Annotated in this window: 48 protein-coding genes (1 of these 48 running past the window's edge); 19 read left to right on the forward strand and 29 right to left on the reverse strand. The window is 70.9% G+C overall.

Features of this window, described 5'->3' with window-relative positions; genetic code table 11:
- Positions 1-60: 60 nt before the first annotated feature.
- From ACFWWR_RS30615 to ACFWWR_RS30630, 4 genes are all read right to left on the reverse strand, one after another.
- On the reverse strand, positions 61-1,104 hold the full coding sequence (locus ACFWWR_RS30615; protein ID WP_384306680.1) for an NAD(P)-dependent alcohol dehydrogenase: 1,044 nt from the start codon (positions 1,102-1,104) through the stop codon (positions 61-63).
- 2 nt (positions 1,105-1,106) lie between these two features.
- Positions 1,107-2,243 (reverse strand): ABC transporter permease, encoded by a 1,137-nt coding sequence (locus tag ACFWWR_RS30620; RefSeq protein ID WP_383868971.1) that lies wholly within the window; start codon positions 2,241-2,243, stop codon positions 1,107-1,109.
- A gap of 1 nt (position 2,244) precedes the next feature.
- A complete protein-coding gene (locus ACFWWR_RS30625) occupies positions 2,245-3,810 on the reverse strand; it encodes a sugar ABC transporter ATP-binding protein (RefSeq protein WP_383868974.1) in 1,566 nt (521 codons plus the stop codon).
- Between the two features lie 68 nt (positions 3,811-3,878).
- The gene (locus ACFWWR_RS30630) at positions 3,879-5,021 is read right to left on the reverse strand and encodes a substrate-binding domain-containing protein (RefSeq protein WP_383868976.1); all 1,143 of its coding nucleotides are present in this window, start codon (positions 5,019-5,021) and stop codon (positions 3,879-3,881) included.
- Positions 5,022-5,448: 427 nt separating this feature from the next.
- Between ACFWWR_RS30630 and ACFWWR_RS30635 the strand changes: the two genes are divergently transcribed.
- Genes ACFWWR_RS30635 through ACFWWR_RS30650 form a run of 4 tightly spaced genes read left to right on the forward strand, consistent with a single transcriptional unit; the run spans position 5,449 to position 8,442 of the window.
- Positions 5,449-6,855: an SRPBCC family protein gene (locus tag ACFWWR_RS30635; RefSeq protein ID WP_384306593.1), complete on the forward strand. Its 1,407-nt coding sequence runs from the start codon at positions 5,449-5,451 to the stop codon at positions 6,853-6,855.
- The gene (locus tag ACFWWR_RS30640; RefSeq protein WP_383868982.1) at positions 6,852-7,172 is read left to right on the forward strand and encodes a 2Fe-2S iron-sulfur cluster-binding protein; all 321 of its coding nucleotides are present in this window, start codon (positions 6,852-6,854) and stop codon (positions 7,170-7,172) included. Before ACFWWR_RS30635 ends, ACFWWR_RS30640 begins: the two co-directional genes overlap by 4 nt.
- 3 nt (positions 7,173-7,175) lie before the next feature.
- Positions 7,176-7,394: a transposase gene (locus tag ACFWWR_RS30645; RefSeq protein ID WP_383868985.1), complete on the forward strand. Its 219-nt coding sequence runs from the start codon at positions 7,176-7,178 to the stop codon at positions 7,392-7,394.
- Positions 7,395-7,398: 4 nt separating this feature from the next.
- Complete coding sequence (locus ACFWWR_RS30650) at positions 7,399-8,442, forward strand: NADP-dependent oxidoreductase (protein ID WP_384306595.1); 1,044 nt, start codon at positions 7,399-7,401, stop codon at positions 8,440-8,442.
- A gap of 70 nt (positions 8,443-8,512) precedes the next feature.
- Here ACFWWR_RS30650 and ACFWWR_RS30655 read toward each other — a convergent pair whose 3' ends face one another.
- The 8 genes from ACFWWR_RS30655 to ACFWWR_RS30690 form a co-directional block, all read right to left on the reverse strand.
- A complete protein-coding gene (locus ACFWWR_RS30655) occupies positions 8,513-9,658 on the reverse strand; it encodes a substrate-binding domain-containing protein (protein ID WP_383869187.1) in 1,146 nt (381 codons plus the stop codon).
- Positions 9,659-9,737: 79 nt separating this feature from the next.
- The gene (locus ACFWWR_RS30660; protein WP_383868990.1) at positions 9,738-10,838 is read right to left on the reverse strand and encodes an ABC transporter permease; all 1,101 of its coding nucleotides are present in this window, start codon (positions 10,836-10,838) and stop codon (positions 9,738-9,740) included.
- Positions 10,835-12,397 (reverse strand): sugar ABC transporter ATP-binding protein, encoded by a 1,563-nt coding sequence (locus tag ACFWWR_RS30665; RefSeq protein WP_384306598.1) that lies wholly within the window; start codon positions 12,395-12,397, stop codon positions 10,835-10,837. The genes ACFWWR_RS30660 and ACFWWR_RS30665 overlap by 4 nt, the downstream gene beginning before the upstream one ends.
- Before the next feature lie 58 nt (positions 12,398-12,455).
- Positions 12,456-15,362 (reverse strand): SpoIIE family protein phosphatase, encoded by a 2,907-nt coding sequence (locus ACFWWR_RS30670; protein WP_384306601.1) that lies wholly within the window; start codon positions 15,360-15,362, stop codon positions 12,456-12,458.
- A gap of 146 nt (positions 15,363-15,508) precedes the next feature.
- Positions 15,509-15,835, reverse strand: coding sequence for a putative quinol monooxygenase (locus ACFWWR_RS30675; protein ID WP_383868999.1), 327 nt, complete (start codon positions 15,833-15,835; stop codon positions 15,509-15,511).
- Between the two features lie 74 nt (positions 15,836-15,909).
- A complete protein-coding gene (locus tag ACFWWR_RS30680; RefSeq protein WP_384306604.1) occupies positions 15,910-17,646 on the reverse strand; it encodes a PEP-utilizing enzyme in 1,737 nt (578 codons plus the stop codon).
- A gap of 61 nt (positions 17,647-17,707) precedes the next feature.
- The gene (locus ACFWWR_RS30685; RefSeq protein ID WP_383869004.1) at positions 17,708-18,532 is read right to left on the reverse strand and encodes an SDR family NAD(P)-dependent oxidoreductase; all 825 of its coding nucleotides are present in this window, start codon (positions 18,530-18,532) and stop codon (positions 17,708-17,710) included.
- Positions 18,529-19,803, reverse strand: coding sequence for an aromatic ring-hydroxylating dioxygenase subunit alpha (locus ACFWWR_RS30690; RefSeq protein ID WP_383869007.1), 1,275 nt, complete (start codon positions 19,801-19,803; stop codon positions 18,529-18,531). Before ACFWWR_RS30690 ends, ACFWWR_RS30685 begins: the two co-directional genes overlap by 4 nt.
- 249 nt (positions 19,804-20,052) lie before the next feature.
- On the opposite strand from ACFWWR_RS30690, the gene ACFWWR_RS30695 reads away from it, so the two are divergent.
- From ACFWWR_RS30695 to ACFWWR_RS30710, 4 genes are all read left to right on the forward strand, one after another.
- Positions 20,053-20,556, forward strand: a complete 504-nt coding sequence (locus ACFWWR_RS30695) for a VOC family protein (RefSeq protein ID WP_383869010.1) — start codon at positions 20,053-20,055, stop codon at positions 20,554-20,556.
- Between the two features lie 105 nt (positions 20,557-20,661).
- A complete protein-coding gene (locus ACFWWR_RS30700; RefSeq protein WP_383869013.1) occupies positions 20,662-21,672 on the forward strand; it encodes a thiamine pyrophosphate-dependent dehydrogenase E1 component subunit alpha in 1,011 nt (336 codons plus the stop codon).
- Positions 21,673-21,677: 5 nt separating this feature from the next.
- Positions 21,678-22,703, forward strand: a complete 1,026-nt coding sequence (locus ACFWWR_RS30705) for an alpha-ketoacid dehydrogenase subunit beta (protein ID WP_383869015.1) — start codon at positions 21,678-21,680, stop codon at positions 22,701-22,703.
- Between the two features lie 4 nt (positions 22,704-22,707).
- Positions 22,708-24,120 (forward strand): 2-oxo acid dehydrogenase subunit E2, encoded by a 1,413-nt coding sequence (locus ACFWWR_RS30710; RefSeq protein ID WP_384306607.1) that lies wholly within the window; start codon positions 22,708-22,710, stop codon positions 24,118-24,120.
- Between the two features lie 112 nt (positions 24,121-24,232).
- On the opposite strand, the gene ACFWWR_RS30715 is transcribed toward ACFWWR_RS30710, so the two are convergent.
- The gene (locus tag ACFWWR_RS30715) at positions 24,233-24,841 is read right to left on the reverse strand and encodes a TetR/AcrR family transcriptional regulator (protein ID WP_383869021.1); all 609 of its coding nucleotides are present in this window, start codon (positions 24,839-24,841) and stop codon (positions 24,233-24,235) included.
- Positions 24,842-24,981: 140 nt separating this feature from the next.
- Between ACFWWR_RS30715 and ACFWWR_RS30720 the strand changes: the two genes are divergently transcribed.
- Positions 24,982-25,641, forward strand: coding sequence for a TetR/AcrR family transcriptional regulator (locus ACFWWR_RS30720; protein WP_383869023.1), 660 nt, complete (start codon positions 24,982-24,984; stop codon positions 25,639-25,641).
- Between the two features lie 37 nt (positions 25,642-25,678).
- Here the strand turns inward: ACFWWR_RS30720 and ACFWWR_RS30725 are convergent, their stop codons facing one another.
- The 7 genes from ACFWWR_RS30725 to ACFWWR_RS30755 all read right to left on the reverse strand — a co-directional run bounded on the left by ACFWWR_RS30725 (position 25,679) and on the right by ACFWWR_RS30755 (position 33,343).
- Complete coding sequence (locus tag ACFWWR_RS30725) at positions 25,679-26,389, reverse strand: SDR family NAD(P)-dependent oxidoreductase (RefSeq protein WP_383869026.1); 711 nt, start codon at positions 26,387-26,389, stop codon at positions 25,679-25,681.
- A gap of 34 nt (positions 26,390-26,423) precedes the next feature.
- A complete protein-coding gene (locus ACFWWR_RS30730; RefSeq protein WP_383869029.1) occupies positions 26,424-27,578 on the reverse strand; it encodes a thiolase family protein in 1,155 nt (384 codons plus the stop codon).
- A complete protein-coding gene (locus ACFWWR_RS30735) occupies positions 27,575-27,994 on the reverse strand; it encodes a Zn-ribbon domain-containing OB-fold protein (protein ID WP_383869031.1) in 420 nt (139 codons plus the stop codon). The genes ACFWWR_RS30730 and ACFWWR_RS30735 overlap by 4 nt, the downstream gene beginning before the upstream one ends.
- Positions 27,995-28,039: 45 nt before the next feature.
- Positions 28,040-29,170 (reverse strand): acyl-CoA dehydrogenase family protein, encoded by a 1,131-nt coding sequence (locus tag ACFWWR_RS30740; RefSeq protein ID WP_383869034.1) that lies wholly within the window; start codon positions 29,168-29,170, stop codon positions 28,040-28,042.
- Positions 29,167-31,743, reverse strand: coding sequence for a putative PEP-binding protein (locus tag ACFWWR_RS30745; protein WP_384306609.1), 2,577 nt, complete (start codon positions 31,741-31,743; stop codon positions 29,167-29,169). The genes ACFWWR_RS30740 and ACFWWR_RS30745 overlap by 4 nt, the downstream gene beginning before the upstream one ends.
- The gene (locus tag ACFWWR_RS30750; protein ID WP_383869040.1) at positions 31,740-32,372 is read right to left on the reverse strand and encodes a hypothetical protein; all 633 of its coding nucleotides are present in this window, start codon (positions 32,370-32,372) and stop codon (positions 31,740-31,742) included. Before ACFWWR_RS30750 ends, ACFWWR_RS30745 begins: the two co-directional genes overlap by 4 nt.
- A 146-nt stretch (positions 32,373-32,518) precedes the next feature.
- A complete protein-coding gene (locus tag ACFWWR_RS30755; RefSeq protein ID WP_384306612.1) occupies positions 32,519-33,343 on the reverse strand; it encodes an enoyl-CoA hydratase/isomerase family protein in 825 nt (274 codons plus the stop codon).
- A gap of 217 nt (positions 33,344-33,560) precedes the next feature.
- On the opposite strand from ACFWWR_RS30755, the gene ACFWWR_RS30760 reads away from it, so the two are divergent.
- The 4 genes from ACFWWR_RS30760 (at position 33,561) to ACFWWR_RS30775 (ending at position 39,990) form a co-directional block, all read left to right on the forward strand.
- Positions 33,561-34,781: an acyl-CoA dehydrogenase family protein gene (locus ACFWWR_RS30760; protein ID WP_383869190.1), complete on the forward strand. Its 1,221-nt coding sequence runs from the start codon at positions 33,561-33,563 to the stop codon at positions 34,779-34,781.
- Positions 34,782-34,938: 157 nt separating this feature from the next.
- The gene (gene icmF, locus ACFWWR_RS30765) at positions 34,939-38,184 is read left to right on the forward strand and encodes a fused isobutyryl-CoA mutase/GTPase IcmF (RefSeq protein ID WP_383869046.1); all 3,246 of its coding nucleotides are present in this window, start codon (positions 34,939-34,941) and stop codon (positions 38,182-38,184) included.
- Positions 38,185-38,274: 90 nt separating this feature from the next.
- Positions 38,275-39,150 carry a 3-hydroxybutyryl-CoA dehydrogenase gene (locus ACFWWR_RS30770; protein ID WP_383869049.1) on the forward strand — a complete coding sequence of 292 codons (876 nt, stop codon included), beginning with the start codon at positions 38,275-38,277 and terminating at the stop codon, positions 39,148-39,150.
- Positions 39,151-39,438: 288 nt separating this feature from the next.
- Positions 39,439-39,990, forward strand: a complete 552-nt coding sequence (locus ACFWWR_RS30775) for a hypothetical protein (RefSeq protein ID WP_384306615.1) — start codon at positions 39,439-39,441, stop codon at positions 39,988-39,990.
- Between the two features lie 275 nt (positions 39,991-40,265).
- Here ACFWWR_RS30775 and ACFWWR_RS30780 read toward each other — a convergent pair whose 3' ends face one another.
- A complete protein-coding gene (locus ACFWWR_RS30780; RefSeq protein ID WP_384306618.1) occupies positions 40,266-41,570 on the reverse strand; it encodes an MFS transporter in 1,305 nt (434 codons plus the stop codon).
- 128 nt (positions 41,571-41,698) lie between these two features.
- Positions 41,699-42,139 carry a hypothetical protein gene (locus ACFWWR_RS30785; RefSeq protein ID WP_383869057.1) on the reverse strand — a complete coding sequence of 147 codons (441 nt, stop codon included), beginning with the start codon at positions 42,137-42,139 and terminating at the stop codon, positions 41,699-41,701.
- Positions 42,140-42,341: 202 nt separating this feature from the next.
- On the opposite strand from ACFWWR_RS30785, the gene ACFWWR_RS30790 reads away from it, so the two are divergent.
- Positions 42,342-42,815, forward strand: a complete 474-nt coding sequence (locus ACFWWR_RS30790) for a carboxymuconolactone decarboxylase family protein (protein WP_383869060.1) — start codon at positions 42,342-42,344, stop codon at positions 42,813-42,815.
- A 145-nt stretch (positions 42,816-42,960) separates the two neighbouring features.
- Positions 42,961-43,884: an RNA polymerase sigma-70 factor gene (locus ACFWWR_RS30795; protein WP_384306620.1), complete on the forward strand. Its 924-nt coding sequence runs from the start codon at positions 42,961-42,963 to the stop codon at positions 43,882-43,884.
- Positions 43,885-43,949: 65 nt separating this feature from the next.
- Here ACFWWR_RS30795 and ACFWWR_RS30800 read toward each other — a convergent pair whose 3' ends face one another.
- From ACFWWR_RS30800 to ACFWWR_RS30825, 6 genes are all read right to left on the reverse strand, one after another.
- Positions 43,950-45,140, reverse strand: a complete 1,191-nt coding sequence (locus tag ACFWWR_RS30800; RefSeq protein ID WP_384306622.1) for an MFS transporter — start codon at positions 45,138-45,140, stop codon at positions 43,950-43,952.
- A 108-nt stretch (positions 45,141-45,248) separates the two neighbouring features.
- Positions 45,249-46,307, reverse strand: coding sequence for a PucR family transcriptional regulator (locus ACFWWR_RS30805; protein ID WP_383869069.1), 1,059 nt, complete (start codon positions 46,305-46,307; stop codon positions 45,249-45,251).
- Positions 46,308-47,296: 989 nt separating this feature from the next.
- Positions 47,297-47,830 carry a TerD family protein gene (locus ACFWWR_RS30810; RefSeq protein WP_383869071.1) on the reverse strand — a complete coding sequence of 178 codons (534 nt, stop codon included), beginning with the start codon at positions 47,828-47,830 and terminating at the stop codon, positions 47,297-47,299.
- Positions 47,831-48,123: 293 nt separating this feature from the next.
- The gene (locus tag ACFWWR_RS30815; protein WP_384306625.1) at positions 48,124-48,687 is read right to left on the reverse strand and encodes a GNAT family N-acetyltransferase; all 564 of its coding nucleotides are present in this window, start codon (positions 48,685-48,687) and stop codon (positions 48,124-48,126) included.
- A gap of 1,219 nt (positions 48,688-49,906) precedes the next feature.
- Positions 49,907-50,572 carry a hypothetical protein gene (locus ACFWWR_RS30820; RefSeq protein WP_383869076.1) on the reverse strand — a complete coding sequence of 222 codons (666 nt, stop codon included), beginning with the start codon at positions 50,570-50,572 and terminating at the stop codon, positions 49,907-49,909.
- Between the two features lie 560 nt (positions 50,573-51,132).
- Positions 51,133-51,960, reverse strand: a complete 828-nt coding sequence (locus ACFWWR_RS30825; RefSeq protein ID WP_383869078.1) for an NAD(P)H-binding protein — start codon at positions 51,958-51,960, stop codon at positions 51,133-51,135.
- 97 nt (positions 51,961-52,057) lie between these two features.
- Between ACFWWR_RS30825 and ACFWWR_RS30830 the strand changes: the two genes are divergently transcribed.
- The 4 genes from ACFWWR_RS30830 to pgm all read left to right on the forward strand — a co-directional run bounded on the left by ACFWWR_RS30830 (position 52,058) and on the right by pgm (position 56,434).
- Entirely contained in the window at positions 52,058-52,471 is a 414-nt protein-coding gene (locus tag ACFWWR_RS30830) for a winged helix-turn-helix transcriptional regulator (protein WP_383869081.1), read from the forward strand.
- A 161-nt stretch (positions 52,472-52,632) separates the two neighbouring features.
- Positions 52,633-53,076, forward strand: a complete 444-nt coding sequence (locus ACFWWR_RS30835; RefSeq protein WP_384306627.1) for a VOC family protein — start codon at positions 52,633-52,635, stop codon at positions 53,074-53,076.
- Positions 53,077-53,664: 588 nt separating this feature from the next.
- Entirely contained in the window at positions 53,665-54,105 is a 441-nt protein-coding gene (locus ACFWWR_RS30840) for an OsmC family protein (protein WP_383869086.1), read from the forward strand.
- A gap of 688 nt (positions 54,106-54,793) precedes the next feature.
- Positions 54,794-56,434, forward strand: a complete 1,641-nt coding sequence (gene pgm / locus ACFWWR_RS30845) for a phosphoglucomutase (alpha-D-glucose-1,6-bisphosphate-dependent) (RefSeq protein WP_384306630.1) — start codon at positions 54,794-54,796, stop codon at positions 56,432-56,434.
- 483 nt (positions 56,435-56,917) lie between these two features.
- On the opposite strand, the gene ACFWWR_RS30850 is transcribed toward pgm, so the two are convergent.
- Positions 56,918-57,671 carry the 3' portion of a glycoside hydrolase family 16 protein gene (locus tag ACFWWR_RS30850; protein ID WP_384306633.1) on the reverse strand. It continues 107 nt past the right edge of the window, so 754 of the gene's 861 nt are visible here — the last part of the coding sequence; its start codon lies beyond the right edge, outside the window — the gene reads right to left on this strand; the stop codon is at positions 56,918-56,920.

A 57,671-nucleotide genomic window follows, 5' to 3' on the forward strand; every position in this document is an offset into this window, starting at 1 on the left:
CCCCAAGGTCGGGAACGGGAAGGGGCGGCGGGGGCGAAGAAACCACCACCGCCCCCCCGTTCACCCGTGCGGCAGCACCACCGCACGCCCGTTGATCTCCCCGGCGTGCAGCCGCTCGTACGCCAGCGGGGCGTCCTCGATCGAGAACGTCTCGACGTGGGACGAGACGAGTCCCCGCCGCGCGAGCTCGACCACGTCGATGAGCTCACCTCGGCTGCCCCAGTAGGGCGCTGAGGCGGACACCTCGAACGGCAGACCACCGCCGAAGCCGACCGCGAGCGTGCCTCCCCCGATGCCGACGACAGTCACGTCGCCCGCCACCGCCACGGACGCGGCGGCCACCGCGAGGGTCGCCTCGGCCCCCACGAAGTCCAGTACCACCTCGGCCCCGATGCCGCCGGTCAGCTCCCGCACCCGAGCCGCCGCCTCCCCGTCGGAGAGCAACGTCTCGTGGGCCCCGACGGAGTGCGCGAGTTCCAGCTTCTCCTTGCTCACGTCGAGGGCGACCACACGGGCCGGGGTGAGGGCACGCAGCAGCTGGACGGCGAGATGGCCCAGGCCACCGACGCCGATCACCACCGCCGTACTGCCCGGCACGAGCTTGGGCAGGGACGCGCGGATCGCGTGATATGGCGTCAGGCCGGCGTCGGTGAGCGGGGCGGCCTGTACCGGGTCCAGTCCGTTCAGCGGCACCAGATGGCGCGGCGAGTCCACCACCATGTACTCCGCGAGAGCGCCTGGAGAGCCGAGCCCGGGCGGCATGATGCCGAGCCCGGCGGCGTGCGGGCAGCAGTTCTCCCTGCCCTCGGCGCACGTGCGGCAGCGGCCACAGCCCCACGGGCCGTACACCGCCACCTCCTCGCCCTCGGACACCCCGGTGGCCCCGCTGCCCAGGGCCGCGACAACGCCCACACCCTCGTGACCGAGGGTCAGTGGCAGCGGGTAGGGGAAATGCTCCTCCGGCCAGCTCATGACCGCCAGATCCGAGTGGCACAGCCCCGCGGCCGTCACCTTCAGCAGTACCTGTCCCGGGCCCGGCTCGGGCACCGGAACCTCGACGACCTCCGGGGCGCTGCCCACTGCCCGGTACTGAACCGCCTTCATCATCAGACCTCCCTGTCCGAGCCGAGCACTCCATCAGCCTCGGTGTGCACCGATGGGTCGGCAACCGATGGCGATCTGCGGCGGCGCAGAACGGCCGGCAGGGCGATCCGTCCGCCCGTGAGGACGAGCGCGACGATCAGGACGGAGCCGGTGAACAGGCTCGCGGCCCACTGTGCGCTGGTGGCGAGCCCGAGCCCCGTGATGCCGGTGCCGAGCAGGAGCACCGCGATCACCGTGCCCCAGGCGTTGAAGCGGCCCGCGCGCAGCTGGGTCGCGCCGACGAAGGCCGCCGCGTAGGCCGACAGCAGGTACGGCGTGCCCGCGGTCGGCGATCCGGATCCCACGGAGGACGCGAAGACGACTCCGGCGAGTCCGGAGAGCAGCGCGGACGCCACCAGGGTCAGGAAGCGCAGCCGGTCGGTGCGTACCCCTTGCAGGCGTGCCGCGTCCGCGTTGAAGCCGGTCGCGTACAACCGGCGTCCGGTGGCGGTGTGTTCCAGCAGGAACCAGATGGCCGTGGCGGCGAGGAGCAGATAGAGCACCGGCAGCGTGATGCCGCCCGCGTCGAGCTGGGCGATGCTCGCGAACGGCTTGGCGAGCAGCTTGACACCGGTGATGGAGCTGTCGTTGGTGACCATCGTGATCAGGGACTGGATCAGGGCGCCGGTGGCCAGAGTGGCGATGAACGAGTCGACGCGCAGCACCACCACCACGATTCCGTTGATCAGCCCGACCAGCAGGGCGGTGGTCATGGCCAGGGCGATCGCGGTGCCGGCGCCGAGACCGGTGGAGACCATGAAGTAGGCGGTCAGCACGCTGGTGAGGGACATGGTGAAGGCGACCGACAGGTCGAAGACGCGGGCGGCCAGCGGAAGGACGACGCTGAGCGCCACCAGCCCGGCCACGGCGTTGCCGTTGAGGACCTGCTTGACCGTGGTGACGGTCGGGAACGTGTCCGGCGCCCATACGGAGAAGAGCACGGCGATCAGCAGCCACACGTAGACGGCGCCGATGTTCCGGAAGGACAGGGCGGCCACTGCGCGCCGGCCCAGTGCGCCCGGTGCTGCCGTGGCGGACACCGCGGGGACGTCCGGTCCGTTCGGCCGGAGCTCCGCGGCCCGGGTCGGGGTGGATGTCATGTCACTCGGTTCCTTCCATGGCGTGGACCAGCGCGGGCTCGGTGATGTCCCGGCCGCTGATCTCCCGTACGATCCGGCCGTCCCGTACCACCAGGACGCGGGTGCACAGCGCGAGCAGGTCTTCCGTGTCGGACGAGGACACGATGACGCCCATGCCGGCGTCGGCCTGACGTTCGATCAGGTCGTACAGCTGGAGGCGGGTGGCGATGTCGACGCCCGCCGTGGGTTCGCACAGCACGAGCACCGGCGGCTGCTGGGCAAGGCAGCGGGCCATGACGACCTTCTGCTGGTTGCCGCCGCTCAGCGTGGTGATCCGGGCCCCGCGCCCCGCCGTGCGCACCCCCACCCGCCGGATCCATTCCTCGGCGAGCGAGGATTCGCGGCGCCGGTGCAGTCGTCCGGCCCGGGCGCGGAGCCGGTCGAGCAGCGGGAGGGTGAGGTTCTCCCCGACGGAGAAGTCGCCGATGACGCCCTCGCTCGCCCGGTCCGCGGGGACCAGCGGGATGCCCAACCCATCGGCATCCTTGGCGTTGACCCACCGCTGGGCGCGCTCCGGCAGCCGCACCTTGCCGCGTACCGGGCCGGTGTACGCCCCGCACACCGCGTACGGCACGACTTCGTGGCCGGAGCCGACCAGGCCGGTGATGCCCAGCCGTTCCCCCTTGGCCAGGCTGAAGCCGATGCCGCGCAACGGGCCCGCCCACAGGTCGCGGACCTGCAACACGGACTCGTGGGAGGCGGACGGCAGCCGCGGCCGGTAGGTGGTCTCCATTTCCTCGCCCGCCATCAGCTCCGCCAGCGAGCGGGGGGTGAGTTCGGCGACCCTGCGGGTGGCGATCCGGCGTCCGCCGCGGATCACGGTGACCCGGTCGGCCAGCGCGAAGATCTCGTCCATGCGGTGCGAGACGTACAGGACGCTTGCCCCGGTGTCGCGGATCTCCCGCACGATGTCGAAGAGCCGGGCCACCTCGCCGGGCGGCAGCACGGCGGTCGGCTCGTCGAGGACCAGGACGCCGCGGCGGCCCTCCCAGCCCTGCAGGGCGGCGGCGATGGCCACCACCGCGCGCTGGACGGGGGTGGCCGAGGACAGGGGGCGGCGTACGTCGATGCCGAGGCCGAACCGTTCGACCAGCGCGGTCGTCCGGCGCTCCATCTCCGACCAGCGGATGTTGCCGAGGGCCGTGCGGGCGAAGCCGCGGCTGAGGGCGAGATTGTCGGTGGCGCTCAGCTCGCCCACCAGTCCCAGCTCCTGGTGGACGAAGCGGAGCCGGTCGTGCCGGGAGCCGGTGACCTGGCCCAGGCCGAACGGCTCGCCGTCGAGTTCGGCGACCGCTCCGGGCTCGGCGTGGTGGTAGCCGGCGAGGATCTTGATGAGGGTGGACTTGCCGGAGCCGTTGGGTCCGATCAGCGCGTGGATCTCGCCGGGCGCGATGTCCAGGTCGACGTCCTCGAGCGCCTGGGTTCCGCCGAATCGCTTCGACAGCCCGGACACCCGCAGCACGGGCCGGTCGCCCCCATCGGTACCGGCCGACCCCCGCGTGGTCTCCTGTGAGGTGTCAGCGTGCACCGCTGCTCCCTTCGTCGAATGGCGCCGCCGCCGGCCTGCTGTGCCGGCGGCGGCGGGGGCCGGGTCGGTCAGTTCAGGCCCCAGAGCGCCTTGAACTGCGCCTGGTAGTCCTCGACGAGCGGGAAGTCCTCAAGAGTGGCCACGAGGTTGTCCTTGGTGATCAGCATGTTGGGCAGCACCGCCTTCTGGTCCACCTCCATGGACTGGCCGGTGAAGTGGCGGGCCAGCGCGTCGACCTGCAGCCAGGCGGTTTCGTGCGAGTTCAGTGCCATCGCGCCGTGGCTGAGGCCGCTCTCGATGTACTGGTAGTTCTGCGCGTCACCGACGTTCACGGCGATGCGCTTGTCGGTCACGCCGGCGGTCTTCAGCGCGGTCGGGACGCCCACGTTGAGCAGGCCCAGCGAGAAGACGATGTGGGTCACCTTCGGGTGCGAGCGGACGTACGACACCACGCGGTCGGGCATGTCCTTGCCGATCGCGGTGATCGGCACGTCGACGGTGTCGAGCGCGCAGCCCTCGCACCACTTCTTGTACTGGGCGGCGAACGTGTCCTTGACGGGCTTGAGGATGGTGTAGGCGGGCAGGTCGAAGTAGACCGTGTTGGCCTTGGCGCCGCTGTCGGCCACCACCCACGAGGCGAGCATCTCGCCCTGGACGCCGACGTCCTTCGGGCCGTTGTTGAGCAGCTCGATGCCGTCGCCCACCACATCGTCGGCGTTCGACTGGATGACCGGGATACCGGCTGCCTTCAGCTGCGCGAGCTGCTTCGCGTACGCCGCGCGCGGGAATCCGGAGGCGACGACGGCGTCCGGCTTGTTGCGCAGCGCGTGCTCGTAGGCGGCCTGGACGGACTCCGGCGTGCCCTGTGTGTGGATCAGCTCGACCTTCCAGCCGAGCTGGTTGGCCCCGGCGGTGAAGAACTGGGCCAGGTCGCTGCAGGACTGCACGCCGCACAGGATGAAGTCGATCTTCTTTCCCGTGGGGATCTTCTTGCCCACCGGTTCGGTGACGGGGATCTTGTCCGGACGCTTGGAGAACTTCGCCAGGGCCGTCCTGGCCGCGGACAGGCCGGGGGAGTCTGAGGCCGCTTTGGCGGAGTCGGCGGCCGGAGTCGTGTCGGTGCCGCCGCACGCCGCCAGGGTGAGCAGGGCGGTGGCGGAGACGATCGCGGTGAGCGCGCGACGGACCGCGCGTCCGGGTCTGGAACTCATCGTTGAGTACTCCCGTTGTGTGGCGCCTGCGCTGCGGCGGCGCTCCCGCGTCCACGGCGGCCGGCTGTGTGCAGGCGAATTCTGTGCCGCCCATGCCGGGACGGCACGCTCAGATCGAGCGGGCTGTGGGATCGCCGTCGTGGGGTACGACGCGGGCCGCCGAGGCAGGCGGGCGGCGCTGTGGCCGAGACGGGGCGGACGCTGTCCCAGACCGTGGAGAAACTTGTGAGGCTCTACAGCCTCGGGTGCGACGGAGTGTGGCACGCACTGTCGGGCTTGGGGAGGGGTCGGTCGTAACAAATTGGCGAGGGGCCATGTCGATCCCCTGGAGGACGGCTTTTGTGGCGTCCTGGCGAAGCCGCGAGTATTGCTCCGAGCCATGACGAATAACTACACTCACTCTAAAGTTTCTGGCTGAGGAGAGAAGATGGACGAAACGTCGGAGTTGGGCACGGCGCGGTGTCCCGGGCCCAGCGTCCAGGACTACCTCGACCGGGACAGCCGACCGGTTCCCGCCGCGCTGAGGTACGTCAACAACGACTACCTCGGCAGTGAGGACGTCGACACCACCCGCTTCACCTCCCGCGAATGGGCCGAGCGCGAGATGCGGCAGGTGTGGCGGCGCGTGTGGCAGTTCGCCTGCCTGGAGAGCGAGATTCCCGAGGTCGGTGACCACGAGATCTACGAGATCGGCGACGACTCACTGATCATCGTGCGCACGGCGCCGGACGAGATCCGCGCGTACGTCAACGCGTGCCTGCACCGCGGCCGCAAACTGCGCACGTCGAGCGGCAATGTCAGCGAGTTGCGCTGCCCGTTCCACGGCTTCGCCTGGAACCTCGACGGCACGATGCAGACCCCGCCCTGCGCCTGGGACTTCCCCCATGTCACCCCCGACAAGTTCGCGCTTCCCGAGGCCAAGGTGGCCACCTGGCGCGGCTTCGTCTTCATCAACATGGACCCGTACGCGGAGTCCTTCGAGAGCTACCGCGGCACCTTCGACGACTACTACATCTGGCCGCTGCAGGACCGCTACAAGTCGCTGCACGTCGCCAAGGTGCTGCCCTGCAACTGGAAGGTCGCCCAGGACGCGTTCATCGAGTCCTTCCACGTGATCGCCACGCACCCGCAGATGCTGCCCTGGCTCGCCGACGCCAACTCCCAGTACGACGTCATGGCGGACCAGCCCAACTGGAACCGCATGATCAACATCCAGGGCGCCCCCAGCCCCCACGTCGCCGACTCCGTCACGGAGGAGGACGTGCTGGAGACGTTCTACGGCTCGCGGGCGTTCTACGCGGCCGCCCAGGGCCGTGACCTGGTGATCCAGGAGGGCGACGAGATGCCCGCGATCCCGCCCGGCGGCACCGCCCGCCAGGTCCTCGCCGAACGGATGCGCGCACAACTGGCGGCCACCTCGCACCAGGACTTCTCCCAGACCGCCGACACCGAGCTGATGGACGCCATCAACTACCTGCTGTTCCCCAACTTCAACCCGTGGGGCGGCGCCAAGTCCAACATCATCTACCGGTTCAAGCCGAACGGCCTCGACCCCGACTCCTGCACCGCCGAGATCATCTTCATGTCGGCCCCGAAGAAGCCCGGCGAGATGCCGCCCCCGGTCAAGATCCGCTGGGTGCCGGAGGACGTGCTCTTCGCGGACATCCCCGAACTCGGTGTGCTCGGGCCCGTCTTCGACCAGGACTGCGAGAACCTCCCGTACGTCCAGCAGGGACTCAAGACGATGCGCAAGCCGGGCATCACCCTGTCCAACTACCAGGAGAGCCGCATCCGCCACTTCAACCAGACGCTCGACCAGTGGATGAACAAGTGACCGTGACCCACCGGGTCGCGGTCCGGCCCTCCGGAGTCGAACTGGAGGTACGGGACGGTGAGGACCTGTTCAGCGCCGCCCAGCGGCTCGGCTACCGCTGGCCCACCGTCTGCGGCGGCAAGGCCACCTGCCGCACCTGCTTCGTGGAGGTCGAGGAAGGCGCCGAGAACTGTTCGCCCGTGGGCGCGCTGGAGCGTGAGGGCATCGAGGCCCTGCGCAGGCCGGTGGACGGCCTGACCCGGCTCGCCTGCCGGCTCCGGGTCGAGGGCCCGGTGACCGTGACCAAACGCGGCGTACGCCGCAGACCGCAGGAGTGAGCCGTGAGCGCCAAGCAAGTGACCCATCCGCTGACCGGGCAGGTGTACCGGCTCACCGATGACGGGCTGGTGGAGGTGACCGACCCCAGGACAGGGGCTCAGGGCATCTTCGACTTCCAGGCCCGCTGGCAGTCCGGCGAACTGCGCCACGCCGACCTCCAGATGGCCGGCTGGGTCGGCCGCCTCGCCCAGCGGCGCGGCGCCCGACCGCCGGAGGCGTGAGCCGGTGTCCCCCCGTACCACCCGGGTGGTCTGTCTGGTGCGCCGGCCCGAGGGAGAGCCGGCCCTCGGGGACTTCGCCGTCGAGGAGCGCCCGCTTCCGCCGCTCGGCGAGGGGCAGTTGCTCGTCCGCAACCTCTACATGAGCGTCGACCCGTCGATGCGAGGGCGGCTGGAGAGCACCGAGAAGCACTACACGCACAACTTCACCCCCGGATCGCCGCTGGACGGCCGGGCCCTCGGCGTCGTGGAGGAGAGCCGCTGCCCCTCCGTGCCGCCGGGCACCTTCGTACGTCACCAGCTCGGCTGGCGGGAGTGGGCCGTGCTCGACCCGGCCGACACCGACGCCGCGGGCCGTATCGACCCGGAAGTCGCCCCGCTGCCCACCTGGTTGGGGCTGCTCGGGCAGACCGGCTTCACCGCCTACGTCGGGCTCGCGCGGATCGCCGAGGTCCGGCCCGGCGACACCGTCTTCGTGTCGGCGGCGGCCGGGGCCGTGGGCACCGCCGCCGGACAGTTCGCCCGGCTGCTGGGCGCGGAGCGCGTCGTCGGAACCGCCGGAGGGCCGGACAAGTGCGCCCTGCTGGTCAAGGAGTTCGGCTACGACGCCGCCGCCGACTACCGCGCCGAGCCGGTGCGCGACGCCCTGGCCCGGCTGGCGCCCGACGGCGTCGACGTCTACTTCGACAACGTCGGCGGCGAACAACTCGCCGCCGCCCTGCACGCGTTGCGGACGGGCGGCCGTATCGCGCTGTGCGGCATGATGTCGCAGTTCGGCGGCGAGCGGCGGTCCACCGACATCAACCAGCTGATCCAGGCGGTCCTCAAACGGCTCACCCTGCGCGGCTTCATCGTCCGCGACCACGAGGACCTGCGCCCGGAGTTCGAAAGCCGCGTCGCCGACTGGCTCCGCTCGGGCCGTATCACCGCCCGCGAGACGGTGACGGACGGCCTGGACAGCGCGGCTCAGGCCCTGCTGTCCCTGCTGGACGGTGGCAACGTCGGCAAGATGTTGGTCCGGCTCGCCGAGGATCCGTACAGCCGCTGTTAGGCGCAAGCAGAGAGAGCGCAGAGGAAGCCGGGAGAGGCAGAAATCCGGTCACGCACGACGCGTCACACACTCACCTGCCCCAGATCTTCCGGTACGCCTCCCGGTAGCCGGGTGGGTCCCAGGTCGTGGCTCCGCTGCTGTTGGCGGCCGTGGAGATGTGGACCGGGGCGACGTATCCGCTGGCGGACTCGCCGGCGAAGGCGCGGTTGAACTCGTCGACGATCTGCCAGCCCTGTTCGGCGAGGGGTTCAGGGACGGTGGCGGCCTGGAACTGCCTGCTGTTGATGCGCTGGAAGGCCGACGGGTCGCCGTCGCCGGCGCCGATGTTGAACGGGGGACCGGAGCCCTTCCTGCCGGCCTCGCGCAGGGCGGGCGCCGCGTCGGCGAAGTACAGGTCGTTGATGGCCACGGAGTACGTCCACCTGCTGCCGAAGCGGGAGAGGAGGGAGGAGACCTCCTGGGGGGTTCGGCTGCTCGCGTCCGGGATGGGGATGTTCTCGGACGCCAGGAGCCGCACGTCGGAGCAGGTGGCCAGTTGTTTCTCGATCAGTTGCGACTTGTTCCTGGCGAAGGGGATCGAGGCGTCGGTGAAGACGACGACCTCCGCCCGGCCGTTGGAGTGCGCGATGATCCAGTCGGCGCTGATCTCCGCGACGTCCTCGACCTGGGTCGTGACGTTGGTGAAGAGCTTGGGCCGCTCGCTCGGCCCGGGTGAGTCCACCGCGTGCCAGCCCACGAGCGGGATGCCCGCCGCGTCGGCCCGAGCGATCTCGGCCGACGTCGCATTGGGATCGAAGCCGCCGAGGACGATGCCGGAGGGTTTGACGCCGACCGCCTGGCTCAGGGCCGCCTGGATGCCGGCCGGTGTGCCCTGCCCGTCGATGACCCTGACCTTCCAGCCGATCACCTTCGCGGCCTCGCGCAGGCCGTTCGCGACGCCCGCGACTCCGGGGTTGGTCATGGTCTGTGCGACGTAGACGATCGTTCTGCCCGGCACGGCAGCGGGCCCGGTGGTGGGGCCGGTCCAGGAAACGTCCACTTTCTCCGCCTGCCGGACAGCGGATCTCGCCTCGCCGAGGGCGGACGGGCAGCCCGCCTCCGTGGCCCCCTCGGTGGGGTTCGCCGGTCCGGTGGACGAGCCTCGCTCACACCCGACGACGGTGACGACGACCGTGGTCAGGGCCGCGAGGGCCGTGGCGGTCCTGCGGTACGCGATCACGGGTGCTCCTTGCTGTGGTGATGACGACGGGTGGACGCGTCCGCGGGTCGGGAGGGACACGCGGCGTGCTACCGGGCTACGGATCGTCCTGGGCCTCCTCGGGGGTGCCCGCCACCTTGCTGCCACGACGGCCCGCGGTGGCGCCGGAGCGCAGCCGACGGCGGGCGGAGTACCCGGCGAAGCCGACGGCGAGCAGCAGGGTGGCGCCGTTGAACAGCGGGGTGACCCAGAACTCCGCGCCCAGCTGGCCGATGCCGGCCAGCCCGATGGCGAGGATGGCGACCGCCACGAGGGTGCCCAGGGCGTTGGGTCGACCGGGCCTGATCGCGGTGGAGCCGAGCAGGGCCCCGACGAAGGCCGGCAGGAGGTAGTCCAGACCGACGCTGGGGTTGCCGATCTGCTGCTGCGCGGCGAGCAGGACACCGGCGAAGCCGACGATCAGACCGGACAGGGCGAAGGCGTAGACGCTGTAGCGGCGGGTGGGGATGCCGACCAGGTCGGCGGCGCGGGGGTTCGAACCGATGACGTAGAGGTAGCGGCCCAGGGGCAGCCGCTCCAGCAGCAGCCAGAGCACGAGGACCAGCCCGAGGACGTAGAACGCGGGTACCGGCAGGCCGAGGAACTTGGAGTCGTAGAGGTCGGTGAAGGCCGGCGGCAGTCCGTTCGGCCCGGAGACGATGCGGGTGCCGCCGGTGATCCAGCCGGTGACGGCGTACAGCACGCTGCCGGTGCCGAGGGTGGCGATGAAGGAGTCGATCCGGGCGAACTCGACGACGACGCCGTTGAGGACGCCGACGACCGCCCCACCGATGATCACGACCGCGCAGGCGAGCGGCCAGGGCCAGCCGTTGCTGACGATCAGCTGGAGCACCATGACGTGCGCCAGGCCGAGACCGTAGCCGATGGACAGGTCGAACTTGCCGGTGACGATGGGGACCATCGCGCCGAGCGCGAGGATCGCGGGGACCGACTGGTTGGACAGGATCGAGGAGATGTTGTCCAGCGTGGGGAACGTGTCGGGCAGGGACAGGGAGAAGGCGAGGAAGAGCAGGACGGCGAGTGCGAGCAGTCCGTAAGCGCCGATGAAGTGCCCGTGGGGGCGGCTCGGCCGTGACCGGGGAGAGGAAGGCGGAGGCGTCGGGCGAGTCGTCCCGTCGCCCGTCGGTTCCCCGCTCATCCGTCCGTCCCCGTTCCGGTGAGGGGCGGTACGGCCGACGCGGTGTGGGTGAGCCGGGTGACGGTGAGGTCTTCGCCGGTCAGCTCGGCCGCCACGGTCCCGCGGACGAACACCAGGGCGCGGTGGCACACGTTCGCGACCTCCTCGAAATCGGTGGAGATGAGCAGAACGGCGAGCCCGGCGGCCAGCTCGTCGTCCAGCAGGCGGTGGATCTCCGCCTTGGCGCCCACGTCCACGCCGGCCGTCGGCTCCTCGAGGATCAGCAACCGGCGCTTCAGGCGAAGCCACCGGCCGAGCATGACCTTCTGCTGGTTGCCGCCGGACAGGACGGCGATCGGCGCTTCGCTGTCACGGGGGTGCACCCCGAAGCGTTCGACGAGAGCAGCGGCCTTGACGCGCTCGCGTGCGGGGCTGATCCAGCGCGGCCCCGGCCTGCCGTCGGCGCGGGGGTTGGCCAGCAGGTTCTCCCGCACGGTCAGTTCGGCGGCGCACCCCTCCTCCAGCCGGTTGCTGGTCACGAAGCCGACACCGGCACCGACGGCGGCGGCGACCGTACGCGGACGGTAGGGCTGCCCGCCCAGCAGCACCCGCCCGTCCAGGAGGGGCCGGACACCGGCCAGCGCCCTGCCCAGGTCCATGTGGCCGGCGCCGATGAGGCCCACCATGCCGAGGATCTCGCCGGGGCGCAGTCGGAGGCCGACCGGGCCGGCGTTCTCGGTCCGTACGCCGTCCAGGCGCAGGACGGCGGTGGCCTCGGGGTCGGGCTCGGGAACGACGGCGGCGGGCGGTCGGCGAGCCGGGTCGCGGCCCACGATGTCCCGCACCAGGCGGGCGGGGCTGTGGCCGGCGAGGCGCCCCTGGCTGATGATCCGGCCGTCGCGCAGGACGGCGAAGGAGTCGGCGACCTGGTACACCTCGTCGAGCCGGTGGCTGACGTAGATGATGCCGTGATCGCGGTCGCACAGCCGGCGCAGGACGTGGAAGAGGCGGGCGCAGTCGGCCGCGGGGAGGCTGGCGGTCGGCTCGTCCAGTACGACGAGTTCCGCACGGGTCGACAGCGCCCGCGCGATGGCGACCAGCGAACGCTCGGCGCGGGTCAGGTCGGCGATGCGGGCGTCGGGCGCGAGATGTCCGGCGACGATCTCCAGGGCCTCCACGCAGCGCCTGCGCGCCATCCGCCAGGAGATCAGTCCGCGGTGGCGCGGGTAGCCGGTGCCCAGGGCGATGTTCTCGGCGACCGTCATCCACTCGACGAGACCGAGATCCTGGTGGATGAAGGCCATGTGCCGGGAGGCCGCGGCCGTGCCGAGCGGGTGGCCGGCCACGGTCACCTCGCCCTCGTCGGCGCGATGGACACCGGCGAGCACCTTGATGAGGGTGGATTTCCCGGCGCCGTTGGGGCCCAGAAGGGCGAGGACGGCACCGCGCCGGACGTCGAGGTCGACCTCGGCCAACGCGCGGGTACCGCCGAACCGCTTGCCGAGACCCCGGATCCGCACCAGAGGGTCCTGGCCGCGGTCCACATATGGGCTTGTCGAGGCGTCGGGAGCGTCGTGCACAGACTCTCTCCGGGGATCGGCTTCCGAGTTCCTTCCCGACTGCACCGGATCGGCTCACCTATTCGATATCGGGAATATCGTCCCAATCTATCCCGGGGACGGTCGGCATTCCCGTAGGGACATCCAGGGCGCACTCCGCCCAGATGACCTTGCCGTCGGCGGTGTAGCGCGCCCCCCATGCCTGGGCGAGCTGTGCGACGAGGAACAGGCCGCGACCGCCCTCGTCGGTGGAGGCCGCGTGGCGCAGCCGGGGGGCGGTGTGGCTGGTGTCGGAGACCTCGAAGATCAGGGCGCGGCCGTGGATCACGCGTACCCGCAGGGGGCCGCCGGCGTGGCGGATGGCGTTGGTGACCAGTTCGCTGAGCAGCAGTTCGGCGGAGAAGACGGCCTCGTCGAGTCCCCAGTCGGTGAGCCGACGGGTGACGTCGGTGCGCATCCCGGAGACGCGGGCGGGGTCGGCGGGCAGGTCCCAGGTGGCGATCCGGTCGGGGTCCAGGGTCTGGGTACGGGCGACGAGCAGCGCGATGTCGTCGGCGGGGTGGGCGGGCACCACGGCGTCCACCACCGCCTGGCAGGTGTCCTCGGGCGAGGGGTCGGACCGGGCCAGGGCGTCCCGCAGTTGGTCGAGGACCATGTCGATGTCGCGGTGGCGGTCTTCGATGAGTCCGTCGGTGTAGAGGACGAGCCGGCTGCCTTCGGGGACGTGGATCTCGGCGGTTCCGAAGGGCAGGCCGCCCAGTCCGAGGGGCGGTCCGGCGGGCAGGTCGGGGAACGTCACCGTGCCGTCGGGGTGGACCAGTGCCGGTGGGGGGTGGCCGGCGCGTGCCAGAGTGCACTGCTGCGAGGTGGGGTCGTAGATGGCGTAGAGGCAGGTGGCGCCGATGATGCCGGTGCCGTTGGCGCCCGGTTCCTCGCCGCCTTCGTCCCGGTCGAGGCGGGCGACCAGGTTGTCGAGCTGGGTGAGGACCTCGTCGGGCGCCAGGTCCAGCTCCGCGAAGTTGCGTGCGGCGATACGCAGTCGGCCCATGGTGACGGCGGCGTGCAGGCCGTGGCCGACGACGTCGCCGACGACAAGGGCGACGCGGGTGCCGGAGAGGGGGATGACGTCGAACCAGTCGCCGCCCACTCCGGACTCGGCGGGCAGATAGCGATGGGCGACCTCGACGGCGTCCTGCTCGGGCAGGCGTTGCGGAAGCAGGCTGCGCTGCAGGGCCAGGACCATGCTGTGTTCGCGGGTGTAGCGGCGGGCATTGTCGATACAGATCGCGGCACGGGTGGCGAGTTCCTGGGCCAGCGAACGGTCGTCGTCCCCGAAGGGGGCGCGCTCTCGCGTGCGGTAGAAGCTGACGATGCCGAGGACGACGCCGCGGGCGAGCAGCGGGGCGGTGATGAGGGAGCGCAGGCCGTACGCGAGAAGGCCGCCGGTGTGCTCCGGGTCCTGGGAGAACCGGTCGGCGGCGACCCGCAGGTCGGGTTCCAGCACTGCCTGTCCGTCGGCAAGGCAGCGGAGCTGGGGAGTGGCGGGACGGAGGTGGATCCGCTCGCCGAGCGCCTGGAAGGGATCGTCGTCGCGGATGCCGTGGATCACCCGGCGGTGCAGGTCGCTGCGGGGGTCGGCGGACTCCTCGCCTCGCAGGACCGCCTCGGGCAGGTCGATGGTGACGAAGTCGGCCAGGCGCGGCACGGCCATCTCGGCGAGTTCGCGGGCGGTGCGGGGCACATCCAGCGTGGTGCCGATGCGAGCGCTGGCCTCGGACAGCAGCTCCAGGCGCTGCCGTGCCGCGACGGCGTGCATGCCCACTCCCGGCTCGCCCAGCAGCACCAGCCGTCCGTCGTTCATGCCGTCGGTGCCGCCGACGACGCCGCCCGTGGCCGGCTCGGCCGTGCGGGCGGTCGTGGTCCGTGCCTGCGCCCCGGTCTCCACGTGGGTGGTCCGCAAGGGCGCCGCGTGGGCCAGGAGTCCGGGGGGCAGGGCGGCAGGGGCGACGGCTTCCTGCGCCGTGGGGCTGAGCTGTGCGGCCGGGTGTGTGAGCGGGGCGGTCCGTGGCCCCGCTGAGTCGTCGGTGAGGACGGCCTCGACGGCGACGCCTTCCACACCGGAGGCGCTTGTCACGACACGGCTCAGCAGGACGACCCGCCGGCCGTCGGAGAGGGGCACCTCGACGCCGGCCCGCTGGGCCGAGGCGATCAGCTCGGCGGCCTTCTCCGTGAGGACCGTCTGATCACGCTGGTTGAGCCCGCTGTGGACCAGCTCGTCCACCGGGATCAGGTGTCCGTCCCTGCCCGTCGCGTCGGCCCGCAGCCGGCGCCTGGCGTCGAGATATGCGCTCAGCAGCCCACGCTCTCGCGCCGAGTTGTACGCCAGGAGCCGCCGCTCGATGGCGCCGGCCGCCTCGCGGATCACGCTGTCCATCGCGGGATCGACGTCGGTACGCGGACATCCGAGGGAGAGGATGCCCTCGACACCTCCGCTGAGCAGGTCACGCACGGGGATCGCCGAGCAGGCGTTGGCCTGTGAGCGCTCCGCGAAGTGCTCGGCGCCGTAGACCTGGCACAGCCGCCGTTCGGCGAGCGCGATTCCGATGCCGTTGGTTCCGGCGACCTCCTCCGCGAACACGAACCCCGGAACGCTCTGGATGGGGGCGAGTTGGCTGGGCATGGACGCCATGCCGAAGCGACGCTGCAGCACCGTCCCACTGGCGTCGGCCAGGGCCACGTTCATGCGGCGGCCCGAGAACCTGGACTGCAGCCAGTCGAGCACCGGCCCGGCCGCGTGCACGAGTCGGCTGTCGAGATCGACGTCCTCGCGGTAGGGGAGTTCGGACTGGTCCGGTGAGAGCCCGAGCAGCACGGAGCGCTGCCAGGAACTCAGGATCAGCTCCCGCACGCCTCCCTCGACCGGTCCGCCTTCCAGGAACCGCTCACGGGCACGTGAGGGACCGATGGAATCCCCCACAAACCCCATGCGGATCACTTCCCTCATCGGCCCGTCGTCGGCTGCCGCCCGGTCGCTCACCGTTCGAGAAGCCGCCCGCTCTCATGTAGATATTAGAACTTTGTTCATGAGTAAGCCTGTTTCTCCCATTTAAGGGCAAAATTTCCAAGGGGCGCCTAGCGCATGGACCGCGCCGCCGCGACGCTGAAGATCTCCAGGGAGACCCCCACCCGGGTCAGCCCGGACGTGGCCGCGCGGAAGTCCCTGATGTGCGCCGTGGCGAAGTGCTCGTCCAGAGCCTGCTGGGACACCCATCTCTCGTAGACCCGGATCCGGCGTTCGTCGGAGGGTTCCGCGGCCATGGCGTAGTCCAGACAGCCGGGCTCCTCCTCGCGGGTGCGCTTCCCGACCTCGACGAGGTGCTTCAGCATCGTGTCGCGGTCCGCCGGCTCGTAGTCCATCCAGCCGGCGACGATGATCTCGCCTGCGACTTCCTCTGCCACGGTGATCCTTTCCACGGTCGTGCCCGTGGGCCCGCCGCCCTCTGTCAGGAAGGAGCGACGGGCCCGCGGGCCGTTCAGATGGCGAGTGCCGCCGGGACGCTGTCCACGGTGACCGTGCCCTTGGTGCCGTCGACGGTGATCACCATGCCGTCCCGCAGCCGCTGGGTACCGCCTTCGACGGAGATGACGGCCGGGATGCCGAGCTCGCGGCAGACCACGACGGCGTGGCTGTTGAGCGCGCCCACATCCACCACGGCCGCCCCGGCGACCAGGAACAGCGGGGTCCAGGCGGCGTCCGTGATCGGCGCCACCAGAACCTCGCCCGGCTCCAGCGCCTCGCACGAGGCCGGGTCGGAGATCACCCGCACCCTGCCGGTGTAGGTGCCCTGGCTGCCGCCGACGCCCGTCAGTACGTCGGTCTCCGCGGCGGTCGCGATCCCCTCGTCGCTGCGTCGCGGCCAGGTGTCGATCTCGGTCTGCGCGTCGGCCGCGATGAAGAACGGCGGCTCCAGTTCCCGCAGACCGGCGTACTCCACGAGCCGCTGGGCGATGACGGGGCCGAAGGCGTCCGGGGCGGCGACATAGTCGTCGAGCTCGGTGTCCAGCAGCATCATCACGTCCTCGGGCCGGGCGAGGAGTCCCGCCTCGACCCCGCGGCGGCCCAACTCCCGTACCGCCATGCGGATCTCGTTGATGACGGACACGCAGTTGGCCTTGGTCCGCTCGCGGGCCGGGATCCACACCTGCGAGGCGTGCATTCCGGCGTCGAACATCGGCTGCACGTCCTCGGGGAGCGCCGCCCGGATCTCCGCCGCGATCTCCGTACGACGCTCCGTGAGCCGGCGGTGGCGTTCGGCGGGGGAGTCGTCGTCGGCGCTGTGCCGGATCCGGTCGACCAGGGCCAGCGCCTGCACGGGCGAAGCCTCCCAGGACAGCGCGTGGATGTCCCACTCGTTGGGGCCGCGGTCGCCGGAGGCCGCCAGGAACTCCTCGAAGGAGTCACGGAACGCCTTCACGTCCCCGCTCGACCCGTCGAGCGCCCGCTCCACCGCGGCCGGCCCCTGGTCGAACAGTGCGGTCAGCTCGGCCGAGGCCACGACCTGCCGGGACAGTGTCCACAGCCCGGTCGAGGGGGAGGCGGAGTCGACGTCACCGAGTCCGGCGATGAGGTCCAGCATGGCGCCGGCGCGGTCCAGGCTCGCGCACAGCGGGCCGAGGATCGCCGGTCCGACGGACGCGGGCAGCGAGGACTCGACGTGCCGCTGGAAGGTGATCTCCACGTCGTCGAGCAGGGAGCGGGCGTGTGCCACCAGCTCCGCGTCGGACAGCTGCGCCAGGTCGGGCCGCTCACGGCGGATGCGGCGCAGCCGGTCCCGGTCGGCGTCGGCCTCGGGGAAGTTGCTCTGCCCCAGCATCCGCTGGACCGTCGCCCCGGCCTTGGCCGTCAGCTCCCCGTCCTGGTCGTCGGGGTGCGCCACGTACACCGGGGTGTCGGAGCGCTGGCCGACGAAGGCCGTGTCGATCTGGTCCGCGGTCTGCCCCATGCGGATACCGAACAGCCGCATGTGGGAGAGGTTGAGGTAGAAGTAGCCGCCGAACATCCCGACGAAGGGCGGCCTGGGCCCGGCCACCTCCTCCTCGCGGTAGATGCCGAAGCCGACGAAGCCGTTGCGCCAGCCGTGCAGGCCGCGCCCCCACACCAGGGACCAGCCCAGCGGGCTGGCCGGCTCGGGCAGGGTCTCGCCCGCGTTGGCGCGGGTGTAGTGGGGCAGACGCTCGCTGCGCTGCCAGTCAGTGATCCAGCTCTTCATGCCGAGCGTCTCCCGCTGTCCGTGCCGGTCCGTACGACTGCGCCGGTTCCTGCTCCCGCGCCTACCACTGGGCCGTACCGCCGTCCACGCTGATCAGCGTGCCCGTGATGCCCGCGCCGTTGTCGCTCGCGAGCAGCGAGGCGACCGCGGCGACCTGCTCGACGGTGGTGATCTGCTTGGTGGCGGCGTGCTCGGCGAAGCGGCCCAGCCACACCTCGTAACTGATGCCCTCGGCCTCGGCCGCGGCGGGGCCCGCGGCCCGCATCAGGTCGGTGTCGACGGCGCCGGGGCAGATGGCGTTGCAGGTGATGCCCTGGGTGCCGTACTCGAAGGCGGTCGCCTTGGTCAGGCCGTGGATGGCGTGCTTGTTGGTGATGTAGTGGCTGATCGCCGGCTTGTTGGCCTGCTTGCCCTCGACGGAGGAGATGTTGATGATGCGGCCCCAGCCGCCCTCCAGCATCTTCGCCAGTGCGCGGCGGGTGCCGTAGAAGTAGGCGTTGAGGTTCAGGTTGAGGGCGTCGTGCCAGGCCTCGTCGCTAAGCTGGTGGACGGGGGCGAAGCCCGAGGTGCCGCCGACGTTGTTGACCCAGATGTCGAGCCGGCCGAAGCGCTCCGCGGCGAAGTCCGCGAGGGCCTCGATGTCCTCCTGGCTGTTGGCGTCGCAGGGGTGGAAGACCGCCCGGTCCCCGGCGCCGATCTCCTCCAGGGCCTGCTTGCCCTTGAGTTCGGAACGGCCGCTGATGACGACCGTGGCGCCCTGGGCCAGGAAGGCCTCGGCGATGGCACGGCCGATGCTGCGTGTGCTGCCCGTGATCACCGCGACACGTCCGTCGAGGCTGCCCGTAGCCACCATGTTGTTCTCCTGCGTGTCTTGTTGGTTGGTCACCTGGCGGCTCTTGCTGTGTTGTCCAGGTGTGCGTGAACGGTGCGGTGGAAGTGCTGGAGTCCGGGCTCGTTGCGTCCGAAGACGAAGTCGGTCCCGTTCAGGGCCGCAAGCCCCTGCTGGACTCCGTAGGTGGTCGCGTAGTCCTCGTCGCGGACCACTTCGTAGAACCACTCGCCGAAGCGGTCGGCGGCGTGGCGTTCTTCCTCGGTGACCGCCGGTTCGCGCAGCAGGATGATCTGCTGGGTGACCGACTCGGTGGCCGTGCGGGGGAGTACCAGGGAGACGGCGATCTTGTGACGCCAGCCTCCGGCTATCGCGAGACCGGGGTAGAGCCAGTAGATGGCTCCGACGCACTCTCCGGGGTCGCGCTGGTCCGGGGGCAGCTCGACCGCCTGTGCGATGGGGCGCAGGGCCGCTGAGAGGCGCTGGTGAGGGCCCCAGGTGTCGTGGGCCATCATGTTGGAGAGGTTCGTCTCGAACACCGTCTTCGGGTGCAGCGAGGCGAAGTGATACGTCTCCAGATAGCCGTCGAGCGTGACCTTCCAGTTGGGGCTGGTCAGCTCCTTGGTCCCGTGGTGGTGGCAGTCCGCGAGGCGCATCCCCTCAAGGAGCGGCTGCAGGTCACCGAGCCACTCGTCGAGGTCGGGTTCGGCCGCCGGGTCCAGCGAGACGAAGACGATGCCGGCGCGTTCCCCGACCGGGAGCCGCAGCAGGCTGCGCCCCTCGCGCGGCACCTCGCCGAAGGTCTTCTCGGCGTACACGCCCCGCAGCTCCCCGGCCAGGTCGTACGACCAGGAGTGGTACGGGCAGGTCAGCCGCTTCGACACGCCGCAGCCGGGCTCGAGGATCTTGGCTCCGCGGTGCCGGCAGGCGTTGATCATCGCGTGGACGACACCCTGGCGGTCCCGGGTGATCAGGACCGGAACACCGAGGACGTCCAGCGCCTTGTAGGTGTTCGGCCCGGGCAGCTCGGCCGACATGGCGAGCGGAAGGGGAACCGTGCGGTGAACGGCGTCCATCTCCCGCTGCCAACGGTCGGCGTCGTAGTAGTTGGCGACGGGTTCCGTCCACTGGCCGTCCGCCTCGTGCGTCGTGTTGGCGCGGTAGTGCTCCATCACGCGCTCGACGAGCTCGGCGGCTTCCCGCCGCATCGCCAGGGACGCGGGGTCGGTCGACCGGTCCTGGCTGATCCACGAGGAGTATTCCGGCGCAGGGGGCGGCTGACGGTCGGCGTCGGCCGCCCGGATCTCCGGGGAACTGGTCTGGACCACGATGTCCTCACAATCCTTCCAGCCGCGAGCTCGGGAAGGGTTTCTGGTACGGCAGCTGGGCTGTGAGCGACACGACAACAGGGGTAAGTGTTGTCTGTCAATAGAAACTGCGGAAGTGGCAGCTCCGTGACCCGCAGGTCACATCGTCTTCGCCCCGGACAAAAAGGTCCAGACGTGAGGCGATCTTTCTATTGACCAGCTCCAGTTGCGGGAGTGTGATGGCCGCACCCTCGACGGGGAGGCGGTGTGATGGCCGACGACAGGACCGATCCGGTGCCCGCGATGCCGGCGCGCATGACTGAGCCGTTCGAGGCGGGTGTCGTCGTACGGGACCTGGAGCTGATGGAGCGCTTCTATCGCGAGGTGCTCGGCTGCTTCGAGGTGCACCGCTCCCGCATCCCGGCGTCCATCGGGATCCCGGCAGGGCTGGGCGGCGAACTGCTCGTCGTCTGGCTCCAGGTGCCGTCCGGCGGGCGCGTCAAGCTCATCCGGCCCCAGTCCGCCCCGATCCCCGCAGAGCCCGCCCTGCCGCTGACCGCACGGCGGGGGCTGTCTTATCTCACCTTCCATCTGGACGACATGGACCCCCTCGTGACGGCTCTGGCGGCAGGGGGAGCCCGGCCGCTGTCGGACCCGGTCGTCGTGTGGGCGCGCGGTCGACGCATCAGCTTCTGGGCGGATCCGGAGGGCAACGCGCTGGAGTTGGTCGACGGGCGCGGAGGTGTTCGGGTGCCGGGTCGGTCGGAGGCGTAGTAATTAGAGAACCTCTTCAGTAAGGTGCCCGAAGCTGGTTACTGTAGACCGGCACAACAAAGTCCGATTGCGTGACACACCTCGCTCGGGGCGAAGGGGCGGACGATGGCTCAAAGGGCATCGAAGAAGTCGGCCGATCCGGTCGCGAACCAGGCATCCGCGCAGGTCATCAAGGATCTGCACGAGCGCATGGTGCGCATCCGCCTGTTCGAGACCGAGGCGGGAAAACTCATGGAGGCCGGCAAACTGCCGGGCTTTCTCCACCTCTACGTCGGTCAGGAAGCCGTTGCCGCGGGCGTGATGGCGGCGCTGCGTGACGACGACCAGATCACCTCCACGCACCGGGGACACGGCCACGCCGTGGCCAAGGGCGTCAGCTTCAAGCACATGTACGCCGAGCTGTACGGCCGCGTCACCGGCGCCTGCCTCGGCCGCGGCGGAAGCATGCACATCAACGACGTCACCCTCGGCATGCTCGGCGCCAACGGCATCGTCGGTGCCGGCGTCCCGATCGCCGTCGGCGCCGCCTTCGCCGCCCAGTACCGGGGCGAGGACAACATCGCCGTCACCTTCTTCGGCGACGGCGCCACCAACATCGGCAGCTTCCACGAGGGCGCCAACATGGCCGCCATCCTGCGCCTGCCGGTCCTGTTCATCTGCGAGAACAACGGCTACGCCGAGTTCACCCCGCAGTCGAAGCACATGCTGATCACCGACGTCGCCGAGCGGGCCGCGTCCTACGGCATGCCGAGCGTGATCGTCGACGGCATGGACGCGCTCGCCGTCCACCAGGCCACCGTCGAGGCCGTCGCACGCGCCCGGGCCGGCGAGGGCCCCATGTTCATCGAGGCCAAGACCTACCGCTACTACGACCACCAGGGCGTCAAGGGACTGCGTCACCCCTACCGCTCGGACGCGGAGGTCGAGGAGTGGAAGGCCCGCGACGCGATCGACCTGCTGGAGGCCCGGGCCATCGCCGACGGCACCGCCACCCGCGCCGAGCTGGACGACACCTGGCAGCGCACCCGCGACGAGATCGCCGAGGCCATCGCGTACGCCGAGGCCAGCCCGCTGCCCGACACCGCCGACCTGCTCCTCAACGTCTACTCGGGATGACCGCCATGACCACCATCACCGAAGCGCCGGCCCTTGCCCCGGACGGCACGGGCCGCAAGCTCACCTACGTCAAGGCGTTCAACGAGGGCCTGGCGCAGGTCATGCGCGAGGACGAGAACGTCTTCGTCGCCGGGGAGGACGTCGCCGGGTACGGCGGTGTCTTCCGCATGTTCGACAACCTGCTCGACGAGTTCGGCCCCCGCCGCATGATCGACACCCCGATCTCCGAGGCCGCGCTCGTCGGCCTGGGCGTGGGTGCCGCAGCCCGGGGCCTGCGCCCCGTCGTCGACCTGATGTTCATGGACTTCATCGGCGTCTGCCTGGACCAGATCGTCAACCAGGCCGCCAAGATGAAGTACATGTTCGGCGGCTCCGTGTCGGTGCCGCTCACCATCACCACCGCCTCGGGCGCGGGCCTCGGCGCCGCCGCCCAGCACAGCCAGAGCCTGGAGGCCTGGCTCGCGCACGTGCCCGGCCTCAAGGTCGTGATGCCGTGCGACGCCTACACCGCCAAGGGCCTGACCGTCTCGGCGATCCGGGACAACAACCCGGTCGTCGTCATGCTCAACAAGGTCCTGCTGGGCAGCAAGAGCGAGGTGCCCGAGGAGATCTACGGCATCCCGCTCGGCCAGGCCCACACCGCGCGGCAGGGATCCGACGTCACGGTCATCGCCCTGGGCCGCATGGTGGGCGAGGCCCTCGCGGCGGCCGAGGAACTGGCGGCCGAAGGCATCGAGGTCGAGGTCATCGACCCGCGCACCGTGCAGCCCCTGGACACCGAGACGATGATCGCCTCCGTGCGCCGCACCAACCGGGTCCTCGTGGTCCACGAGGCCGTGACCTTCGGCGGGCTCGGCGGGGAGATCGCCGCCCAGATCCAGGACGCGGCCTTCGACTACCTGGACGCTCCGGTTCTGCGCATCGGCGCGCCCTTCTCCCCGGTGCCGTTCTCCCCGGTGCTGGAGAAGGCCTATGTGCCCGACCAGGCCCGCATCGTGCGGGGCTGCCGTCGTCTCCTCGAAAGGTCGTGACGTAGTGGCGGTCGAGGTTCTGCTGCCGAAGATCGGCCTGACCATGCAGGAAGGCACGATCGACGAGTGGCTCGTGCCGACCGGCGGCTTCGTCGCGGAGGGCGAAGCGCTGCTGCGGCTGGCGACCGACAAGGTCGACGTGGATGTCGAGGCGGAGGCCGGGGGACTGTTCCACCCCGCCGTCCAGGCCGGGGCGACCCTTCCGGCCGGGGCGCTCATCGGCTGGCTGCTGGCCGAAGGCGAGCAGCCGCCGGGCCCGGGGGGCGCGCCGATGCCCGCCGCGCCCGGGTCCCCCGGCTCGGAGGCGGTGCCGGCCGCCGAGGGTGTCGCCTCCGTGGCGCCGTCGCTCAATGGCACCGCTGGTCCCCATGGCTCGGGGGGCCGCCTCCTGGCCTCGCCGAACGCCCGGCGGGTGGCGGCCGAGGCGGGCGTCGATCTCACCGCCGTACGCGGCACCGGGCCCGGCGGCCGGATCGTCTCCGAGGACGTGGAGGAGTACCTGCTCACCCCGGCGGCACAGCCGCCTGCCGCCCCGTCGGCGGACCCGGTGACCCCCACCTCCCCCCTGGTCCGTCGCCTGGCGAAGGAACGGGGCATCGACCTCGCGGACGTACGCCCCACGGGTGCGGGCGGGCGGATCCGGCGGGCCGATCTCGACGCCGCCACCCCGGCAGCCGCACCGGCACCGGCCCCGGCGACGGCCCGCGAGGCCACCGCGTCACCACGGCCCGGCGACGTCATCCCGCTCACCGGGATGCGCGGCACCATCGCCCGGCGGATGCACGCCAGCCTCCAGGAGATGGCGCAGCTGACGCACGGCTACGAGGTGCGGATGGACGCCGTCGTGGCCCTGCGGGCCCAGTTGAAGCAGGAGTGGGCCGACAGCGACCTGCCGGTGCCCAGCCTGGGCGACTTCCTGCTGAAGGCCGCCGCACTGGCCCTGCGTGCACACCCGTTGCTCAACGCGGCGGTGCTCGAGGACGGCGTTCACCTGTACGAGGGGATCCACCTCGGCTTCGCCGTCGCGGTGCCGAACGGCCTGCTCGTCCCGGTGATCGAGGACGCGGCCGAGCTGCCGCTGCCCGAAATGGCCCGTACCTCGAGGGAGTTGGCGGAGAACGCCCGGTCCGGCCGGATCTCCCCGGCGCTGCTGGAAGGCTCCACGTTCACCGTCACCTCGCTGGGCGGGTACGGCGTCGACTTCTTCACCCCGGTGATCAACCCCGGCAATGTCGCCATCCTCGGCGTGGGCAGACTCAGGGACGGCGTCGAGTGGGTGGACGAACAACCGCGGCGGACCCAGGTGCTCACCCTGAGCCTCACCTTCGACCACCGCGCCGTGGACGGGGCACCGGCGGCCGAGTACCTGCGCACGGTCGGTGAGCTGCTGCGCAAACCGCTGCGGCTTCTGGTCTGACCTCCCCGGCCCCGCGCCCGTCGACCGTTTTCCACCCATCCGGTCGGCGGGCGCGGCCATTACCCGGGTCCGCCGCTCGTGCTTCGTTGCTCGGTCCCGCTGCTCGGTCCCGCTACTCCGCCGCCGGATCGGCGATCCGCTCGGCGAGCCGGCCGACCTCGCTGAGGAAGGAACGGTGCCCGAGAGAGCGGTAGACGTCGTCCCCCCGGACCTGCGAGACCGCCGCGGTTTCGACCAGCGCCAGCACCCCCAGGCCGATCACCGCAGCCTCCGCGTCCGTGACCGGTTCACGGCCCTTGCGGATCAGTCGTACCAGTTCGTCCAGCAACTGCGTCCGGATCTCGTGCCGCAGCGCCTCCGCCTCCTGGCTCATCCCGGCCGAGGAGACGAAGAAGACGGTCGCGGCGGACCGGTGCTCGCCCAGCCAGACCACCAGCGACGTGACGGTCGGACCGATGTCCGAGCCGGGCTCGTGCGCCTCGGTGAGTGTCTCCAGCTGCTCGCGCAGCGCGTCGGCGAACACCCGCATACCTTCCACCAGGACCTGGTCCTTGGAGGAGAAGTGGTAGTACACCGCGGCCGACGTCATCTCCGCCCGAGCCGCGATGTCCGCCACGGTCACCTCGTCCGGAGGCTGGGTGGCGAACAGCTCCGTGGCTGCCTCGATCACCCACTGCCTGCGCGAAGGGCGGTGAGCTGCGCGGGTTCCGGATGTAGTCATGGTGTCAAGTATGCCGTGACCTTGGTCCTCCAGAGCCACGCGGGTACCAGGGTTTACGGGCTCGACCTGCGGGAGTAACTGGATAACATGGTCAGTACGCCGGGGCCCACAGGCACCGGTCGCGGCAACCGCCAGGGAGCATGATGGCCACCACGAACGGCAAACAGCCCGCCCACCGTCCTTCGCGACGACAGCACATCATCAGTGCCGCCGTCCGGGTGTTCGGCCGCAACGGCTTCGCCGAGACCAGTGTGCAGGACATCGCGGACGAGGCACAGGTGGTTCCCACGGCCGTCTACTACCACTTCGCCGGCAAGGAGGAGCTGCTCGAACTCGCCATGCGGCGGGTCTTCGACCAACTGAACACCGTCGTGGAGACGGCCCGGCCGGACACCGAGCCGGGTGACGCCGAGGGCCTGATCCGCACCATCGACGCCGTGTGGGACTGGGTGGAGCAGAACCCGGACGAGGCCCGGCTCTACCAGGTCCAGATCGCCTCCGCCAACGGCAACATCAAGCTGCTGCGCGACGAGTTCGAGCAGCGGCACATCCAGCGTGCGTACGACTATCTGCCCGAGAGCACCGCCCGAAGTCCGCGGGCGGCCAAGGCGCGGCACGCCTCGCAGGCGCTCGCGGTCCGCACCTTCATCAGTACGACCATCCTGGTGACCGCGCTGCGCGCCGAGGGCGGACCGCTGTCCCGGATGCCGTCCGGGTCCGTGCAGGAGGCGGTCAGGTCTCTGGCGCTGCGCGTCGTGGCCGCCGACCAGAAGGCCGAGTCCACGGCCACACCGGCCTGACGCGAACGGCCGGGCGGGCCGGGCTCGGACTCCCGGATCACCAGGGCAGGGGCCTGCGCTCGGCGAACAGCCCGCCCGTGGTCCCATCGCCCTCCGGCAGGGTCGCCAGCCAGACGGGCGTGTCCGCGCCCTCCTCCGGCCCGCGCGGGGCGGCCGGGCCGCCCATGCCGCTGCGGGTCCAGCCGGGGTCGGCCGCGTTGACCAGGACGCCCGTGCCGGCCAACTCGCCCGCGAGCATCCGGGTCAGGGCGTTGAGCGCGGTCTTGGAGACGCGGTAGGCCGGATGCCGGCCGGAGTCCATCAGCGCCAGCGAGCCGTACGAGCTGGTGAGGTTGACCACCCGCCCGTAACCGGCCCGCACCATGCCCGGGACGACGGCCTCGGCCAGGCGCCAGGCACCCACGAGGTTGATGTCCAGGGTGGCGCGCAGGACGTCCTCGTCGAGGTACGGCGGCCGCAGATCGCCGTCCAGGGACACCCCGGCGTTGTTCACCAGTACGTCGATCCCGCTCCCGCCGCCGACCAGTTCCCCGGCCTCGCGCACCGCTTCGGTGACACTCGCCGCGGAACCCACGTCCAGGACGAGCGGCAGCGCCGCCGGGCCGATGGACCGGCACACCTCCTCGGCCGCCTCCCGCTTCCGTGCCCCGACCAGGACCCGCAGCCCCCGCTGCGCGAGCTGTCGGCAGATCTCCGCGCCGATCCCGCGCGCGCCGCCGGTGACCAGGGCGGTTCTTGGCTCGTTCATGGCGATTCTCCTCGGTTGTGCGCAGCCGCGCCGTTCAGAGAGTCAGCACCGCGCACGCGCTGATCCCGGGCGCCCCGTACACATGGGTGAAGCCCACCCGGGGACCGCCCGGCACCTGCACGCCCGGCGCGCGGCCTTGCAACTGCCGTACGACCTCGTGGAACTGGCGCAGCCCGGAGGCGCCGACCGGTTCGCCGCCCGCCAGACACCCGCCGTCGGTGTTGACCGGGATCCGGCCCGTGGGGTCGGTGTCGCCCGCGGCCAGCAGCCGCTCCTGCTCGCCGTGTTCGCACAGTCCGGTCTCCGCCAGGTGGATCAACTCCGAGCCGCTGTCGGTGTCCTGCAGCTGGGCCACCTGCACGTCGGCGGGCCGCAGACCGGCCCCCTGGAACACCGCCTCCGCAGCGTCGACGCTCGGGCTGCGGTGCGGTCCGGGCGGAAGCCAGGGCGAGAACACCTCGAACGAGCCGAACCGCCTGGTCCGGAAGGCCAACGAGGCCAGCTTCACCGGCTGTTCGCACAGGTCGAACGCGCGGTCGCCGCGCGCGAGCACCAGCGCGGCCGCGCCCTGACCCGGGGAGCAGAACATGTACTGGGTGAGCGGCGGGCTCACCTCGGCGGACCGGAGGATCTCCTCCTCCGTCAGCTCCTTGCGCCGCCACGCCAGAGGGTGGCGGGAGCCGTTGCGGAAGGCGCGCGCGGCCACCATCGCCAGCGCCCGTTCCGGAATTCCGTACTCGTGCAGATAGCGCTGCGTCTTGAGGGCGAAGAACTGGGTCGTCAGCATCATCCCGGTTTCCGCGTACCAGTCCGCGAGACCGTAACGGGCCGCCGACACATGGAACGCGCCCCGCTCGTGCTTGTCGAACCCCACGGCCAGTCCCACCGACGCCTCGCCCGCCCGCAGCGCGTTGGCCACCGCGAGCACCGTAGAGGCGCCGGTCGCGCAGCCGTTCTGCACATTGACGAACGGCACACCGGTCAGCCCCAGTCGGCCCACCAGGGTGTCGGGCTTGCCGGACACGTCGGAGCCACCCGCCGCGTACCCGATGTCCTCCCAGGCGACACCGGCGTCGGCCAGCGCCTCCCGCACCGCCCGTACCGCCATGTCCATCCCGGTGACGGACTCGTCGCGGCCGAAGGGATGCATCCCGCAGCCGACCACGTAGACCTCGTCGGCCCGGCTCATCGCTGTCCTCCCGGATCGGGACGGAACGCGAACGTCAGTACGTCGGTCCCGTCCTCGTCCTGGTACGCGGGCACGGTGGTGAGCCGGACCGGAAGCCCGATCCGTATCTCGGGACGGGACACCTCCAGCCGCGCCTCGACCAGCACGTCACCGAGGTCCACATAGCCGAGGTGATACGGCTCGTAACCGCCGGCCGGCGGCCGGTACGGCGGCTTGGGCGGGAACGCCTGCAGCGTCCACGACCACACCCGCCCCCGCACCGGCAGGGGATGCGCGGACATGGTCCCGTCCGAGCACCTGGGGCAGGAGTCCTGCCGGGGAAAGACGACGGTGCCGCATGCGGAGCAGCGCGCCCCCACGAGGCGCGGGGAGTCCGAGCCGTCGAACAGGCCGTCGTCGATGAGTCTGGTGGTCATGCTGTCGTCCTGTCCTTGTGCCGGCTACGGGCCACGGGCTGCGGGCTACCAGCCCAGCAGCCCGGCGAGCCGCTCCCGGTGGTGCGCGGTACCGCCCAGCAGTACGGCGTCGGACTGCGCGCGCCGGAAGTAGAGGTGCGCGTCGTGCTCCCAGGTGAAGCCCATGCCGCCGTGCAGCTGGACGCACTCCGCCGCGACGAAGGTGAACGCCTCGCCGCACCAGGACTGCGCCACCGCGGCAGCCTCCGCGAGCGCTTCCGGGGACGATCCGGCCGCACGGACGGCTCGTACCACCGCGGACCGCGCGGACTCCACCTGGAGCAGCATGTCCGCGCAGGTGTGCTTGACCGCCTGGAAGCTTCCGAGTGCCCTGCCGAACTGGGTACGGTCCCGCACATGCGCCACGGTCATGTCCAGCGCGGCCTGGGCGCCGCCGAGTTGCTCGGCGGCCAGTGCCACCAGGGCGGTGTCGAGGGCGCGGGTGACGACCTCCGTCCCCTCGCCCCCGGCGGTCAGCGCACGAGCCCGGGCACCCGAGAACGTCAGCACCGCCTGGCCGCGGCTCAGGTCCAGGGTGGGCACCCGGCGGACGGTCACGCCCGGCTCGCGCGGGTCGACGAGGAACAGGTCCACGCCGTCGGGACCGGCGGCCGCGACCACCAGAGCCTCGGCGTCGGCCCCGTCGAGTACGAAGGGCGCCGTGCCGTCGAGCACCGCGACACCGCCTCGCCACGTAACGCCCACCGGCACGGCGTCCGGTCGCCAGACACCGTCGGGTGCCGCCACCGCGAGTGCGTGCACGCGGCCCTCGGCCAGCTTCGTCAGCGGCTCCGAGGCGGTCCCGCAGCCGGCGAGCACCTGCCCGGCCAGCACGGTGGAGGACAACAACGGCACGGGCGCCAGCGTCCTGCCGAGTTCCTCGCAGACCACGGCGATCTCCGCGAGGCCGCCGATGCCTCCCACGGCCTCCGGCAGGCCGAGGGCCGCGAGACCCACCTGCCGGCCGAGGGTGTCCCACAGGTCGGCGTCGATGCCGGGGGAGTGCTCGTCGAGCGAGCGCACCGCCGCGATGCCGCCCGCGTCCGCGCACACCGACCGCACGGTCTCGCGCAGGTCCTCCAGTTCGGACTCGGAGGCCTCGGTCACTTCGCCTGCGGGGTCGGTCACAGTGGTCATGTCGCTGTCCTGTTCCGCTCGCTCCCACGCCCGCGCAGCACGCTGTGTGCCGCCGCCATGCGGGCGACCGGCACACGGTGCGCGGAACACGAGACGTAGTCCAGTCCCAGGTCGTCGCAGAACGCGATCGACTCGGGGTCCCCGCCGTGCTCACCGCACACGCCGAGCTTGATGTCCGGCCGTACGCTCCTCGCCCGCTCCACGGCCAGGGCGATCAGCGCGCCGACGCCGTGCGGGTCGAGCCGGGCGAAGGGGCTGGCGGTGAGGAATCCGCGTTCCTGGTACGAGGCGAGCACCTGGCGTTCCACGTCGTCCCGGGAGAAGCCGTAGGTGAGCTGGGTGAGGTCGTTCGTGCCGAAGGAGAAGAACTCGGCGTGCTCGGCGAGTTCGGCGGCCATCAGGGCGGCCCGCGGAGTCTCGATCATCGTGCCCAGCCGGTACGGCACCTCCACGCCGGTGCGGGCGGCCACCGTCGCGGCGGCTTCGCGGACGAAGGCGGCCGCGGCCTGAAGCTCCTCCGGCATGCTGACGAGCGGGATCATCACCTCAAGCTGGGGCCGGACGCCGGTCGCGGCGACATCGACCCACGCGGAGAACAGCGCTTCCGCCTGTGCCGGGTACAGCCGCTCGTGCAGCAGCGCCAGACGTACCCCGCGCAGCCCGAGCATCGGGTTGGCCTCCCGCAGCGACGCCGCCCGCTGCTCCGCGGCCTCGTCCCCGGACTCTCCCGGAGCGGGCAGGAACTCGTGCAGCGGCGCGTCCAGCAGACGCACGGTGACCGGGCGGTCGCCGACCGCCGCGAGCAGCGCTGTGAAGTCCTCGTGCTGTGCGTGCTCCAGGGCGAGCAGTGCCTCGTCGCGGGCGGCCGGGTCGGCCGCCAGGATGACGCTGCGGATCAGTGGCAGCCGCTCGCCGAGGAACTGGTGCTCCGTACGGCACAGGCCCACCCCCTCCGCGCCGAGGGCGACGGCGGTGTTTACCTCCGCCGCGGTGTCGGCGTTGACCCGTACTCCGAGGCGCCGCACGTCGTCTGCCCACTCCAGCAGGGTGGACAGCTCCGGCGGCGGGCCGACGACGCTGATGCTCAGCGTTCCGGCGTAGACGGCACCGGTGCGGCCGTCGAGCGACACCGGGTCACCCTCGTGCAGCACCCGGTCACCGATCCGGACCGTGCCCGCCGCCCGGTCCACCCGCAGTCCCTCGGCACCGCACACCGCCGGCTTACCGGCGCCGCGTGCCACCACTGCCGCGTGCGAGGCGATGCCCCCGCTGCCGGTGAGCACCGCGGCGGCGGCCAGCATCCCGGGGACGTCGGCCGGTGTGGTCTCGTGCATCACCAGAACGGCGTGCGTGTCCTCGGCGGCAAGCTCCAGGGCGCGTTCGCTGGACAGGACGACGACACCGGTCGCGGCCCCGGGGGACGCGGGCAGCCCGCGGACCAGGAGGTCTTCGTCACCGGTCAGTTTCAGTTGCGGGTGCAGCAGTTCCTGCACCTGCGTGGGAGAGATCCGCCGTACCGCGTCCTCCTTCTCCAGAGCGCCGTCCCGGGCCAGGTCCGCCGCGAGGCACACCGAGGCGCGCAGCGGCGGACGGCTCTGCACGGAGGCGGCGAGCAGGGAGATCTCGCCGTCGCGCACCTCGAAGTCGACGGACACCGGTGCGTGCAGATGACGCTCGAGGGTGAGCAGCGAATGCTCGAGGAGGGTCGTGCCCGCCGTCAGCTTCTTGAGCGGTTCGCCGGTGTGCGGGGGCGGTGCGCTGCGGCGCACGCCCCGGAAGAACGAGCCCTCGGCAGAGAAGCGGCCGGTCTCGGAGTGGCGGCTGACCGCCGTGCCGTAGCCGGAGCGGTCCGAGGGGCCGACGCGCAGTGCCTGTACGTGCAGGGCGATGCCCAGGTCGGCGGGGAGCTTCTGGGCCCTGCGCGACCTTCTGGCGCGCGGCGAGTCCCAGCGGGCGAGGACCGCCCGGGCGGCCAGGGCGAGCTGCTCGGCCGGGTCGTCGGGGAAGGGTCGCTCGGCGTGGTGTGCGACCAGGGACAGCAGGGCCTCGACCCGGGCGCGGGGCTCCGGGGCGTCGAGGAGCGCGTCGTCGAGCACGGCGGCCGGAATGTCGAGGGCGTACTCCGCGATCATCCGGACCGTGGCGGCCCACACCTCGTACAGTCCGTCCGCGCGGCCGATGACGGTGCTCAGGTCCAGGGCGTTGCCGGGGGTGGCGCCGAGACAGGCGAGGTCGGGCGGGAGCCCGGCGACCTCGCCGGGCGCGCTCGCCGACAGCCGCAGCAGCAGCGGCCGGGCGGCGTCGCCGACCCGGCGTCCCGACAACTGCTCGACGAGTTCGACGGCCGCCCGCGCGGTGCCGGGCTCGCCCAGTGCCCGCGCGGAGCCCGCGGGCACGGTCAGCCCGGGGACCACCGGCAGCCCGAGGGCCACCAGCCGGTCCATCGCGATGCCGTGCGCGCCCAGCTCATCGGCGTCCAGTCCGCGGATCCGTCCCTGGCCGTAGGGCACCAGGGTGAGACCGGGGGCCTGCGGCTGAGCGACAGTGCCCGCCTGTCGGTCGGTGATGCTCAACCTCGGCTCCTTCGGACCAGCTTCTCCTCGAGGGCCTCGTCGTCGGCCCGGCTGATCCCGAGGACCAGCAGTAGTTCCTGGTGCAGCCGCATCCACACCGTGTGGTACGAGTCGCACAGCGGGGAGGCCAGCCACTGGGCGCCGCCGTCGTCGAACCGGTCGAGCGCCTCCTCCAGGCCGGTGAGATACCGTCCGCTGCCCGCCAGCAGCCGCTCCAGCCGACGCAGCACCGGCTGGATGGCCTCGTGCACGTCCTCCAGCATCTCGCGCACCTCGGCGTCATAGACACTGTCGTTGTGGTCGTTGACGCTGCCGTCCGGGCGGCACTGCCAGGCCGTGCAGACCTCGCGCACCTTCCTGTTGACCGGCAGGAACGCCTCGTAGACCGCGTTGATCTGGTCCTGAAGCTCCGAGCCCGCCGGAATCCGCAGCACCTTGGCCGCGGCGTTCTTGGCGTACTCGGTGGGCAGCACCATCGGGCCCTTCACCATGGCGAGCCCGGCATCGACCAGAGGGCGGTACTGCGCCTCTGGTACGCCGCGCCACATACCGCGCAGGACGAGGTCGATGACGGCATCGGTGAGGGACTTGTCGAGCGTGTCTGTCCGCTCCGCGGCAGCAGAATGCATCTCCACACCTTCTTGTGGGGCGCGGGCTCAAGCCGCGCGGCGACAGTTGCCGGGTCGCAGGGACTGCGATGGGTGGGCGTCGCAGGGGACTGCGATCTGTGTTGCCCGGAGGTTACGCCCGAGCGGCCCTGTTAGTGAAGAGGTACTCAAGAAACACTTTGCGACTTCTCCGCTGCCGACCGCGCGGAAGGTGCCCTGCCGCGAGACCGGGTGGCCAGGAACGACTCCATCGCGGCCTGGGCCTCCGCGCCGCCCGCCAGAGCGGCGATCGAGCGGGCTTCTTCGGCGAGGTGCTTCTCCAGCGGCGCCTCGGCGCCCACCCGCAGCAGCTCCTTCGCGGCCCGCAGTGCGGCACCGGAGCCGGCGGCCAGTTCGGCGGCGGTCCGGTACGCCGTGTCGTCCAGCTCGGCATCCTCCACGACCCGGGACACCAGCCCCCACCGCTCGGCGTCCTCGCCGGTCAGGACCCTGTTGGTGAGGATCAGGTCCGCGGCCCGCCGAGGGCCCAGCAGCCGCTGCAGGATCCATGAGGCCCCGCAGTCCGGGGTGAGTCCGATCGCCGTGTACGCCAGCCGGAAGCGCGCCGACCTGGACGCCACCACGACGTCGCCCGCCAGGGCCAGCCCGATTCCACCGCCCGCGGCCGCGCCGCGCACCGCGGCCACCACGGGCACGGGCAGCTCGTGCAAGGCCTGCACGGCCTCGTGCGCGGCGGAGGCGACCGCGTGGACATAGGAGGCGGTGTCCGCCCCTCGTCCGGCGAAGGCTCGCAGGTCACCGCCCACGCAGAAGTTCCCGCCCGCCGCCCGGAGCAGGACGGCGCCGCCCGGATCCGCGGTGACTGCGGCGGCCGCGTCGCGCAGGGCCTCGGCGGTGGGGAGATCCAGGGCGTTTCCACGTCCGGGGTCGTCCAGCAACAGCTCGACGACTCCGTCGGAGTGGCGGACGACCCGGACCGGCTGGGTGCTCATCGGAGGTCTTCTCCCGTCATCGGGACCTGCTTGAGAATGGCGCTCACATACTGGTCCCGCTCTACAGTTTCGGCAATGGGCTGGTCTGCGCTCTCGCCGAGTGAGCCATGTCGCACAGCAGTCTTCGTAGGTGTGGTGGGCTAGATACTTGACCCGTTGTACAGTTTCGGCGATGCGACGGGCACTGGCGCCCGTACGCCTGTCGGCGGGAGGAACCATGCCGATCCAGTTCGATGTCGATCCGTCGGTCGCCCGGCTTGCCGAGGCCACAGCCGAGTTCGTCCGCGACGTGGTGATCCCGGCCGAGCGTGAATGCGGCGGGTCCGTCCACGACGCCCCGCAGGCGTTGCGGGAAACCCTGCAGAAGGGGGCGCGCGAGGCGGGCGTCTTCGCGCCGCACGTCCCGAAGCGGTGGGGCGGACACGGGCTCGACCTGCGCGGGCAGTCGGTGGTCTTCGAAGCCGCCGGGTACTCCGTGCTCGGCCCGCTGGCGCTGAACTGCGCGTCCCCGGACGAGGGCAACATGCACCTGCTCGAGAAGGTGGCCACCGAGGAGCAGCAGGCCCGCTATCTGCGCCCGCTGGCCGCCGGCGAGTACCGCTCGTGCTTCGCGATGACCGAACCGGCGCCGGGCGCCGGCTCCGATCCCCGTGCGCTGCGGACCACTGCGGTACGGGTCCCCGGAGGCTGGCGCATCGACGGGCGCAAGTGGTTCATCACCGGGGCCAGCGGCGCCGACTTCGCCATCGTGATGGCCCGCACCGACGGCAGCCCCGGCGGCTCGGGCGGCGCCACCATGTTCCTCGTCGACGCCGGCAACCCGGGCATGCGCATCGTCCGGAACATCCACACGCTGGACGAGAGCCTCTTCGCCGGGCACAGCGAGGTCGTGTTCGAGGAGTGCGTGGTGGGCGAGGACCAGGTCCTCGGCCAGGTGCACCGGGGCTTCGAGAACGCCCAGGTCCGCCTCGGTCCCGCCCGCCTGACGCACTGCATGCGCTGGCTCGGCGCCGCGACCCGCGCCCGGGACGTCGCCCTGGAGCGTGCCGGGACCCGCGAGGCCTTCGGCTCGCTGCTGGGGGATCTCGGCATGGTGCAGCAGATGGTGGCCGACTCCGAGATCGACATCGAGGCGAGCCGCGCGCTGATCTGGCGTACCGCCTGGGAGTTGGACAACGGCACCGCGAGTGCCGCGCAGTTCTCCTCGGTGTCCAAGGTCTTCGTGGCGGAGGCGGTGGGCCGCATCGTCGACCGGGCGGTGCAGATCTGCGGCGCGCTGGGCATCTCGGCCGAGGACGCCCCGCTGGCGCGCCTGATCAGAGAGGTACGGCCGTTCCGCATTTACGACGGCCCGTCCGAGACCCATCGCTTCGCCATCGCGCGCCGCGCGGTGAAGCCGTACCGGCAGCCGCGTCCGGCCGGATCCGCCGGCTCCTGACGGGGCGTCGGCCTGTGCCGTCGCCTTAGTTTCTTGTCATTGACTACAGTCAAGCTTAGGGATACTAGGACGTCCTAGTAATTTACTAGGACGTCCTAGTAACCTGGCCCCCCACCCGTCGCCCGTCCCCACGGGCAGGCCGTCCGGAGAACACACCGTGAGCGATGGCACCAGCACACCGCAGCTCCACCAAGCGCAGCACCCGGTGCGCCTCGTCACCGCGTCCAGCCTCTTCGACGGCCATGACGCCTCGATCAACATCATGCGGCGCATCCTCCAGGCGCAGGGGGCCGAGGTCATCCACCTCGGCCACAACCGCTCGGTGGGCGAGGTCGTCGACGCCGCCCTGGAGGAGGACGTCCAGGGGGTGGCCGTCAGCTCCTACCAGGGCGGCCACGTCGAGTACTTCGAATACCTCGCCGAACTCCTCCGCGAACGCGGCGCCGGTCATGTGAAGGTCTTCGGCGGCGGGGGAGGAGTGATCGTCCCCGAGGAGATCCAGCGGCTCGCCGACGCCGGAGTGCGCATCTTCTCCCCGGAGGACGGGCAGCGCCTCGGCCTCACCGGCATGATCAACACCATCATCAGGGAGTGCGACTCGGCTCCCTGGCAGGATGCCCCCGCCCAGCTCACCGCCGTACTCGCCGGCGAACGCCCCGCGCTCGCCCGGCTGCTCAGCGCCCTGCAGACGGTCACCGTCCCGGACGAGGACCTTGACGCGCTCCGCCGCGCCGCGGCCGCCCGCTCCGTACCGGTCCTCGGCATCACCGGCACCGGCGGCGCGGGCAAGTCCTCCCTCACCGACGAACTCGTCCGGCGGCTGCGCGTCGACCAGCAGGACAAGCTGCGCGTGGCGGTCCTCGCCGTCGACCCGACCAGACGGCGCGGCGGCGGCGCCCTGCTCGGCGACCGGATCCGGATGAACAGCCTCGACGGCGACCGGGTCTTCTTCCGGTCCCTCGCCACCCGCGGCCACCACGAACTCCCCGAAGGCCTGACCGACTCCATCGCCGCCTGCAAGGCCGCCGGATACGACCTGGTGATCGTGGAGACCCCCGGCATCGGACAGGGCGACGCCGCCATCGCCCCGTACTCCGACGTCTCGCTGTACGTCATGACACCCGAGTTCGGCGCCGCCTCCCAGCTCGAGAAGATCGACATGCTGGACTTCGCCGACGTCGTCGCCATCAACAAGTTCGAACGGCGTGGCGCGGCGGACGCGATGCGCGACGTGGCCCGCCAACTGGTGCGCAACCGCGAGGCGTTCGCCTCCCGCCCCGAGGACATGCCGGTCTACGGCACCAGCGCCGCCACCTTCAACGACGACGGCGTCACCGCCCTGTACCAGCACCTGCTCGGCCTGCTCACCGAACACGGCCTCCCGGCCGGCCCCGGCACCCTTCCGGTGACCGACGTACGCCACTCCAGCGGCGCCGCGCAGATCGTGCCCACCACCCGGGTGCGCTACCTCGCCGAGATCGCCGAGACCGTACGCGGCTATCACGCCGACACCGCCACGCAGGCCGACGCCGCCCGACGCGTCCAGCGCCTGACCGCCGTACGCGACGAACTGACCGCAATCGAAGCACCCACCGCCGACGTCGAGAAACTGCTCGCCGACGCCGAGGACGGCCTCGACGCGTCCACGCGCCACCTGCTGGAGGAGTGGCCGGAGACCGTACAGGCGTACTCGGGCGAGGAACTGATCACCGTCACCCGCGGCCGGGAGCAGCGCACCGCTCTGGTCCGCGAGTCACTGTCCGGCAACCTCGTCCCCCGGGTGGCCCTGCCCCGCTACACGGACCACGGTGAACTGCTGCGCTTCCTGCGCGCGGAGAACCTGCCCGGCCGCTTCCCCTTCACCGCCGGCGTGTTCCCGTTCAAGCGCGAGGGTGAGGACCCGGCCCGGATGTTCGCCGGCGAGGGCGACCCCCAGCGCACCAACCGCCGCTTCCGCTATCTGTCCAAGGACAGCGAGGCCACCCGGCTGTCGACCGCCTTCGACTCGGTCACCCTCTACGGCCACGACCCGGCCCTGCGCCCCGACATCTACGGCAAGGTCGGCACCTCGGGCGTCTCCGTGGCCACCCTCGACGACATGAAGGCGCTCTACGCGGGCTTCGACCTCACGTCCCCCACCACCTCGGTCTCCATGACCATCAACGGCCCGGCCCCCACCGTCCTGGCCTTCTTCCTCAACACGGCCATCGACCAGCGGCTCGACGCCTTCACCGCCGAACACGGCCGCGAACCGAGCGCCGAGGAGAGCCGGGAGATCCGGTCCTACGTCCTGCAGAACACCCGGGGCACGGTCCAGGCCGACATCCTCAAGGAGGACCAGGGCCAGAACACCTGCCTGTTCTCCACCGAGTTCAGCCTGCGGATGATGGCCGACATCCAGGAGTGGTTCATCGAGCAGGGAGTGCGCAACTTCTACTCGGTGTCCATCTCCGGCTACCACATCGCCGAGGCCGGCGCGAACCCCATCAGCCAGCTCGCCTTCACCCTCACCAACGGCTTCACCTACGTCGAGGCGTACCTCGCCCGCGGCATGTCCGTCGACGACTTCGCGCCCAACCTGTCCTTCTTCTTCTCCAACGGCATGGACCCCGAGTACACCGTGCTCGGCCGGGTCGCCCGCCGCATCTGGGCGGTGGCCATGCGCGAGAAGTACGGGGCGGGGGAGCGCAGCCAGAAGCTCAAGTACCACGTCCAGACCTCGGGCCGCTCCCTGCACGCCCAGGAGATGGACTTCAACGACATCCGCACCACCCTGCAGGCGCTCATCGCGATCTACGACAACTGCAACAGCCTGCACACCAACGCCTACGACGAGGCCGTCACCACCCCCACCGAGGACTCCGTCCGCCGGGCCCTCGCCATCCAGCTCATCATCAACCGCGAGTGGGGCCTCGCGATGAACGAGAACCCGCTGCAGGGCTCGTACATCATCGACGAACTCACCGACCTCGTCGAAGAGGCCGTACTCACCGAGTTCGAGCGCATCAGCGAGCGCGGCGGAGTCCTCGGTGCCATGGAGACCGGCTACCAGCGCGGCCGCATCCAGGACGAGTCGATGCTCTACGAACAGCGCAAGCACGACGGCACGCTGCCGATCATCGGCGTCAACACCTTCCGCAAGCCCGGCGGTGACAGCGAGCACGGCGCGGTGGAACTGGCCCGCGCCACCGAGGGGGAGAAGCAGTCGCAGCTCGCCCGCGTCGAGGACTTCCGCGGACGTCATCGCGCCGAGGCGGAAGCCGCCATCACCGAACTCAAGCGTGCGGCCACCAGCGGCGAGAACGCCTTCGCCGTACTGATGGACGCCGCCCGGGTGTGCTCACTCCAGCAGATCACCGAGGCGTTCTTCGAAGTGGGCGGCGAGTACCGCCGCAACGTCTGAGCACGCCGGGCACACACGCCTGTCCACCCTCTTTCCGCTCCTTCGCCCCTCCGCTCCTTCATCTCTTCGTCCCAAGCAAAGGCCACCCGCATGGAAACTGTCTCGCGTCTCGGTGTCGTCGGCTGCGGTCTCATGGGCTCCGGCATCGCCGAGGTCGCCGCCCTCAGCGGCAGCGGCATCGACGTACTGGTCGCCGAGTCGTCCGCCGACGCCGCCGAGGCCGGCCGCCGACGCGTCGAGGCCTCCCTCGACCGTGGGCTGCGGCACGGCAAGATCACCGAGGCGGCACGGGACGGCGCACGCTCCCGCCTGACCTTCACCGACGACCTCAAAGCCATGGCCGACCGGCAGTTCGTGATCGAGGCCGTCGCCGAGAACCGTGACCTGAAAACCGGCGTCCTGAAAACCCTCGACCAGGTCGTCACGGACCCCGAAGCCATCCTGGCCACCAACACCTCGTCGATCCCCATCGTCGACCTGGCGGTGGCGACCCAGCGGCCCGCCCATGTCCTGGGCATCCACTTCTTCAACCCCGTACCCGTGCAGTCCCTGGTCGAGATCATCCCGGCCCTCACGACAAGTCCCGACACCCTGGCACGGGCCCGGGCCTTCGCCTCCGAAGCCCTGGGCAAGGAGGTCGTCGAGGCGACCGACCGCTCCGGCTTCGTGGTCAACGCACTCCTCGTGCCCTATCTGCTCGCCGCCGTCCGCATGGTCGAGGCCGGCTCCGCGACTGCGCAGGACATCGACCGAGGCATGGAACTGGGCTGCGCCCACCCCATGGGCCCCCTGCGCCTGCTCGACCTCATCGGTCTCGACACCGCACAGGCGGTGGCGGAGTCGATGTACGAGGAGTTCAAGGAACCGCTGTACGCGCCTCCCGCTCTCCTGCGCCGCATGGTCGCCGCCGGCCGCCTGGGCCGCAAGAGCGGCCACGGGTTCTATGACCACACCGCGCGCCAGTGAGGATGTAGACGGCGACGAGCAGACGGCAAGGGGTGAGGCGACTTGCCGCATCCTGAGGGCGGAGTGCCGGGGCCAAGTGCACTCCGCTGACCTCGTTGCGCGTCACGTTCAACCGCCTTCCGTCCTCTTTTGCCCTTGGTAGCCCGACGCGGCGCGCTGTCAGCGGTGGTTACGGACAACGCCCTGTCGGCTCCGTCCGCACCATGGGTGCCAACTCAGGTGCCGGTAACTCGGCGCGAGGCTACGCTCGTCACGACCCTGACCGGCAGGTGGGGAGAGGAGCGTCTGGTGCACCGACCTCTGCTCTACCTGGACGTGGACGGTCCGCTGAACCCCTTTGCGGCGAAGCCGGAGCGCCGTCCGGAAGGCTACACAACCCACCGGATGAAGCCCGAGGGCTGGATTGCTCAACACCCCGGCACACCACTGGCCCATGTGAAGCCTCTTCGGGTGTGGCTCAACCCTGATCACGGCCCTCGCCTTCTGCAACTCGGCGACACGTACGACCTGGTGTGGGCCACTACCTGGGGGACGGACGCGAACACCTTCATCGCACCCGTCCTCGGCCTTCCCGAACTGCCTGTCGTGGAGTGGCCGACGATGCACGACGCCGGGCCGCGCGGGACCTTCTGGAAGACCCGCCATCTCGTCGCCCACGCCGCCGGCCGCCCCTTCGCCTGGGTCGATGACGACCTGGGCCAGACCGACCGCGCCTACGTCTCCGCGTACCACGACGGTTTCGCGCTTCTCCACCATGTCGACGCTCGCCGGGGCCTGCTCGAAGCCGACTTCGCGGCGCTCGATGCCTTCGCCCGCTCTCCGCACTCCTCAGAGGCCTGACCGCCAGCAATCCGGAGGCATGTCCAGCGCGGCGGGCAGTCGGAGGTCACGCGCGGCCGTTGCCCGGAAAGACTCCAACGTTGAGCGAGTCCACATACGTTTCGTGGCGCACCAGGATCGCCGAGGCCGGCGCCGTGATGCACAGCGGTGGGTGCTCCCTCGCCGCCTGACCGCCGAAGCTGCCGTCTCCCGCGGGATCGGCGAGCGATCGCCGGCCGACACTTCACCGCATCACCACTCGGATCGTCCTACCGTGCATCACCACTCGGCTTGTCCTACCGTTCTGGGTCTGCTGTGGGGGTGTTCAGTTCGATTCGCCGTAGTGACGGCAGGAGCAGGGGCAGCAGCATGGCGGCCGCCATCACGGCGCCTCCGGTGACGGCCACCGCCGCCGCGCCGAACGCCGCGGCGAGGAGCGGGGCGGACAGCTGGCCGACGGGGATCGAGGCGAACGATCCGAACTCGTCGTAGGCGCTGACCCGGGAGCTCAGTCGTTCCGGAATGTGGATGTGCCAGACCGTCGACCACACGACGGTGAAGAACTCGGCGGCCAACCCGGCGGCGAATGCTGCCGTGGCCAGCCAGAAGGTGTTCGCACCGGTACCGAGGAGGATCAGCGGGACGGCGGCCAGGGTCATCGAGGACAAAGCCGGCACCATCGGCCGCCGTACCGTCAGCTTCACCATCACCATGGTGGCGAGCAGTGACCCGGCGCCGCGGGCGCTCAGCACCAGGCCCCAGCCGTCGGCGCCGATGGTGTCGTCGGCGATCACCGGGCCGAGGATCTGCCAGATGCCCATGTTGCCGACGTTGAAGACGGCGAAGGCCAGCGTCACCGACCAGATCCAGGGCTTGGAGCTGAAGTAGTCCCAGCCCTGCCGCAGTTCGCCCAGCATCGTCGGGCCGTCCTTGGCGCGGGGCGGCAGGCCGGGCAGCGAGATCCGGGCGAAGCAGACCGCTGCCAGGAGGAAGGACGCGGCGTCGGCGGCGATCGCCCAGCCGCCTCCGACGGAGACGGTCAGCAGACCGGCAACGGTCGGTCCGACCATCCGGGTGGTGTTCCTGGCGGAAGCCAGCAGGGAGTTGGCCTGCTGGATGCCGCGTCCGCTCGCCAACTGCGGGACGATGCCGCGCAACGCAGGGGTGGTCAGTGCCTGGAAGACGCCGTTGAAGGCGGACAACGGCAGCAGGAGCGCGGGGTGTTGGTGGGTGAGAAGGAGGACCGCCACGGCGGCCTGACTGATGCCGGCGCCCAGGCTGGAAAGCCGCAGTACGGTGTCGCGGCGATAGCGGTCGGCTATGCCGCCGCCGAGGATCATCGTCGCGATCATCGGGACCATGGAGGCGGTGAGGACCGCGGACAGCCATGCGGCGCTGTCGGCGACCTCCAGGACACCGAACGCCAGCGCGACGGGTGACATGGCGCTGCCGACCATGGAGATCGACCAGCCGGCGAGAAACCACCGGAAGGCGGGGGAGCGGAGCGGCTGCCCGGACGCCAGACTGGTCCTGGACGGTGGTGTCGCATCGTTTTGGGAGGGTGCGGGGTCCCGATTTCCCGGCGCATCTGCTTCAGGCACGAGGGGCGACGTTGCCAGCGCGCGCGGGATCCATCAAGCGGGTTTCGCCGTGGGGTTCGGCCGGTACTTCTCCGGGAACAGCGCGAGCACGAGTCCGGCACTGTGCCTCGATCAGGCCGCGAGAATGCTCAGGCATCTCGTCGCGCAGCCGTCTGGTGTGCCGCGCGGTGATCCCTGCGGCGACGCCACCACTCGGTCACCGAGCCGGTCTCGTCGCGCCGGTGAGGCGGTACCAGGAACTTCGGCCGGTTGAACCAGGTGATCGTGGCGTGCAGCATCAGCAACGGGAACGAGCCCAGGATGAAGGACGCGGTGACAAGGTCATGAACGGGCCCGGCGCCGAGGGCACCGATGATGCCCCCGGTCGTCATGCACACCAGCCACCCCGCGAGGGCGACGACGCCGCGTTCATGCCCCCTGACGACCGACGGGCTCTGCGAAAGCCGGTACGCCGGTATCTCGGGCGCCCGGTCGGAGTCGGTCCAGTGAAGCCACGCCGCCCACACGCAGATCATGCTCACCCCGACCAGGAGAACAAGCACGAAGATGCCGGAACTTGTGTCTGCCACAGCCCCTCCCGGGCGTGAGCACTGACGGAACGCCTCAGTATCCGCTCAGCCGTGCGAGGCCTGATCGATCGGGGTCGGCTGCGCCCGCTCGGAGGGTCTCCCGGCAATGGGGGAGACGTGGGTCACAAGCGTCCGTGTCACAGGGCGTCGGGCTGTCTCGTCTCAGGGGATGTAGCCACTGACGACCACGGAGGAGCACACCATGGACGCGCGACTGAACTACTTCGCCAGCCCGATTGCCGGCAAGGCCCTCAAGTACTTCATGTCGGCGGGCAAGGCGCTCAAGGAATCGCCGCTGCCGGCTGCGACACAGGAGCTGGTGGCGCTTCGCGTGAGTCAGATCAACGGCTGCGCCGCCTGCATCGACATGCACACCAAGGAGGCCGTCGCTGCCGGGGAGGACCCGGTGCGGCTGAACCTGGTGGTGGCGTGGCGGGAGGCCACGGTCTTCACCGAGGCCGAACGTGTCGCGCTGGAGCTGGCGGAGCAGGGGACCCGGGTCGCGGACGCGGCCGTCGGGGTCAGCGACGAAGTCTGGGCGCGTGCCGCCGAGCACTACGACGAGGAGCAGCTCACCGCCCTGGTGATCCTGGTGTCCTTCATGAACACGGTGAACCGGCTGAACATCATCACGCAGCAGCCGGCTGGCGACTACAAGGCCGGGCAGTTCCACTGAACGAGCGTCGGCAACCGGCCCGGGCCCGGCGTGGGCTCCGGGCCCTCGGCACGGGGCCTTGCCCTGCGCCGCCGGTGGAACGGATGATCACCGGAAAAAAGCCCGCGCGGACCGTCGGGCGGGAGGACTGCGAGGGGGAGACGGCGTGAGCAAGGTCGAGGAGTTCGAGGAGCTGCGGCCGCTGCTGTTCTCGATCGCCTACCGGATTCTGGGCAGCGTGGGTGAGGCCGAGGACGCGGTCCAGGAGACCTGGCTGCGCTTCGACGGCTCGGCGACCCGGCCCACGTCGACCAAGGCTTTCCTGTCCGCCACGGTGACGCGGATCTCGATCGACGTGCTGCGCTCCGCACGGGTGAGGCGGGAGGAGTACGTCGGGCCGTGGTTCCCCGAGCCGCTGCTCACCGATCCCTATCAGGATCCGGCACGCTCGGCGGAGCTGGCCGAGTCGGTGTCGATGGCGGCGCTGCTGCTCCTGGAGCGGCTCAGCCCGCTGGAACGGTCGGTGTTCGTGCTGCGGGAGGTGTTCGGTTTTGGCTTCGACGAGATCGCCTCGGCGGTGGGGCGGTCGGAGGCGGCGTGCCGGCAGCTGCTCGTACGCGCGCGGAAGCACATGCAGGCCGGACGGCCACGCTTCGAAGCGAACCGTCAGGAGCGGCATGAGCTGGCGACGCGGTTCGTCGACGCCCTCCGCGAAGGCGACGTGGCCGGCCTGCGGGACCTGCTCGCCGCCGACGTGTCGATGGTCGGGGACGCCGGCGGCAAGGCCCCGCAACTGGCCAAGGCCGTCATCGGCGCCCAGAACGTGGCCCGGCTGCTCGCTTCCGTCATCCCCTGGATGGCCCGGGTCGACGTGACCTTCGAACCGCACGAGGTCAACGGCCAGCCCGGAGCGATCTTCCGCGACCGGGACGGCAAGGTGCTCACCATCCTGGTCCTCGATGTACTCGACGGGCGGATCCAGACCATCCGCTCGGTGCTCAACCCCGACAAGCTCGACCACCTCGGGCCGGTCGCCGACGCGTGGGCTGTCGACCGCGAGGCGAAGCGGGCCCGACAGCGGTCGAGGTGACCTCGGGACCCGGCGTGGGTCGGTTCGTTCACCGTCGGCTCATGTCAGCCGCCCCGGGGGCGCACTCACGTCCTCGCCGGCACCGGCCGCCTGAGCAGGTAGAGGGCCGCGATCGAGACCAGGACGGCCATACACGCGATGAACACCAGCCCGGCGCCCTCCAGGCCGATCGGACCTGTCAGTACTCCCACACCGATCACCGGCACCGAGATACCCGCGTAGGCCACCACGAACAGCGTCGAGATCACTGCCGCCCGACGGTCCTCGGGAGACGCCTGCGCGACTGCGGACAGCGCACCGCGAAACGCCAAGCCCTGGCCCGCCCCGCCGACGACCGCGCTGAGCACCACCAGCGGCAGCAGGTCCCACCGCAGCGCACCGGCGAGCAGTGCCAGCCCGGCGAAGAGCCCGGCGCAGCCCAGTGGCAGCGATCGCCCCAACCCGATGCGGCCGACGGCCACCTGCCCGGCCGTCGAGGAGAAGAAGGCCAGGGCGACGACCAACCCGCTCACGGCATGGTTGTGCACGTTCAGGGACTCCGCAAGGAACGCTGGGCTGACCGACGTGAACACTCCGAACAACGCGAAGCCCACGAAAGAGGCGATCGCCGCCGGCCCGAACACCGGCCGCACCTCCGCGGGCAGACCGGGCCGTTGCGGCCGTACGGTGCTCAGCGGCCGGCGCTCCCGCACGGTCTCCGGAAGCCGCAGCAGGACGGCGGCCGAGCAGGCCACCAGGGCCAGGTGTACGGCGAACGGCAGATGCAGCGGCCAGGCGGCGTACTGAGCGAGCACTCCGGCGAGCAGTGGACCGCAGCCGAGCCCGCCCATGTTGGCGGCGGTCGCCACGAACGTGGCCCGGGAGGCGCCTGCGTACGGTGCCAACTCCATCACGTACGCCGTGGCAGCCCCGGTGAACAGGCCGGCAGACAGGCCCGACAGCAGTCGACCCGCGTACAGCCAGCCCAGCCCCGCTGCGCACAGGAAGCAGACGGCACTCGCCGCCGCGAATCCCAGGCCCCACAGCAGCACAGGCCGTCTGCCCATGGCGTCCGAGGCGTTGCCCGCCAGCAGGAGCACGCCGATGACCCCGAAGGCGTACACGGCGTACACGACGGTCACCGTCAGCTCGGAGAAGCCGAACTTCTCCTGGTACAGGCCGTAAAGGGGCGTCGGCAGCGTGGTGCCGGCCATGCACACGGCGAACACCGCCCCGCCGAGCAGACACTGGCGCCACCCTCGGCGATCACCATCCATGCCGCCGACCGTAACCCCGCAGGCCGTACCGATCCGGCCAGGCGTGCCCGGCGAGCCGCCAGTACGGGCGCGTCGAAGGGGACCGACCCCACCGCCGACCGGCCGGCGTCAGAGGTCCTTGGCGGGCCAGTCCAGCAGGCGAGCACCGATGACCGCTGTCTGGAGCATGTAACGGTGGGCGGGGTCGGCGGGGTTGGCGCCGGTGAGTTTGCGGATGCGTTCCAGGCGGTACGTCAGCGCGCGCACGCTGAGGGTGAGGCGGCGGGCGGCCTCGGCGGCCACGCAGCCGGAGTCGAAGTACGCCGTGAGCGTGTCGAGGAGGGGCTGGGCGCCGCCGCGAGCCGCGGTGAGCGGGCCCAGAGTGTCCACGACCAGGTCGGCCATGGCCTGCCGGTCACGGGTGAGGACGGGGTAGACAAGCAGGTCGGCGGCGCGCAGGACCGGGTCGTCGAGGTCGAGGCGCTCGGCCAGTTCGAGGGCGTTGAGTGCCTCCTCGTAGGAGTGGACGACGCCGCCGGGGCCGGGCTGGGGGCGGCCGAGTGCGACCCGGCCGCCGCCGGTGGCGGCGTGCGCCTGCTTGGCGAAGTAGGTGAGGATTTCGTCGTGGTGACCCGGGGCGATGCACAGCAGGCGGCCGTCCTTGGTGGTGAGCAGGACGTTGCGGTCACCGAAGCGGGCGATGAGGGTGCGTTCCACCTGCCGGGGCACGGGGTCGCCCTCGTCGTAGGCTGTCGGGCCCTGCGCGACGGCGACGGCGTGGGCGTGGGAGAAACGAAGCCCGAAGCGCTCCGCGCGTTCGGCGAGGCGGCCCAGATCGCTGCGGCCGTAGAGGAGATCGTCGATGAACTCGCGGCGGGCGGCCTCCTCTTGACGCACGGCGAGGCGCTGGGCGCGTTCGTATCCCTCGGCGAAGGCGTCGATGATCTGCTGCACGGCGGCGAGCGCGCCGTCGGCCGAGCCCGACGTGCTCGGCCAGGCCGTGCGAGCGGCGGTCAGGTGCACGCTGACCAGGGTGCGCAGCCCGTGGCCGGCCTCCGCGGCCTGTTCCCCCAGGGCGCGGCGGGAGGCGATCTCGTCACGGGTGAGGCGCCGACCGGTAGCCGCCACGCCGGCCAGAATGCGGTCGTAGCCCTCGAGATACCGCTCGGGAATCTCCCCGTCCACCACGTCGTCCCCCCGGATTCTTTGACGCGCCGGTGACGATTTATTGACTGCGACCGGCATACAGACCCTATGGAACACTGCCGGGATCCGGCAATGCGTTGCCGGGATCCGATCGTGCAACATGGTCCGCGGGGAGCACGGATGATTCCCGGTGCCGGACACCGGCAGGTGCCGGCACCGGGAATCGAGCCCGGGAAGAGCTGCGCGAGGACACCGTTGAAGGCGAGCTCGAGCACCGGCAGGACGAGGCCTGTGATGCCGAGACCCAGAGCTGGAGTCAGGCCGCCCCCCCGCGGTCGTTGCCGACACGCCATAGGGATGCCCTCGTGCCGACTGCAGCGGTCATTGCCAGATTCCGGCAGCCATTACCCGCTTTTTCCTGCCTGACCTGCGCGTCTGCGGACCGCGTCCCAAGTCGTGGCCGGTGGCCGCGAAGTTCGGCCTGGCCCTGCGGGTGTGGGGTACGGGGTGCGCACCAGGCGGTTCGGGGGGGGCGGTGTGCAGCCGGGGTGCGGCTCGGGTCGATGGCGTAGGAGCCGATCGCCGTGTCCCCAGGCCGCCGCCGGCACTTGATCGAGCCCGCCACCACGGTCCTGCTGGGCCTGTGCCTCACGGCTGGGTGGTAGACCGGCCGGTCCCTCACCCTGGGCTTCGAAACGACGCGCCCGCGGCGCAGCGACCCCAGCCGCAGGCGGCCGCGCGCACAGCCGCCGTGCCCGGCGGTGACCGATCGGCAGCCGACACGGCGCCCCCGGGCGACGGTTCCCTTCGACGAGTCGCCGGGGAGGACAGGTGGCGACTCCCGCGACGTGCGCGGCGGCGTTCATGCTGGGCAGCACACCGGTTTCCCGTCCCGCACGGACCCGCTCCGCGACGCCCCGGCCAAGGACTGACCGCGAGCGCTCGCGGCGCCTTGCCGCCGATTTCAGGCGCGGACGGCCCTGACGGCGCGGTCGGCACGATCGGCTGTACATCCCCGTGACGTCACCCGTTCACGACCGCGGGGCGTTGCCCATCTCGACGGCGAAGACCATCGGGTCGCTGTCGTAGCCGCGGACCATCTCGTGGAACTCCCACCGGCCGGAGGCGTCCTTGGCGAACTCCGCGACCGTCGTGGCGGTGGATCCGGCGACCCCCGCGAAGTCGTCCTTCAGGAGTTCCGCATAGCCGTCGAGGACCAGAACTCCCGCATTCGATATGTCGCCGAACGTCTTCGGGCCGCTGTTCTGGTGGATGGCCACCCCCACGACCACCCGGGCGAAGGAGGGCGCCAGGCGATCGAACTCCAGCGTCATCGCCTCCACGAAGCCGAAGCCCTGGCCGGTCTGGCTGTGCCGGCTCATGTTGATCGTGCCGTCCGGTGAGCGGCTGTCGAAGTGGACGACGTACACCGGCTGTCCGTAGGGATCGTCCGACGAGTACGTCGCGGCGATGATGTCGAGATGATGAGGCGGCTGGTTCCAGGCGCTCGGGTCCCACTTGAGTTTCACTTCGGCCTTGCCGAGTCCCCTGCTGACGCTGCCCACGGGCCGCTTCCTCTCTCGCGCTTCGCCACCACGGGACGATTTCCCCCCGCACTGTCAAGCAAGTATGGGTCCTGGCCAGCCCGTTGCAGCCCCCTGATCCCGTTTCACGCGCATGCAGTCGCGGTCTCACCCGGCCATGAGCCGGAGAGGAATCCGTCGTGGGTACGCCCGCGAGAACGCACGGCGTAACCGTCTCGCGCCGACGGCACCTCACACCGGGACGCCGAGCCTGCTGGGAGGCGACTGCGCCGACGCCGCGGACGCAGAGCAGCCGATCGGACGACTGCCTGTGCCTACGCCGTTCCGCCAGGGCCCGTACCGGTCGGCACTCTCGGACGGCTCTCGAGGACCTCGCCAGGCGCCCCTGTCGGGTCAGGCGGAATGAGGAACTCGAGCTCGGGACGGTCCCACACCACGGCGGGTGGATTCGCGGACGCGGTCCCGGTGCGCACCGCACCGACGCTGCGGTAGAAGCCCTCGGCGGGAGGATGCGACACCACCCGGACGTGATCGAGCCCGGCGGCGCGGGCCTGGGCCTTCATGTGCGCGACGAGCAGCCGTCCGATGCCACGTCCCTGTACTCCGTCGGCGACGAACATCAGGTCGAGCTCCGGCGGGACGAGGACGAGCGCGTAGAAGCCGAGGACACGGCTTTCGTGCTCATCGGCGGCGACCGCTACGAACACACGGTGGGTCTCGATGTAGTCGGGACCGACCCGGTAGTCCGCCACCATGGCCGCGTACTGCCCTTCATAGGCACGCGAGCCACGCACGAGGCGCGTGAGCCGTTTGGCGTCCCGCGCGACGGCCCGCCGTATCGTGGTCGGCCCGCTCCCAGGCGTAACGCTCGACTTCATTAGGGGAGTATTACGTACCGGGGAACGGTTTCACGCACCGGGTCCGGCTCAGGCAGATCCGCCGTGGGACAGTCCTGTGCCCTTGGTCCGGCAGCGGCTCTGTCACCCGGGTCTGCGGACCCACTGCGGTTCGACCTGTTCCCACGTCCGTTCCCGCTGGTCGTCGCGTTGCGTCGCCTCGCCTCGCCCGTCGAGCCGCGACCGTGCGCGGCGGCCGGCGGCCTACGCCACGGCGCCGTGACGGGCACGGCGGCGGTACCCGCGCAGCCGGCGAATACGGTGGCCTGGTGGGCGGCGGTCCGGGGCTGCGGCGTGAGGGTTCCCTGGGAGTCCGTCCACACCTGGACCGTCGCTCTCGCCTCGTGACCGGCGTTCATCAAGGCCTTGCCCGTGTGCGTCGAGCCGTCCGCAGTGGTCCAGCGGACCATGGCCCTGACCCGCTCGCAGCCGGTTCCCGCCGCTGCCGTCATGACTGCCGGAGTGTTCTCGGGCAGCCCGGCCCTGACAGCGACGCCGCGGGCTGGTGACAGTGGACGGGCCGGCGGTAGGCGACGACGGTGAGCAACCAGTGGGAGCGGATGTACGCCATCAGCCCGCCTCTGCCGGTCTCCCGGCCACCGAACTCCGCCCAGCACCGGCTACCTGCCAAGGCCTCTGCACCGCCCACAGGACGCTGCACGGGCCGGTGCCTGACGCCGGCACGGCACCCCAGGCGGGCATGCCGGCGCATCACGCGATCGAGTCACGCTCAGCCCCAGGTCTCGCCGATGGTCGCGTTGGACCAGGCGCAACCGGATCCGCACATCGCGCGTCAGCAGGCCTCGACGAGCAGGCCTGCCAGGCGGGTTCCGTCATCCGCCACTCCGTCACCACCTCGGCGTCGTCCGCGGGCCGTCGCGGCGCGACCAACGGGACATCGGGCCGGTCCAGGCTGAGCAGGGGCGTCCGCACCTCCCTGGCAGAGCCTGGCGCGACACCGGCGGAGGGGCGCTTGGCCCCGGCCGGCTTGTCGAGGAGCCCTCGACGTCAACCTGTGAGCGGTCGTATCGCCGGTACGAGAACTGCCCGTCTCACGCGACCCGCCACGAAGCCGCGATGCGGTCCGGGCGGACCTTGCGCCACGAAGTCCCGGAAGTCGTCCAGGACAGCGTGGTGCAGACGCGGTCGCAGTCAGGACCAGGCGGAGCACCGACCGCCTGCGCGGATCGGCGAAGTGGACTCAGGCGTCGGCTTTGGCGGACTGCTTCTCACCCTGCGGCGAAGACGCCTGCTCCGCCGCGTCGGGTGCGGTGTAGTACACGGATGCGCCCTGCTTGCTGCGCTGCGCCTGGGTCCTGGCGACCAGTCCTTCGAGGGTGGTACGCACCACGGTCGTCTTGATGTTGCGGTCGGGATGGGCCTGTCCGAGGGCCGTGGCGATCTCGGCCGCCGAGCGGGGTTCGCTCTGCTCGGAGAGGTGACTGCGGACCAGGTCGACCAGCGTCGGCTGGGCGGTCTTGGCTGCTTCGGCGGTGTCTGCGCGCTTCTCGGCGGCCGGCTTGTCCGTCGCGGCGGGGCGAGGCTTGGAGGCGGTCTTCGTCGTCCGGGCGCGCTTGCTCGGGCCGGACTTGGCGGCAGCCTTCTTGGCGGCAGTCTTCTTGCGGGGAGCGGGCACCGTGACACTGTCCGACGGGGCCAGAGGCTTGGCGGAAGCCGACTCCGTGCCGATGGCCTGCTGGATGTTGACCAGCACCTGGTGATCGCGCTGCAGGGCTGCCAACTGCTCCTGCAGGGCGGCGACCTCCGCGCCGACACGTTCCTGCTCCTTGGTGTTGCGCTCGAGGTCGGCACTCACCTGAGCGGTGTACTGCGATGTCAGTTCGGTAGCGGAAGCGTTCTCAGACATGGGACGCACAACCTTTCCTCGACCAGAGGCCGAAGTCGACGGGCCTGACACAAGTGTGTGCTGTTGTCCTGGGCGGATGTCTGCGGACGGCAGTCATACCCCATGCACAGTGCCCTGCCGTAGCGATAGTACGGACAACCGGAAGAGGTGTGTCATCCCTTGAAGCGTCTGAGTCGAGTTCACCCCTCGGAGTGGGCCGCGCAAAGCCTGCGGGCAGTGAGCCCGGGATGCTTATGAAGGACGGTCCGAGCTTGTGCCGTTGGCTCCCAACCGCCTTATGGACAAGGGGTGTTGACGGGTGGCATTGCTCGGTGGCGGATGCAGGCATGGTGTCGCGCGGGCACCTGGACGGGGGGCGGCAGCAGATTCGTGAATTGACACGTATGTGCGTGCGGACGGAACCTCGGTACGGGCGCATGACCGATGGACGCCGGGAGCAGGCCGGGAGACGGCCGTGTCGGCCGTGGTCGGGTTGAGCGACGTCCGCCGTGTCCGGACCACCCACCGCCGGCACAACCGCCCACGCCGACACCCCTGAATCCGTCCGAGTCGCGCAGCTGCTACTTGAAGGCTGTGATGTTGCGGGCAGCCCACTCGGCGAAGGTGCGGGGCGGGCGGCCGAGAATCCGCTCGACGTCGGGGCTCACCCGCTGCTCCGCGGCTTTCGGCTTGCCCAGGATGTCGAGTGTGGCTTCCACGGCCGGCTCGGGCATGAACCGCAGCATCTGGGCCCGAGCCTCTGCTCGGCTCTGCTCGACGAACCGCACCGGTTCACCCAGCGCCTCGGCGATTGCCGAGGTCTGTTGACGAGGTGAGACCGGTGCCGGCCCGGTCAGTTCGTAAGTCCCGCCGACATGGCCGCCGTCCAGCAACGTCATGGCGGCGACCTCGGCGATGTCGGCCGGGTCGATGGTCGGCAGCGCGACATCGCCGAACGGTGCGGAGACCACCCGTCTGGTGCGGACCGTCTCGGCCCACTGCAACGTGTTGGAGTCGAAGCCTCCCGGCCGCAGCAGGGTCCATTCCAGATCCGACTGAGTAACGGCGTCCTCAAGCATCGAAGGGTGGCTTCCCGTGGCGACACCCTGGGAGGACAGCAGGACAACTCGCCGGATCCCTTGGGCCCGCGCGACCTCGAGGACGGCGCTGACACTGCCACCGGCGGATACGAAGTCGCCCGAGGTCAGCAGGAACAGCGCGTCAGCACCGGTGAGAGCGGGCGCGAGGCTGTCCGGCTCGGCCAGGTCGGCCTGACGGTGCCGTACGCCCGCCGGCAGGTCCCGCGCGGTGATTCCTCGCGACACCGCGGTCACCTGTTCACCAGTGGCTACGAGCGCCCGCACCAGGGGCCCTCCGACGTTGCCCGTGGCTCCAGTCACCACAATCATGTTCGCTCCCGTTGCCGGTTCTTCTGTGGACACACGGAAGCTACCAACGCGGGGATAGTAGGTACCTACAGGAAAGTAATGGAGAGAAGGGCTCACTGTGACCCACAACACGACTCCGGCGGCTCGCATCGACGGTGCCGACGTAGCCCCCGAGCAGGCCTGCCCGATCGCCCCAGTGGTCGACATCGTCTTCAGCCGGTGGACCACGCCGATCCTGTGGGCGCTCCATACGTACGGGCGGCATCGCTTCGTGGAGTTGGAACGCCGTGTCACCACCATCACTCCCAAGGTGCTGACCGACCGGCTACGGCAGTTGGAACGCGACGGGCTTGTCGTGCGCACCTACCACCCCGAGGTTCCACCGCGGGTGGAGTACGAGATCAGCGAACTGGGACGCAGCCTGGCCCCGCTGTTCGCGGCACTCTCCGACTGGTCGGTCAACCTGGGCGAGGTGGAGCAGGCCCGGCAGGTGTACGACGCCAAGGAACGGCCCCGCGGCCGCCGCAGCTGACAGTGGTGGGGAGTGCATGCGCGGCGACAACTCACCTGCCCCGCATGCGACGTTACCGAAGCCATCGCCGAGAGCCGGCCGCAGGCGCGACGACCCATCCAGGGGCCGACCCAGCCAAGGGCTACGCACCCGCGGAACGACGAGAAGACCCCGCCCTTACGATGGACCGATGGCCTCGATCAAGCAGTTTCCAAGTCACCTTCGACTGCGCGGAACCTGAGCGCGTCGCTCGTTTCTGGTGCGAGGTGTTGGGGTACGTCGTACCGCCGCCACCGGAGGGGTTCGCCACTTGGGAAGATTTCGATCGCGCACTGCCGCCTGAGCGTCAGGGTTCGGCGTTCGCGTGCATTGATCCCTCAGGTGTGGGCCCGCGACTGTTCTTCCAGCGCGTTCCCGAAGGCAAGGTCGTCAAGAATCGGTTGCATCTTGACGTGCGGGTCGGCACCGGGCTCGTGGGGGAAGAGCGCCTCGCCGCACTCGAGGCCGAATGCGCACGACTGGTGCCGCTCGGCGCGGTCCGCGTACAACTACTGCGTGCCGATGGAGTCAACGAGTCGTGCCTCGTGATGCAGGACATCGAGGGCAACGAGTTCTGTCTCGACTGAGGGGCCGCGAACGTGGACTGCCGCCTACCGGCATGTGTACACGGGAGGGTCGAGCCGCACCGGGGCCCGGGTCAACCGCTGGACGCCAAGTTCAACTTGGTCCTCTGTCTGACAACCGGCCAGGTCACCCAGGCTTTTGGACCTGAACTCACTCCCTGAGCGCATGGCGCGTTCGCGTGCCCGGCCCCCTTGGCGGGCGGGCGGTCGTAGGCCGGCGGGTGTTCGCTGTCCTGTGCCTGACGGCGGGCTGTGCCGTCGGCATGAACGGCGCGAAGGTGGCCGACTACCGGGTCGGCGAGGCGGCCGGGCCGAGGCGATGGCGGCCGAGAGGTATCTGAGGCGCAGCTACGCCGAGCAGGTGCTGAACGCCGCCACGGGCGGCCCTCAACGACGGAGCCGCCGAGGCGGCGGTGCGAGAGCCGACCGCGCGGATGGAGCGGATGCCGGAGGTCGCGGCGCGGCGGAGCCGGTTCGGCGCCGGCCGGCTGACGACGATCGGAGATCAGGGCTCACCCGAGGACCGTGCAGGCTCGGTACGCGCAAGCAACAGTCCGGCGCACGACTGACTCGCCATCTAGTGTCGGCGGCATGACCGAAAACTCCCTGCGCTCCGTCACCATCGAGCGAACCAGCACCGGCCACTTCACCGCGACGAACGCTCGCGGTGGCACGATCAGCTTCGGCACCGGTTCCGATTCCCACGCGGACGCCGAGTTCACCCCGGTCGAGCTGTTGCTCGCCGCGCTCGGAGGCTGCACTGCGGTGGACGTCGATGTGGCCACCAGCCGGCACGCGGAGCCCATCAGGTTCTCCGTCGGGGTGACCGGCAACAAGATCAGTGACGAGTCGGGCAACCGGCTGACCGACCTCGCGGTCACCTTCTCCGTCGCCTTCTCGGACGTCGACGGCGCGGAGCGGGCCCGAGCGATCCTCCCTCGGGCGGTCAAGACGTCCCACGACCGGCTCTGCACGGTCAGCCGCACGGTGGAGATCGGCACGCCCGTCACCGCGACGGTCGAGGACGCCTGACGTCAGCCAAGGTCGCGTGCCGCCGCCGGATGCGCTGTACGGCGAACCGGGACAGGTGGGACGTGCGCGCGACGGCCGGGCGGGATCCTCGCCGCGTGCCCGCGGAGGGCGGGAGGGCGGGAGATGGTGGTCCCGCATACCGCAGATGCTTGCGCCCCGAGGCATCTGAGGGCCTGGGCCTGAAGACCGCGGCCGACCTCTCGGCCCCGTCCCGCGTCCGTGACGGCGACGTGGAGGCGACCGGCACCGGGACCGACGTTCGCGAGTGGGCGCGAGTGGGCGCCAGTGGGCGCCGGTGGCCGCCGGCGCGTCCGGTGCGTCCGGCGCGCTCGAGCCCGGCACGACCAAGGTCGTAGCGACGGCGGTGCCGGCGGTCCTGAGCCAGCCGCGCCGGCCGGTCTTTCGTCGGCGAGGTCGGCGTCGGGGCCGGGGCTCAGGTGCGGACGCCGTGTGCGTAGCGTGCCCGCGCGCCCCGGCGGCGAGGAGGTGCCCTTCGCGGGCCCGCGGCCGCTCCGGGCCGCGTCTCGTGTGGGCCGTCCGCCGCGTGGTCCTCGCCATGGCGCCGGGCCCTTCGCACCCACCGCTCCCGGCCCGCCGCCCCCGAGCGCCGGGCCCTCTCGCATACCTGCACCGTGACGAGGAAAGATGGGACGTCGAGCGTCGGAGCAAGCCATGCGGAGGAACGGACATGCAGCATGAACGAGCGGGTCAGCCGGCCGGTCCGGAGGACCTCGTCGACATCGCGCGGCTGGTCACCGCGTACTACTCGCTGCACCCTGATCCGGCCGATCCGGCGCAGCGGGTGGCGTTCGGTACGTCGGGCCACCGCGGGTCTTCCCTGAACACGGCGTTCAACGAGGACCACATCGCCGCGACCAGCCAGGCCATCTGCGAGTACCGCAGCGCGCAGGGCACCGACGGGCCCCTCTTCCTCGGGGCCGACACCCACGCCCTGTCCGAGCCCGCCCGGGTCACCGCGCTGGAGGTGTTCGCCGCCAACGACGTGACCGTGCTCATCGATGTCACCGACGGCTACACGCCCACCCCCGCCGTCTCGCACGCCATCCTCACCCACAACCGCGGCCGCTCCACGGGCCTGGCGGACGGCGTGGTCGTCACCCCCTCGCACAACCCGCCCGCCGACGGCGGCTTCAAGTACAACCCGCCCAGCGGGGGCCCCGCGGGCTCTGAGGCGACCTCCTGGATCCAGGACCGTGCCAACGAGATCATCGCGGCGGGACTGAAGGACATACACCGGATCCCGTACGCCCGGGCTGTCAGTGCTCCCGGCACCGGCCGCTACGACTTCCTCGGCAGCTACGTCGCCGACCTGCCCGCCGTCCTGGACCTGGACGCGATCCGGTCCGCCGGAGTCCGGATCGGCGCCGACCCGCTCGGCGGGGCCTCCGTCGCCTACTGGGGCCGGATCGCCGAGGAGCACCGGCTCGACCTGACCGTGGTCAACCCGCTCGCCGACCCCACCTGGCGCTTCATGACGCTGGACTGGGACGGCAAGATCCGCATGGACTGCTCGTCGCCGTACGCGATGGCCTCCCTCATCGAGCAGCGCGACCGCTTCCAGATCGCCACGGGCAACGACGCCGACGCCGACCGGCACGGCATCGTCACTCCGGACGCGGGCCTGATGAATCCCAACCACTACCTGGCCGCCGCCATCGCCTACCTGTACGCCCACCGCGAGCAGTGGCCCGACCACACGGGCATCGGCAAGACCCTGGTGTCGTCCTCCATGATCGACCGTGTCGCGGCCGATCTCGGCCGGCGCCTCGTCGAGGTGCCCGTCGGCTTCAAGTGGTTCGTGGACGGCCTGGTCGACGGCTCGCTCGGGTTCGGCGGCGAGGAGTCGGCCGGCGCGTCCTTCCTGCGCCGCGACGGCTCGGTGTGGACCACCGACAAGGACGGCATCATCCTGGCGCTGCTCGCCTCCGAGATCACCGCCGTCACCGGGAAGACCCCCTCGGAGCACTACGCCGCCCTCACGGCCCGCTTCGGCGACCCCGCCTACGCCCGCATCGACGCCCCGGCGACCCGCGAGGAGAAGGCGCTGCTCGCCAAGCTCTCGCCCGCGCAGGTCACCGCGGACACCCTGGCCGGCGAGGCGGTCACCGGCGTCCTCACCGAGGCCCCCGGCAACGGGGCGGCCATCGGCGGCATCAAGGTGACCACCGAGAACGCGTGGTTCGCCGCCCGCCCCTCGGGCACCGAGGACGTCTACAAGATCTACGCCGAGTCGTTCCAGGGACCCGACCACCTGCGCCGGGTCCAGGAGGAGGCCAAGGACGTGGTGATGGCGGCCCTCGGCGGCTGACGGCCTTGACGCGGGCGGGACGCGGGCGACGGCGAAGCGGGACGCGCCGGCGCCCCGCCCAGCGTCAGTCACGTATGCCGACCCTCCGCAGCCCCAGGTGCGCGCAGCGGGGCAACGGGCGGTGAGAGCGGGCTCGGGGCCGCGGACGTGCGTGTCTGTGAGCGGCCCCGAGCGGGACCCGGACAGCACCACCAGGCGGCGGACTTCTGCTGGGGCGTCCGCCGGGGGCGTGAGAGGTTCTGTGGTCAGGGCCGGGGGTGCGGGCACGTGCACCATCCGGCAGGCGGGTCCCTGAATGTCGGTACCGCACGGGTGGGGACGCCCGAGCGCAGTCGGCGACGGGCCCACGTGTGCCCGTCGCCGTCAGGCCTCGCCGACGGCCCACGTGTGCCCGTCGCCGAGGCCTGATTCTGCCGTGGAGCGGCCCGCCGACCGGACCGTGCGTCGGCCACGGAGCACAAGCGTGGCCCGGCGCACGGCATCTCACTTCCAGTCGTATGCGTATGCCGCGACCCAGGTGACGTCGAGCTGCGCGCTGCTGCCTGGAGCCGCGCCGGGCCCCTGCAGAGCGCTTTCGTTCTGCAGCACCCAGGACAGAGGGTGAGCCGGCACGTTGCGGGTGTCGTGCCCTGTCTGCCGACCGTCGACGAAGAACCGCACGTTGCCGGGTGTCCATTCGGTGGACACGGTGTGCCACTCGGTCCAGTCGTCGCTTCCCGGGAAGTAGCCCTGCTCGCCGCCACCGCACGGATGGTGAAAGGCGGTGAGGGGGCCGGTCCATTCGCCTTCGGGGTGGTCCATCTCGCAGCCCCGACCGTAGTGGAGCCAGGCGGACTTGTAGCCCGGAGCCAGTGTCGTCACCTTGATGCGGGCGCTGTACTTGCCGTACTTCATCTGCATGACCGCACGCGGCACCACCGCCGCGGCATGCACCGGGCCTCCGTTGCCGGGTCGCCACATGCGTATGAACATCCTCCCGTCGCCGTTCGCCGCAGGGCCGACGCTCACGGTGTCCTCCGGGTGGTAGACACCCACCACATCCCGGCCCCGGCTGTTGGCCGTGTCACGCCAACCGGTCGGATAGGCCCACCAGTTGTCGCGGTACTTCCCGCTCAGTCCGCCGCAGTAGGCAGCGGACGTGTCGACGTAGTGATCGCAGTTGCTGAAGGCGCCCAGCGGCACCCGGTCGCCGTTGAAGTCCTCCGCGAGGACCTGCCAGAAGGGGCCGCAGTCACCG

The sequence above is a fragment of the Streptomyces sp. NPDC058678 genome (assembly GCF_042714835.1).
Classification (GTDB): Bacteria; Actinomycetota; Actinomycetes; order Streptomycetales; family Streptomycetaceae; genus Streptomyces.

What these genes read in the sequence shown, in the direction of transcription:
- ACFWWR_RS30615 (WP_384306680.1), bottom strand. Translation starts at nt 1,104, where the DNA reads ATGAAGGCGGTTCAGTACCGGGCAGTGGGCAGCGCCCCGGAGGTCGTC.
- ACFWWR_RS30620 (WP_383868971.1), bottom strand. Translation starts at nt 2,243, where the DNA reads ATGACATCCACCCCGACCCGGGCCGCGGAGCTCCGGCCGAACGGACCG.
- ACFWWR_RS30630 (WP_383868976.1), bottom strand. Translation starts at nt 5,021, where the DNA reads ATGAGTTCCAGACCCGGACGCGCGGTCCGTCGCGCGCTCACCGCGATC.
- ACFWWR_RS30635 (WP_384306593.1), top strand. Translation starts at nt 5,449, where the DNA reads ATGGACGAAACGTCGGAGTTGGGCACGGCGCGGTGTCCCGGGCCCAGC.
- ACFWWR_RS30660 (WP_383868990.1), bottom strand. Translation starts at nt 10,838, where the DNA reads ATGAGCGGGGAACCGACGGGCGACGGGACGACTCGCCCGACGCCTCCG.
- ACFWWR_RS30670 (WP_384306601.1), bottom strand. Translation starts at nt 15,362, where the DNA reads ATGGGGTTTGTGGGGGATTCCATCGGTCCCTCACGTGCCCGTGAGCGG.
- ACFWWR_RS30680 (WP_384306604.1), bottom strand. Translation starts at nt 17,646, where the DNA reads ATGAAGAGCTGGATCACTGACTGGCAGCGCAGCGAGCGTCTGCCCCAC.
- ACFWWR_RS30695 (WP_383869010.1), top strand. Translation starts at nt 20,053, where the DNA reads ATGGCCGACGACAGGACCGATCCGGTGCCCGCGATGCCGGCGCGCATG.
- ACFWWR_RS30700 (WP_383869013.1), top strand. Translation starts at nt 20,662, where the DNA reads ATGGCTCAAAGGGCATCGAAGAAGTCGGCCGATCCGGTCGCGAACCAG.
- ACFWWR_RS30705 (WP_383869015.1), top strand. Translation starts at nt 21,678, where the DNA reads ATGACCACCATCACCGAAGCGCCGGCCCTTGCCCCGGACGGCACGGGC.
- ACFWWR_RS30715 (WP_383869021.1), bottom strand. Translation starts at nt 24,841, where the DNA reads ATGACTACATCCGGAACCCGCGCAGCTCACCGCCCTTCGCGCAGGCAG.
- ACFWWR_RS30720 (WP_383869023.1), top strand. Translation starts at nt 24,982, where the DNA reads ATGATGGCCACCACGAACGGCAAACAGCCCGCCCACCGTCCTTCGCGA.
- ACFWWR_RS30725 (WP_383869026.1), bottom strand. Translation starts at nt 26,389, where the DNA reads ATGAACGAGCCAAGAACCGCCCTGGTCACCGGCGGCGCGCGCGGGATC.
- ACFWWR_RS30730 (WP_383869029.1), bottom strand. Translation starts at nt 27,578, where the DNA reads ATGAGCCGGGCCGACGAGGTCTACGTGGTCGGCTGCGGGATGCATCCC.
- ACFWWR_RS30735 (WP_383869031.1), bottom strand. Translation starts at nt 27,994, where the DNA reads ATGACCACCAGACTCATCGACGACGGCCTGTTCGACGGCTCGGACTCC.
- ACFWWR_RS30740 (WP_383869034.1), bottom strand. Translation starts at nt 29,170, where the DNA reads ATGACCACTGTGACCGACCCCGCAGGCGAAGTGACCGAGGCCTCCGAG.
- ACFWWR_RS30750 (WP_383869040.1), bottom strand. Translation starts at nt 32,372, where the DNA reads ATGCATTCTGCTGCCGCGGAGCGGACAGACACGCTCGACAAGTCCCTC.
- ACFWWR_RS30755 (WP_384306612.1), bottom strand. Translation starts at nt 33,343, where the DNA reads ATGAGCACCCAGCCGGTCCGGGTCGTCCGCCACTCCGACGGAGTCGTC.
- ACFWWR_RS30760 (WP_383869190.1), top strand. Translation starts at nt 33,561, where the DNA reads ATGCCGATCCAGTTCGATGTCGATCCGTCGGTCGCCCGGCTTGCCGAG.
- ACFWWR_RS30770 (WP_383869049.1), top strand. Translation starts at nt 38,275, where the DNA reads ATGGAAACTGTCTCGCGTCTCGGTGTCGTCGGCTGCGGTCTCATGGGC.
- ACFWWR_RS30790 (WP_383869060.1), top strand. Translation starts at nt 42,342, where the DNA reads ATGGACGCGCGACTGAACTACTTCGCCAGCCCGATTGCCGGCAAGGCC.
- ACFWWR_RS30800 (WP_384306622.1), bottom strand. Translation starts at nt 45,140, where the DNA reads ATGGATGGTGATCGCCGAGGGTGGCGCCAGTGTCTGCTCGGCGGGGCG.
- ACFWWR_RS30815 (WP_384306625.1), bottom strand. Translation starts at nt 48,687, where the DNA reads ATGAAGTCGAGCGTTACGCCTGGGAGCGGGCCGACCACGATACGGCGG.
- ACFWWR_RS30820 (WP_383869076.1), bottom strand. Translation starts at nt 50,572, where the DNA reads ATGTCTGAGAACGCTTCCGCTACCGAACTGACATCGCAGTACACCGCT.
- ACFWWR_RS30825 (WP_383869078.1), bottom strand. Translation starts at nt 51,960, where the DNA reads ATGATTGTGGTGACTGGAGCCACGGGCAACGTCGGAGGGCCCCTGGTG.
- ACFWWR_RS30835 (WP_384306627.1), top strand. Translation starts at nt 52,633, where the DNA reads ATGGACCGATGGCCTCGATCAAGCAGTTTCCAAGTCACCTTCGACTGC.
- ACFWWR_RS30840 (WP_383869086.1), top strand. Translation starts at nt 53,665, where the DNA reads ATGACCGAAAACTCCCTGCGCTCCGTCACCATCGAGCGAACCAGCACC.
- pgm (WP_384306630.1), top strand. Translation starts at nt 54,794, where the DNA reads ATGCAGCATGAACGAGCGGGTCAGCCGGCCGGTCCGGAGGACCTCGTC.